The organism is Gelidibacter sp. (assembly GCF_035577925.1).
Taxonomy (GTDB): domain Bacteria; phylum Bacteroidota; class Bacteroidia; order Flavobacteriales; family Flavobacteriaceae; genus Gelidibacter.
Map to the genome: position 1 here is coordinate 1 of NZ_DATJCY010000176.1, position 49,230 is coordinate 49,230.

Here is a 49,230-nt window from a genome sequence, read left to right on the forward strand (position 1 = left end):
TGATGTTTTTATTTCTGAAATCAATTCCGATTTTTGGATCAACTTTTTATGTTGATTATCTATTTTACTTAATAACCAAGATGATGTGACACCTTCCATTGGCAATTCTCTTGCTGGATAAATATCCAACAAAAACACTTCGTCAAATTGCGATAAGCTTTTTGCAAAATCATCAACAAAATCGCGTGTTCTACTAAATAAATGGGGCTGAAATATAGCCAACACCTTTTTATTGGGATGCATTTCCCTAACGGCTTCATACACCGCATTAATTTCTCCCGGATGATGTGCGTAATCATCAATAAACACCAAATTATCCGTTTTAATTTGATACGTAAAACGTCTTTTAACACCTCTATAAGATGCTAATGCTCGGCTTAATTTTTCATGTGAAATACCATATTCCAATGCCATGGCCAAAGCCAATAATGCATTGAGCAAATTATGCCTGCCGGGAAGACTGAATTCAAAATCGCACAACAATTGGTTTGGCGTTTTCACATCAAAATGATAGGTGCCATTACTGATTTTAATATTCTGTGCTGAATAATCAGAATCATCTTCAATGCCGTAAGTGATGCCATCAATTGGCAAACCATTTCTGACAAACAGCTTTCCGTTTGGTTTTAATTTTTTAGTAAATTCAACAAATGCCTTTTGAAGTTCTTCAGCTTCGCCATAAATGTCAAGATGATCGGCTTCCATGGCGGTAAGTCCTGCCATATCTGGCGATAATGTTAGGAACGACCTATCAAACTCATCGGCTTCAACAACGGTTACTTCAGTGCCATTAAGGATAAAGTTAGAATTATAATTTTCGCTCACGCCACCCAAAAACGCTGTCATAGGAACATTGCATTGCTTCAATAAATGCCCTAAAATACTCGTCGTCGTGGTTTTGCCATGAGTACCGGCAACGGCCAAACAGAAGGTATCCTTGGTGATTTCACCAAGAATTGCCGAACGTTTTAAAACCTGAAAACCTTGTGATTTAAAATAATTAAACTCAGCATGATCCTTAGGAATTGCTGGCGTATAAACTATTAAAGTATTGTTGACATTGAGAAATTCAGATGGGATTTTATCCACCGAATCCTCAAAATGAACTTCAACACCCAACGCTTCCAAAGCATCTGTGATGTCTGTTTTGGTTTTATCATAACCGGCCACCAATTTTCCGTTGGCCACAAAATAGCGCGCAATTGCACTCATTCCGATGCCTCCGATGCCAATAAAATAAACGTTATGTATTGTTTTTAGGTTCATGGTTTCTTATCTGTTGACTGTTTAAGGAAATTCTTTATTCTTTATTCTTTATTCTTTATTCTTTATCAACAACTTCTCAACCTCATCTACGATATCTTTTGTTGCATTTACAAGTGCTAATTTCTTGATATTTTCACTTAATTTCTTTTGTTTTTCTGAAGACAAGACGAGTTGCGAAAACTGGTTTTCAAAATCGACATCCAAATCCGATTCTTTAATCAATAATGCCGCTTCTTTATCAACAATAGCCATGGCATTTTTAGTTTGATGATCTTCGGCAACATTTGGCGATGGAATGAAAATCACTGGTTTTCCTACAACACACAACTCTGAAACCGAACTTGCGCCTGCTCTCGAAATAATAAAATCGGCAGCAGCATAAGCCAAGTCCATCGTATTTAAAAAAGCATGCACCTGAATGTTTTCGTAAGAATTATACTTTTTATAAGTGTCATAATACAATTTGCCACATTGCCAGATGACTTGAACGTTTTGAATTTGGAAAAACTCAAGTTCCTTTTCAATCAATTCATTAATACGTCTAGCTCCCAAACTTCCTCCTAAAACCAATAAAGTCCGTTTGCCATGGTTCAGTTTAAAAGCATCTTTCCCTTCAATAATTTTACTATCTATCTGCAATAAATCCTGACGAATAGGATTTCCAGTTATAATCAGTTTTTCTTTTGGAAAAAAACGCTCTAATCCATCGTAGGCCACACATATCTTATCGGCCTTTTTACCCAATAATTTGTTGGTGATGCCCGGATACGAATTTTGTTCCTGAATTAAGGTCGGAATACCCTTTGACGCCGCAACTTGCAACAAAGGACCACTTGCAAAACCTCCTGTACCAATAGCTATATCAGGCTTAAATGTTTTTACAATCTTTCTGGCTTTAAGCAAGCTCACGACCAACTTGGCGGGAAAGGCAAGATTTTTGAGAGTCAGTTCACGTTGAATCCCTGTAATCCACAAGCCTTCAATGGCATATCCTGCTTGTGGCACTTTTTCCATTTCCATACGGTCCAAAGCACCTACAAAAAGAAACTCTGCATCCGGAAAACGCAATTTAAGCTCATTGGCAATAGCTATGGCAGGATAAATATGACCGCCAGTACCACCACCCGAAAGAATAATTTTATATGTTTCTTTTTTTGCCATTATATTTCTAAAACTCCTACAGTTCTTATTTAAACCAATAATCTCGTGCGCTCGTCGTTTTATCTGTTATCTAAAGTCTATATTCTATGCTCTATTGTCTTATTTAGATCGTTTCACTCAATATTTCCAACGGATTATCTAATGCTTCTTCTTGCTGTTTCAACTCTTCTCTTTTAGCACTCACACTCAATATCATTCCGAGCGCCAGGCAAGTCATCCAAATGGAAGTACCACCACTACTCACCAGCGGCAAGGTTTGACCCGTTACCGGAAACAACTCCACTGCAACTGCCATATTAATCAATGCCTGAAATACGATAGGCAGACCTACGCCTAGTACCACCAATTTCCCAAAAATGGTATCTGATTTTTGCGCAATGATCACAATCCTGAAAAGCATCCAACAATACACTGTTAAAATAACCAATCCGCCAGCTAATCCATATTCTTCAACGATAATCGCAAAAATAAAATCGGAGGACGATTGTGGCAAAAAGTTTTTCTGAACACTTTTACCCGGTCCCAACCCAATATATCCACCAGTTGCAATAGCAATTTTGGCTTTCTCTATCTGATAGTCTGCTTCGGTATCTTCGCCATTGGCAAAGTTCTCAACACGGCTCATCCACGTATCCACACGGTTGGGCATCAATTCAGGAAATGCTTTTGCGGTAAGCACAAATAACGACAACACCAAAATCCCCGTACCAACAATTACCATAAGATATCGGAAAGGATAACCGCCAATAAACGTCAACACCATAACCATCACAAACATGATAGCTGCCGTTGAAAAGTTGGCTGGCAGAATTAATATCAACACCAAAAAAACCGGTAGCCATAATGGCAAAATCGTTTCTTTAAAGGTAATATCCCGATCCTGTATTTTTGATAGGTACCGAGCTACATAAACCATCAGCACAACAAATGCAAAAGTTGACGTTTGAAACGACATCCCGATAATGGGTATTTGAATCCATCGGCTGGCATTGGCACCTTCAATGGTAGTACCTTGATACATGGTCAAAACCAATAATATCAACACAATGGGCAACATCACCAGCGACAAACCCTTAAAATACCGATAGGGAATACGGTGCACGCCATACATAATAGTAAACCCCAAAAATAAGTGCATAAAATGTTTAACAAAAAAGGAAAATGTACTTCCAGATCCGGCACTATAGGCAAGATTACTAGAAGAACTATACACCGGAAGGAATGAGAAAATTGCCAACAACGCGACAATGGCCCAAACCAAGCGATCTCCTTTTATATTATTAATGATATTTTGCACTTTTACTTTGTTTTATAAATTTCTAACGGCATTTTTAAATTGACGTCCTCTATCTTCATAGTTTTCAAACAAATCAAAACTTGCACATGCTGGAGACAATAACACGGAATCACCAGTTTCCGCCAATTTGTAAGCCATCTTCACAGCTTCAGTCATGTATTGCGTTTCAACAATAACATCGACCATTTTTCCAAACGTATTTAAAAGTTTTTCGTTGTCAACACCAAGACAAATAATGGCTTTTACCTTCTCATTGATAAAAGGAAATAACTCTTTATAATCGTTTCCTTTATCTACGCCACCAACAATCCAAATAGTTGGCGCGTCCATACTTTCTAATGCAAAATAAGTAGCATTTACATTGGTTGCTTTAGAATCGTTAATGTAACGCACCTTATTAATTCTTAAAACTTCTTCCAAACGATGTTCAACACCTTGAAAATTCTCTAAACTTTCACGAATGGTCTGTTTTCTTATTTTTAGTAAATGTGCCACAGTTGATGCAGCCATTTGATTCTTAATATTGTGTTTACCCTCTAAGGTTAAGCTATTTGTTGACATAATAATTTGATTGTTATCTATCGTTATTTTAATTTCATTTTTGTCTAAATACGCGCCATTTTCGATGATTTTTGTTAATGAAAACGGCAGTAATGTGGATTGAATTTGATGCGATCCGAGCCAACTGACAATCACCTCATCATCAGCATCATAAATCAGGTAATCGTCTTTTGTTTGATTCTTGATGATCCTAAATTTCGAATCGATATAATTTTCAAACTTATCATCATAACGGTCCAAATGATCAGGTGTGATATTCAGCAAAACAGCAACATGCGGCTTAAAATCCATACTATCATCCAACTGGAAGCTGCTAATTTCCAGCACATAATTTGGATAATCATGCTCTAAAATCTGTTGCGCAAAACTTTTACCGATGTTTCCTGACAAACCAACTTCCAATTCCTGTTTTAAAATATGGTGGATTAGAGTTGCCGTTGTCGTTTTCCCATTGGTCCCCGTGACACCAACAATCATTGCATTGGTAAATTTTGATGCAAATTCAATTTCCGAAACCACCGGAATACCTTGCGCTCGTATTTGTTTTACCAAAGCTACTTTATCTGGAATCCCAGGGCTTTTCATCACGATATCGGCATCCAAAATCTTAGATTCGGTATGCTGTCCATCTTCAAATTCAATAGCATTATGTATAAGAACTTCTTTATAATTTTCTTTAATTTTCCCTTTATCCGAAAGGAACACGTCGTAACCTTTTGACTTTGCTAAAAGCGCGGTGCCAACGCCACTTTCTCCTCCTCCCAATATGACTAATCTCGTTTTTGCCACGAATGATTCAATTTATTTTTAGACCTACAAGGCTCTTAAAACCCTACAGGTTAATTTATTATCTAATTTTCAACGTCACGATCGATACAATAGCTAACAAAATCCCGATAATCCAAAAGCGTGTTACAATTTTACTTTCGTGATATCCTGATTTTTGATAATGATGATGCAATGGTGACATTTTAAAAATACGACGCCCTTCGCCATATTTCTTTTTGGTGTATTTAAACCAACCTACTTGCATTACCACCGATAAATTTTCAGCTAAAAAAATACCGCACAATACCGGAATCAGCCATTCTTTTCTTACAGCAATGGCAATAACCGCGATAATTCCGCCAATGGTCAAACTTCCTGTATCACCCATAAACACCTGTGCGGGATAGGCATTGTACCATAAAAACCCAATTAACGCTCCAACAAAAGCCGCGATATAAATAGTAATTTCCTCTACACGTGGGATATACATAATATTCAGATATTCAGAAAAAATGATGTTTCCAGACACCCATGTAAAAATGCCCAAGGTGAGTACAATTATTGCAGATGTTCCTGCCGCCAATCCATCAATACCATCAGTCAAATTTGCACCATTGGACACTGCGGTGATAATAAATATGCTGACCAAAATAAAAATGACCCAAGCATACTTTTCCAAATCTGGACTGATCCACGTTACCAAATGCGCATAATCAAACTCATTTTCCTTAACAAACGGAATGGTTGTTTTGGTTGATTTTTCCTCTGCCTTAAACAATTGGGATGGCAATCCATTAGGATTTGCTGCCAAAATTTGACGCTGCTCCACAGTTGGCAACTTTTCCCTGATGGTCACATTGGGATTAAAATACAAAGTGGCACCAACAATAATTCCCAATCCTACTTGCCCTAACACCTTAAACCGACCTTTTAAACCATCTTTATCTCTTTTGAATTTTTTGATATAATCATCTAAAAAACCAATGGCACCCATCCAAACAGTGGTAATGACTAAAAGAATGATATAGATATTGTCAATTTTTGCAAACAAAAGCACCGGAATCAACGTCGCAATAATGATAATAATACCACCCATTGTTGGAGTCCCAGCTTTTTCATTCTGACCTTCCAATCCTAAATCCCGGATGGTTTCGCCAACCTGTTGTTTTTGCAAAAACCTAATAATGCGCTTACCATATATGGTTGAAATAAGCAACGATGTGATAATTGCCATGGCCGCTCTAAAGGAGATGAATCCAAAGAGCAAGGACCCCGGGAAATCAAAATGTTGTTTTAAATATTCAAATAGGTAGTAGAGCATCTGTTATTGGTTTCTTGTTTTGGGTTTAAGGTTTCTAGTTATTCGTTGTCTGTCTTCTATTTCATAAAAACAGGTTTATCATTCCTATTTTCCGAGTTGTTTTAAAATTTCTTGCACTATCTTATAATCGTCAAAATCAGTTCGAACACCTTTTATTTCCTGATAGGTTTCATGGCCTTTTCCAGCAATCAGAATAATGTCTTTGGATTGCGCCATTTGACAAGCGGCTTTAATGGCTTGTTTTCTATCCGTTATGGAAATCGTTTTCTTATAATTTTGAGGTTCAACGCCTTTTTCAATATCTTCGATAATCGCTTCTGGAACCTCACTTCTTGGATTGTCGCTAGTAAAAATGACTTTAGTGCTTAAAGCCGATGCGATATGTCCCATTTCAGGGCGTTTGGTTTTATCCCTATCGCCACCACAGCCAACCACCGTGATCAATTCTTCATTTTTGGTCCGGATACTATTAATGGTTTCCAACACATTTTGCAAGGCATCGGGCGTATGTGCATAATCAACAATAGCAGTAATGTTCGAATCCGAAATCAAATACTGAAACCTTCCGGAAACACTTTCCAACTCGCTTATCAGTCTTAAATTCTCAACTTTTTCAAGCCCTAACAATTCCGAAGCGGCGTAAATGGCCAAAATATTATACGCATTAAAGTTTCCTATTAACCGTGTCCAAACTTCGTTATCATTGATTTTAAGCAGCAAACCACTCATTTGATTTTCTAAAATCTGAGCTCTATAATCGGCGTAGGTTTTTAAAGCATAGGTGTATTTTTTTGCTTTGGTGTTTTGCAACATGACCAAACCATTTTTGTCGTCAATATTGACCAATGCAAAAGCATTTTTTGGCAAGTTGTCAAAAAAAGACTTTTTTACATCTCTATATTCAGCAAATGAGCTATGATAATCTAAATGATCGTGAGAGAGATTTGTGAAAATCCCACCTTCAAAAAGCAATCCTTCCGTTCTGTTTTGATGAATGCCATGCGAACTGACTTCCATAAAACAAAACTCAACGCCTGCATCGCTCATCAATCCCAAATATCTGTTAATCGTCAACGAATCGGGTGTGGTATGCGTGGCCGGATATTCTGTAACATCCACCATAATTTTGACAGTCGATAACAAACCTACTTTATAGCCCGCCTTTTTAAACATGTGGTACAACAAAGTGGCAACCGTGGTTTTCCCATTGGTACCGGTAACACCCACCAATTTTAAATTATGCGATGGATTATCATAAAAATTGGCTGCCATAAACGCCAATGCTCTACTGGCACTTTCAACTTCTATATAAGTTACGCCCGAATGGAAAATTTCTGGCAGATTTTCGCAAACAACTGCAATGGCACCTTTTTCAATAGCCAAATCGATGTATTGATGACCATCGGTCAAACTGCCTTTTACAGCTACAAAAACATCATTTTGACCAACATTTCGAGAATCAAAATGAATGGCATTTACCGACAAACTTGTGCTACCAACAACAGCGTTAATGGTAACCTTATATAATATGTCTTTTAATTGTACCATTAGATTTTTAAATAAACTTCTTGATTGCGATTTATTTTGCTGCCTTTTTCGATAGACTGCGTTTTGACCACTCCAACCCCACCAATTTTCACCACTAGTCCCATATTTTCCAAAAGTGCCAAAGCATCCATCGTAGGCATCCCTCTGACATCGGGCATGATCGTTTTATAAGCTTGAGCAACTTCATAGTACTTCTCAAAGCTTTTATCAATAGCTAAATTTTCAACTTCTAAAGTTTCGACCTCATCATAAATTGGCGTATCGGTAAATATTTTTTGTGCAATTTTCTTAAAAACCGGTCCAGATACATCGGCACCATAATATCCCACACTTTTATCGGGTTCATGAATAACTACAATACACGAATATTTTGGATTATCTGCAGGAAAAAAGCCTGCAAACGATGAGATATAACTCAACTTATCCTTTTGCGCATAATCTTTCTGACAGGTGCCTGTTTTTCCGGCCATAGAGAAATTTGGTGAATACAATTTTTTTCCGGTACCGTGTTCTACCACATTTTCCAACATTTTTTTAACCTTATCAACCGTTTCCTGAGAACAAATTTTCGGATTGATCACTTCTTTTTTGAAGGGCACAATGGTTTTATCAAACTCGCGCACTTCACGCAAAAACTGAGGTTTTACCATTTCGCCATTATTGGCAATCGCATTATAAAATGTCAAGGTTTGCAGTGGTGTAAATGACACGCCATAACCATAAGCCATCCATTGCAAGGCTATTCCGCTCCAACGCCCGTTTTTAATTCTTGGATCGGGAATAATGGGATCGGGCTCACCCACAATCGCCAAATCCAGACTCTCATTCAAATTCATGGCGTACAACCGATCAATGAATTTACTTGGCTGATTTTTGTAAGCTTTGTCAATAGCCGCAACAATGGCTGTGTTTGAGGACACCTCAATAGCCTTTGCCAAACTGATCTCGCCATAACCCCCATGCTTGGAATCCCTTACTTTTTTGCCATGATAGGTTAGGATTCCGTTTTTAGTATCTACCACATCACTAGTATCCACAACCTTATCTTCCAAAGCTGCCGTTATGGCCATAATTTTAAAGGTAGAACCCGGTTCATGACTCTCCCCAACGGCATAGTTGAGCCGCTCATAATATTGTCCATTAGAATTTCTTCCAAGATTGGAAATTGCTCTGATTTCGCCCGTTTTGGTTTCCATCACTACAACAGTACCATGATCGGCTTTATACTTTTCAAGCTGCTCTAACAAAGCATGATGGGCAATATCCTGGATATTTACGTCAATAGTGGTATAGACATCATAGCCGTCTTTTGGCTCAATTTCATTATAATCAGTTATGGGTTTCCATTGCCCTTTACCAATTTTCTGTTTCATCCGATGTCCATCAGTTCCCCTTAAGTACATTTCACCAAAAGCGCCATCAATCCCTGCTCTAACATAATGCCCATCTTTATCAATCCGCTCATAGCCAATAGATCGCTGCGCAATACCTCCCATAGGATGTTCACGTTTTGTAGTTTGCTCAACAATAAGCCCTCCCCTAAAAGCACCAAGATTCAATAAAGGAAAATTCCGAAGACGCGTATAATCGGTGTAATTGATGTTTCGGGCCAACAAAAAATACCTGTTTTTATTAGCTCTTGCCTTGCGCAATTCCTTTTGATAATAACCTGATGATTTTCCTGAATACTTCGACAAAGAATCACTCAAAGCTTTTAAATGCGCTTCAAAAACCTTATTGGTAGGCGTTACGGCATCAATCCTGATATCATATTTTGGTATGGAGGTTGCCAACAAGCTTCCATCGGAGGCATAAAGATTACCACGATTGGCAGGAATAGTCACATTTTTCACCGTTCGACTTTCAGCCAATTCGGAATACTTATCACCATGCACCAGTTGAATGGTGAGCAACTTGAACACCACGGCTATAGCGAAGACAATCATTATGCCGGCAACAAAATACAATCGTTTTAATATGTGTTTTTCAGTGACTACCACGTAATTTTATTGTGATTTAACTTTAATTTTTTTAGGTGGATTGGGCGAAGGAACAATATCCTTTTCCGCCATTTTTTGAACAATCCCTGACTCCATTTTAAGCTGCATCAATTTTGACCTTCCATCTACAAAAGCCGAACGCCATTCTTTAACTTCATTATTCAATCGCGCAATATCATGTACTTTCTGATCGGCGTTATGAGAACTGGCAATCATAACAATCGCTAAAACAGAAATAAAAATAATGACCCTCCAATTTTTAAAGGAATCATCACTGACCAAAAACTTACCTCTTAATATGTGATAAATATTGCTTTTCATAGTTTCAACTGCCCTTCGGACATCTTCCCAAAAGGAAGAGCTTTTTTTACTTTAACCTAAATCAGTTTCTGCGAAGGCAGAAATTTCGCTTAGTTTAATTTGGTTTTTTTTAAAGACCTACAAGGTTTTTGAAACCTTGCAGGTTGACCGCCTCCTTAGAAGGGAGGCATTCAAACGGCAAACCACTTTATATTTTTTCCGCAATGCGAAGTTTTGCACTCCGCGCCCTGCTATTTTCTTTTATCTCCTCTTTAGATGGCACAATCAAACCGCCTACCTTTTTCATTGGCACTTCAAAATTCCCGTACATATCACGCTCCGGCTCACCTTCAAATAGGCCATTTTTTATAAATCGCTTTACCAATCGATCTTCTAGCGAATGGTAAGAGATACAACTCAATCGACCACCAACTTTTAACACCTCTGGCGTTTGGAGCAACAACTCCTTTAAAGCCTCAATCTCTTGGTTCACCTCAATCCGAATAGCCTGATAAATTTGCGCCAATACTTTATGTTCGTTTTTATGCTTCACAAATTTCTTCAAAACCGACTTGAGGTGCTCACTGGATTTTATTTCATTTACAGCGCGCTCTTCCACAATCACCCTTGCCATTGCCGGCGCTTGGCGTAACTCTCCATATTGAAACAGAACATCCCGAATTTTTTCTTCCTCATATTTATTGATGACATGAAATGCCGACAACGCACTGTCCTGATTCATTCGCATATCTAAATCGGCCTCAAAACGTGTTGAAAAACCACGTTCCGCAACATCAAACTGATGGGAAGACACTCCAAAATCGGCCAAGATCCCATCCACTTCCTTCGCCCCATAAAAACGTAAAAAACGCTTTACATACCTAAAATTTTCATTGATCAACTTAAATCGCGGGTCGTCAATAGCGTTTAAAAGCGCATCTTTATCCTGATCAAAAGCAAACAACTTACCGTCAGGACCTAAACGCTTCAGAATCTCACGACTGTGACCACCACCACCAAATGTCACATCTACATAAACGCCGTTAGGCTTAATATTTAAGCCATCAACCGTTTCGGTAAGCAACACCGGATTATGATATTCCATCTGTATCGTCATCATTTCCCATAACTTCTTCAGCCAATTCTGCAAAATCGCCAGCCGCGTCGTCTATGGCTTGTTCGTATTTATCTTTATCCCAAATCTCAATAATGTTTATCGCCGAAGACACTACGATATCTTTAGAAATCCCCGAAAACACCATTAAGTCCTTCGGCACCAACAATCGGCCCGCACTATCTATCTCCACAACCTTCACTCCAGCGGTAAACCTTCTGATAAAGTCGTTGTTTTTCTTTTTAAAGCGATTAAGTTTGTTCATTTTTTGCATCAAAGCCTCCCATTCGGCCATTGGATACAACTCTAAACAGGATTGAAAAACCGCTCTTTTTAAAACAAATCCATTTTGAAGTGACGGCAACAACTGTTTTTTGATCGCAGAAGGCATCATGAGCCTACCTTTTGCATCAACCTTACATTCGTATGTACCTATTAATGAGTTCAATTGAATCTGTTTTTCTATCTAACGACTAAGTATCAAATATATTGAAAATATTACCACCTTTTACCACAATTTACCACTTTTGTTGATAAGTTTATATATTTAAGCGCTATTTTTGCCGAATCAAGAAAATAAACATTAAACAAACAACTGTATTTCAGATGATTATAAAATTGATATCTACCCCACTTATCATCTACAACACTGTTAGCAAAACTATTATTTGGAAGAATCTTGAAAATGAAATAAAATTTCATTGAAATAACTATATTTGTTTTTCATGAATAACTACTAGCCATTAAATGATACACCTTTTAAAAAAAGAAAAAAATTACAGTTATATTGAAGTCGGCGAAGGTAAACCAATCATAATCCTACATGGATTAATGGGTGGATTGAGTAATTTTGATGCAGTGGTTGACTATTTTGGAGTTAGAGGCTACAAGGTTATCATTCCTGAATTGCCCATATACACCATGTCTTTGTTAAAAACCAACGTCAAAAGTTTTGCAAAATATCTTCATGACTTTATCATTTATAAAAACCTAGACGACGTTATTTTATTAGGAAATTCGTTAGGCGGGCATATTGCACTTTACCATACCAAACTATATCCAGACAAAGTAAAAGCACTTATCATTACCGGCAGTTCTGGTCTTTATGAAAGTGCGATGGGCAGTGGCTACACCAAGCGCGGTGATTATGAAGTTATCAAAAAAAAGGCACAGGATGTTTTTTATGATCCGGATGTTGCCACCAAGGAAATTGTAGATGAAGTTTATGAAACGGTGAACGACCGCAATAAATTAATCAAAACATTAGCCATTGCAAAAAGTGCGATCAGACATAACATGTCAAAGGATCTGCCCAACATGAATCTGCCCGTATGCATAATTTGGGGCAAAAATGATATTGTAACACCACCAGAAGTCGCTGAAGAATTTCAACAACTTTTACCAGATGCCGAATTGCATTGGATTGACAAATGTGGCCACGCCGCTATGATGGAGCATCCAGATGAGTTTAATGCGATACTTGCAGAGTGGCTTAAGAAAAGAAAACTCTGAGAACTTTAATCCCAATAGTTAATGGGAGATGCCGAAATTGAAGATTAAAATTTCCATACTATAAATTCTAAATTCCGATCCATTGGATTTGGAACAATTTCTGATAATATGATCATCAAAACTGCCGAATTTTTAATGAGCAACTCTGACGTGAGCAAGTGTCCTAAGGATGTTTTGCCGGAATATGCATTTATTGGCAGAAGTAACGTTGGCAAATCGTCCTTGATCAATATGCTGACCAATCATAAAAACTTGGCAAAAACATCAGGAAGACCCGGAAAAACCCAACTCATCAATCACTTTTTAATTAACAAAAATTGGTTTTTGGTGGATTTGCCTGGCTATGGATATGCACGTGTTTCAAAAACATCAAAACGACAATTTCAAAAATTCATTACCAATTATTTTGAGCAAAGACAACAATTGGTCTTGGCATTTGTATTAGTTGATATTCGTCATGAAGCTCAAAAAATCGATTTGGAATTCATGCAATATATGGGCGAAAACAGAATTCCTTTTTCCATTATATTCACTAAAGCCGATAAATTAAAACCAAAAGCCATTGAACGCCATGTAGAAGCTTACATGCAGGAACTCCTCAAAACTTGGGAAGAAACGCCAAGCTATTTTATTACCTCTTCCTCATCATTTATTGGCAGGGACGAGGTTCTCGCAAAGATTGATGCGACCAATGATGAAATGAACGCCTTGCGCAAATCATAAATTCACAAAACAACTAATTCCAAATAAAAAAAGCTCCAAAATTCAAGTGAATCATGGAGCTTTTTACACTTTATATATACAATTAATCTAAACTTTTAACTAGTTTTTTAATATCATTATTACCTTTCAAATCATTTAATACATTGATTGCCTCTTCCACATAAACATCACGGCTTAGTGCTTTATGCCAACGGTCGCGTTTTTCCTTCAAAACACTATCAGCCTCCATTAAATCAACTTCATAAGGCAATGATTTAAAAGTCAAGTTGGTTTTATAATCGGCTAATTTATCAAATTCCTTGGCCTCTTCTTCATTCTGTTTTAAGTTGGCTTTATAGGTATTGTACTTAAGCGAATACAGTTCTTTATCCCTTAGTTTTTTAACCCATTTGGCATTCTGGTCAATAAGTTTTAATTGATCATTTTTCGCTATACGCGCATAGCTGTTTTCAACTGCCTTTTTAAAGCCTGTATGATTTTCCCAAACGGTATAGTTAGCAGCATCAATTTTATCATAAGCCAACGGATTGTCTTGATTTTTTTCGCCTAAAGCAATATAACTATATCTATCCGGCACAACAATATCACTTTTCACACCTTCTAATTGTGTAGAGCCACCATCAATTCTGTAATACTTCTGAATGGTATATTTTAGAGCACCCAAATCGCCAAGCGTATTGTTTTTTACCAAACGGTTCAAATCAAAAAGCGTTTGCACGGTTCCCTTTCCAAAAGTTTGTTCGCTACCAATTACCAAAGCACGTTTGTAATCTTGCATAGCAGCGGCTAAAATCTCGGAAGCAGATGCCGAATTTTCATTCACCAAAACGACTAACGGTCCATCCCAAGTAACTGATTTATCTTTGTCTCTTAAAACCTCTTTTTGTCCACCTGTAGTTTTAACCTGTACAATTGGACCTTCTTTAATAAACAATCCTGCCATGTCAATTACGGTCTGCAAGGATCCGCCACCATTGTTTCTAAGATCCAAAACCAAACCTTCAATGCCTTCTTTCTTTAGACGTTCTATTTCGAGCTTAACATCGGTAGCCGCATTTCTTTTATTATAATCATTCATATTGACATAAAAACCTGGAAGATTAATAACTCCAAATTTTCTGTCGTTTTTGATCACCGTCGATGATTTGGCGTAAGTTTCTTCCAACTCCACAACATCTCTGGCAATGGACAGATCTTCAATAGTTCCATCTACTTTTTTGATGGTCAGAACAACTTTTGTTCCTTTTGGACCTTTAATCAATTTCACCGCATCGTCCAAGCGCATGCCTACAATACTAACTGCTGGTTCACCATCTTCTTGCTGTACTTTTAAGATTTGATCGCCTGCCTCCAACTTATTTTGTTTCCAAGCGGGACCGCCGCTAATAATTTCAACAATCGTTACAACATCCATCTTTTTCTGAAGTCTGGCTCCAATCCCTTCAAATTTTCCGGACATGGCTACATCAAAACGCTCCTTATCTTCCGGTGCATAATAAAACGTATGCGGATCAAAATCGGCAACAATGGCATTCATATAAACGGCAAACCAATCTTCGCGATTACGCTCATTAATATAAGCATACAGCTCATTTAAAGAATTTAATGTACTGGTGCGGGATTCTGCTTCCAACTCTGACAACGGTTTTTTCTCTTTGGTTTCTTTTGGAATATCGGCAACTCTGGCTGGAGGAACTTCATTACCCAATCCGTCCACATCAATATGGGTCATATCCTCAACTTTTTTCTTTGCAGAAAACGTATTTTCCTGTTGCGAAATCAAATCGTCATAATTGGCTATGGTCGAAAACTTAAGTTGTATTCTCCAACGTTCAAGCATTTCCTTTTTTGAATTGACGTACGGCAATTTTTTATATTCCGTATTGATTTCTTCATCTATAGAGTAATCAAAAGGTTTGGCAAGCACATCTTTATAAATGACCTGGGATTCTTCAATGCGTTGAAGCAATCGCTGATGGGTCAAATTAAAAAACGATAAATCGCGAGCTTTTAACTGATCGTCTATTTTGTCCCTATAGGCTTCAAACTCTTTAATATCAGACGCATAAAAATAACGCTTAAACGGATCGAGCTGATCCAAATAAGCATCAAAAACCCGTGCTGAAAATTCGTCATTCAATTCCTTCGGACTGTAATGGGCTTCTTCAAGCACATAAATAATCGTTTCGATCAATAATCTGTCCTTATCCGGATCTTCAAAAGTTTTGGTCGTAAAGCTACACGACGCAAATGCTAACATCAACGCTAGCAATAAAACCTTGTAATTCCTTTTCATGATATCTTTCATAGTATTTAGTGGCATTTTTTTGAGTCTCAACAAAATGAGGTCCTCAATTATTTTTCACTAAAGTAAAAGAAATAATCATGCCAATAAAACCATTGCCTACTAATTTTTTGTTAAACCAGCTAGAATAGAGATTTAACGTCTATTTTATGTATTTTAGCAGACTTAAATAAGTTTTAAGAATGAACAAAAGACCACTGATTTTAGTGACCAATGATGATGGGATAACTGCGCCCGGATTGAGAACCCTGATTGAGGTCATGAAAACTATTGGCGATGTTGTTGTTGTAGCTCCTGATAGTCCACAAAGTGCCATGGGCCATGCCATTACTGTCAATTCGACACTTTATGTGGAAGAAGTACAGATCGATCCCGACGGATCTATTGAATATAGTTGTTCTGGCACCCCGGCAGATTGTGTGAAACTGGCCGTTAAACAAGTTTTAAAAAGACGCCCAGACCTTTGTGTATCCGGCATTAATCACGGCTCTAATTCATCCATCAATATTATTTACTCGGGCACGATGAGTGCCGCTATTGAAGCTGGCATTGAAGGCATTCCTGCTATTGGATTTTCATTATGCGATTATAAATGGAGCGCCAACTTTGAAGCCTGTAAAGATTTTGTAAAAACAATTACTAAAAATGTGCTTCAACATGGCTTACCCAAAGGTGTCGTCCTAAACGTCAATATCCCAAATTTGCCAAAAAACGATATTAAAGGCATTAAAATATGCCGTCAGGCAAAAGCCAATTGGGAAGAGGAATTTGATAAACGGACCAATCCAAATGGTCGGGATTATTACTGGTTAGCTGGCAAATTTGTAAATCTGGACCAAGGTGACGATACCGATATATGGGCTTTAGAAAACGGCTATGTAGCCGTGGTACCGGCACAATTTGACTTGACCGCACACCACTTTATAGACAACCTTAAAACTTGGAATTTGAATGATTAAAAAAGAATTGTTTATTGGCTTTTTAGTAGGGCTAATAGCCAACAGCATCGGCTTTATTATGGCTACGTTTATTTTCGGAAATGGCGAAAGTATTCCTGTAGTATTTAGACAATCTTTAGCACAAGGGTTTTTCAATAAACTTGTAAGTATTGGCGCGCTACTTAATCTTGTTGCATTTTTCCTATTTATCAAACAAAAACGCGATTATCGTGCACGGGGCGTTATTTTTGCCACCATTGTAGTGACAATCGCCACATATATTTTTACTTACAGATAATGATATGAGGTGACATTCAATCTGCTGTTTAATTAAAACCTCGCAATCCACACCTTATGAAATATTATATCATTGCTGGCGAAGCCTCCGGAGATCTACATGGTGCAAACCTTATGAAGGCATTGCAAAAAGAAGATGTGCACGCAGAATTCAGATTTTGGGGCGGTGATTTAATGCATAAAGTTGCCCCCACACTCGTAAAACATTATCGTGATCTGGCTTTTATGGGTTTTTTGGAAGTGGTCATGAATATAAAAACGATCACAAAAAACCTTTCCTTTTGTAAAACCGATATCGAAACCTTTAAGCCGGATGTTATTATTTTTATTGACTATCCCGGATTTAATTTGCGCATTGCCAAATGGGCGAAAGCAAAAGGCTACAAAACCCATTATTATATTTCGCCACAAATTTGGGCTTGGAAAGAAAACAGAATCCACGCCATTAAACGCGATGTTGACAAAATGTATGTCATTTTGCCTTTCGAAAAATCATTTTATGAAGATAAACATCAGTATCCTGTAGAATTTGTTGGCCATCCTTTAATTGATGCCATCGCAAAACGGGAACAGGTTTATGAAAATGAATTTAGATCCAAAAACGGTCTTTCCGACAAACCGATCATCGCCCTTTTACCAGGAAGCAGAAAACAGGAAATCCAAAAAATGCTCAGTGTCATGCTCAGTATTGTGAAGGATTTTGAAGACTATCAATTTGTTATTGCAGGCGCACCAAGCCAAGATTATGAGTTTTATAGTGGTTTTATCAAAAAAGAAAATGTCTCATTTGTCAATAATATTACTTACGATTTGTTGAGCGTTTCAACTGCTGCTTTAGTGACTTCTGGCACTGCTACATTAGAAACCGCATTGTTTAAAGTGCCCGAAGTGGTGTGCTATAAAGGCAGTTGGGTATCGTATCAGATTGCCAAGCGGATTATTAATTTAAAATATATTTCGTTGGTCAACTTAATTATGGACAAACCAGTTGTTACTGAATTGATTCAGGGCGATTTTAATTCGAAACGCTTAAAACAAGAACTTCACAATATTCTTCAACCAGAAAAACGCCAACAACTTTTTATGGAATATTTTGAATTGGAAAAAATATTGGGCGGAAAAGGCGCAAGTGAAAAAACCGCAAAACTCATTTACAAGGCCATAAACAAGGCGTCTGTAGAATAATATATCAAAAATTGAAACGTTACCCATATTCATGAATCCTAATAAACGTCTTTGTTTTATTGATTTTAGTAATTAAATTTATATTTTTATCAAAAAATAGATTCAATCCTATGAAAAAGATTGCCTTACTCCTGCTTCTGACCATCACTTTTAGCAGCTGTAAATCCTCTATGGAAACGATGACCAGCACATCCAAAACAGCATCCCGATTAGGTTCTAAAAAATCGACCGACAAATTCGCAAACAACAAAATAGAATCCTTAAACTCGGAATTGACCGCAGTAAGCTTAACTCCTACGCATCTTAATATCATTTCAGAAACCCCAAAAATCATCAACACCGCAGCCGACCGAATTGTCGATTATGCATTTGCATTTGATGGTGTAAAATACAAACGAGGTGGCACCACAAAAGATGGCATGGATTGTTCCGGATTGGTTGTAACCACTTTTGACAGTGAAAATATTGCTTTGCCAAGAGTTTCGAGAGATATTGCGCGCACCGGAAGTTCTATCGATCTAAAGCAAGTAACCAAAGGCGATCTCCTATTTTTTGCAACTCGAAAAAACAGCCGAACCATTAGCCATGTTGGTATTGTTACAACAGTTAGAGACGGTTTTGTAGAATTTATTCATGCCAGCACCACCAACGGTGTAATCGTTTCGAGCATGACTGAAAAATACTGGCACTCTGCTTTTATACAAGCACGACGCATTATTTAAATACGAGCGTTATTACAAATGGTTGGCGTTTACGCCACTTAAAACAAATCAATATTTTATAAAATAACTTTACACATGAAAAAGATTGCCCTACTCCTTCTTTTAATGATCACCTTTAGCAATTGTAAATCCTCTAAACGCATTGTAACCACCAAATCAAAAACTGCAAAAATCGATTCGAGGACAAAAAACAATACCACAACCACTTACAATCCACAAGCCGATAAAATTGTAAATCAAGCCTTGAAATATGAAGGCGTGAAATACAAATATGGTGGTACTACAACAAAAGGTATGGATTGCTCCGGATTGATAGTCACTTCTTTTGGAAGCGAGGACATTGCGTTACCAAGATCAACGGGCGACTTATCCACCACAGGCGATTGGGTGGATATAAAACAAGTGGTCAAAGGCGATTTATTGTTTTTTGCAACTCGAAAAAATAGTCGGAAAGTTAATCACGTGGGGATTGTCACGAGTGCCAGAGAGGGTTTTGTAGAGTTTATTCACTCCAGCACAAGTAGTGGCGTCATGGTTTCCAACATGGCCGAGAAATACTGGTATTTTGCCTTCGTCCAAGCACGGCGGGTTTTATAGTTCTTATTTTTAGTAACTTAGATTTATGAAGTTACTAAATTTTGCAATCATCAAAATTACCTTATACCTTATTTTAGGTATTCTTTTTGCGCATTATTTTAAAATTTCTTCAGATTACGTTCTATCAACAACTTTAGTTTTCCTCATCAGTCTTTTTACAATACTTTATGTAGAAAAAAAACACTTGGTGAAATCCATTGCCTTTGGAGTTTTTACGGCTTTAACTTTTATAACTATTGGGATTTTAACGTATCAAACGCACGATCAAAAAAAGTTCAAACATCATTACACACAACATTTTAATCTTTCAAAAGACACCGTCCAATCCCTTAGTTTTCGGATTAGGGAAGTTCTCAAATCGGGCGTTAATCATGATAAATATATCGTTGACATCTTCAAAATCAACACCAAAAATGTGGTTGGCAAAACACTTTTGAACATCAAGAAAGACAGCGTTTCTTCATCGTATAAGGTGGATGACATTCTTATTGCCACAACGCCGCTTCAAGATTTGAATGGACCATTAAATCCCAATGAATTTGATTATAAAGCCTATCTTAAAAGGCAATATGTCTATCATCAGATTTTCACTGAAAACAATCAACTTTTACTGATTCAATCGAATGTACACACGATTTTTGGATATGCTGCCCAATTGCGAAACCGTATCAATTTTCAATTAAAAAGCTATCATTTTAAACCCGATGAATTAGCACTCATCAATGCGTTGTTGTTGGGCCAACGCCAGGATATCAGCGACGACATATACAACAGCTATTCCAAAGCAGGCGTCATTCATATTCTGGCCGTTTCAGGATTGCATGTTGGTATCATTTTATTGCTTTTAAATTCAGTATTCAAACCTTTAGAATATTTAAAGCGTGGCAAAACCATAAAAATCATCTTGATTGTCATTGTTTTATGGGGTTTTGCCATCGTTGCAGGATTGTCTGCTTCGGTGACCAGAGCGGTAACGATGTTCAGTATTGTGGCGATTGGAATGAATTTAAAACGGTCGTCAAATATTTTCAACACCTTGGCCATTTCGATGTTTTTCCTTTTACTTTTCAAACCCTTATTTCTCTTTGATGTGGGTTTCCAAATGAGTTATTTGGCGGTGATTGCCATTGTTGTTTTTCAACCATTCCTAGTAAAATTATGGTCTCCTAAATTTTGGCCTATTAAAAAACTATGGCAAATATTCACGGTTACCATGGCAGCACAATTGGGAGTAATGCCGATTAGTTTATTTTACTTTCATCAATTCCCAGGCTTGTTCTTCGTATCCAATTTGGTTATTATTCCCTTTTTAGGAATTATTTTGGGCATGGGCATTCTGATCATTATTATGGCATTACTAAATATTCTTCCGTTTTGGCTGGCTGATTTATATGGCGGAATGATCAGTTTGATGAACAGTTTTGTACGATGGGTTTCACTTCAAGAGCAATTTGTTTTTACGGATATTCCATTTAGCATACTGCAAGTATTAACGTCATATCTATTATTGATCACTTTGCTTTTCCTAATCAAAAAACAAAATTTCAAAAGATTAAGTATTGCTATGCTCTCTTTATTGGTATTTCAATCCGTCTTAATTTTTGAAAAGATAAAGAACCAGCAAGACGCATTGATTGTATTCCACAAAAGTAGATTTAGTGTAATTGGCATAAAAAACAACACATTTTTAACTGTTGCGCATAACCTGGACAGCACTGCCATTGCCGACGATTATAGCATCATAAACTATAAGATCGGGAATGCCATCACGCAAATAAAGGAAGACAGCTTGGAAAACATCTATCTATTTCAAAATAAAACACTCTTGGTCATTGACAGTTTAGGATTTTACCAAATACCAGAATTTAATCCAGATTATATCTTGTTGAGAAATTCGCCACAAATAAATTTAATGCGTTTATTAGAATACACAAAACCACAACTTATCATTGCAGATGGCAGCAACTACAAAAGATATCTTCAACGCTGGGAAACAACCTGTTTAGAACAAAAAATCCCATTTCACTTAACAAGCAGAGCAGGTGCTTTTGTTTTAAAGGAAGAATGATGTTGAATAATCTTTCTAAAGGTTATGGAGATTAAATTAAACTATTATTAATCCAGCCTAAACATATAAAGGTAAGAACTTCCTATCCCTTAAACTCAGGTTTAAAAGCTTTATAATAGGTATTGAAATCCTCTTGTGTTTTCATGCTTTTATGCGTATCCTTTAAAAACATCTTAAGATACAATTCCAATTGTTGTGGCTGTTGATAGCCGCGTAAAGGAAAAATAACATCGGTATTTTCATCAAAAAAAACAATCGTTGGATAGGCACTAACCTGAAGTGCAAGGGTGAGATCGTGCACCGAGTTTCTACGGTTTACCAGTTCTGGTTTAAAACCTTTATTGGCATATTGCTTACCTTTATACTTGATGTTTTCATTGCCTTCGGCATCAAACTTCACCGCGTAATAATGTTCATTAACGTATTTAACAACATCAGGATTTTGAAACGTATTTTTATCTAACATTTTACATGGACCGCACCAATTTGTATAAACATCCATCATAATTTTTTTAGGTTTCTTTTTTTGGAGCGCAATGGCTTCTTCAAAAGTGAGCCAATTTATATGCTGGGCGGTACTGGTAAAAGACATCGATAATGTCACAATTATTATAAATGCTAAATTTTTCATCCTTTCAATTTTTTACAAATCTAAGTTTAAACTACAAAAAATGCTCCAAAAGTAGAGCATTTCACGTTTATTTAACTAATTAGAAATTACCTAACGCCATGCATCAATTTTTTCAACATCGGATTAAGGACAATGGCAATAAGTCCAACAGCAATAGGAACTAAAGTAAAAATCAAAAAGAAAGTTCCCAAAGAATATTCCGCCGAAATTTTATCAATCATACCGCCCATGGTATTGGCCATTTTTTGCCCTACGGCAATCGCCAAATACCAAACGCCGAACATAAAACCGATCATTCGTGCCGGTACCAATTTACTCAAATATGATAAACCTAATGGCGACAAACACAGTTCGCCCATAGTGTGGAACAAATATGCTAAAATCAAAAATATCATACTTACCGATGCCGTTTTTGCACCTGAAGGAATATCGGACGCACCATATGCCAAGATTCCAAATCCGAGACCTAGTAAAATTAATCCGATGGCATATTTCATAGCGGCACTTGGATTGTATTTACTTTCCCACCATCTCGAAAAAATAGGGGCCAACGTAATGATAAAGAACGAATTTAAAATCCCGAACCAAGTGGCATCCACCTTCAATTCATCAGAACCTGCTTTGTCATAAATACGGTAAATCACTAATGCCCAAAGTCCTAAAAAAGCAATGGCCAAAATAATATTGGACGATCCAATTTTTGTAAACGTCTTTTTGAAAATCAAAACAATTACATAAGTAATGATTATCAACGGAATAGTGGTTAATAGTGCATCTATGATCTTAAAAATAGTTGCCGTATTTCCAACCAAATCCCGATTGGTATAATCGCTGGCAAACAAAGTCATTGATCCTAACGACTGCTCAAAAAAGGCAAAAAAGAACACTGTAAATAACGCAAAAATAGAAACGGCTACTAAGCGGTCCCTAACAATCGGAATATAGCGTGAAATACGCATGATCAACAATGCCAAAAACAAAACCAAAGCGGTAACTACCACAAAATTAGAACCAGTCATTCCTGCAAACTCAAAAGGCAACATTGAAGTTCCTCCAATAGTTTCCAAAGGATCATTAAACAAATAAATAAGTCCGCCCACTGATGATAATGCAATAAGAATCTTGTCGAGTGTTGTAAATGGATTCAATTTTGAAGCGACTTCCGTTTCTTCTTTAAGCACTTTTGGATTGGTAATATCTTCTCCATGATGTAAAATCACATCAATATCTTTAGAAGGTGCTGCACCAATTTTACCAAATATTTTGTGTGCCAATAAAAATTGAAGCATTCCTAAAAGCATAAAAATACCGGCAAGACCAAAACCGTAAGCCCATCCATAATTTTCAGCCAAATAGCCACATAGCATCATCCCAAAAAAAGCTCCTGCATTAACACCCATATAGAAAATTGTGTAAGCACCGTCTTTTTTGGATTCTCTGGTTTTATACATTTCCGAAATGATCGAGGTAATATTAGGTTTAAAAAAACCAGTTCCCAATACCAATAACGCCAAACCTGCATAGAAAGAAACAGTAGTTTCTAGTGCCATTGCGGCATGGCCAAGTGTCATAATAATACAGCCAATTACCACAGCCATACGATAGCCTGTCCATTTATCGGCAATCCATCCACCAATAATTGGTGTTAAATATAAAAGCGATGCATAGGTACCAATTAATGAAAGTGCATGTTCACGTGGCCAATCCCATCCTGGATTATCGCTAACTAAAGGTGCTGTCAAAAATAAAATAAGGAGAATACGCATGCCATAAAAAGAAAAACGCTCCCACATTTCGGTAAAAAACAAGATAAATAATCCTACTGGATGTCCAAGAACGGTATCTTTAAATAGATTTTCAATATCAGTATTCATTGTAATCGGTTTAAGTTTTAATATTATTAGGGGTTTATAAAATTCAGAATCAAAATCAGAACATGCTATTTAATTCCGTGCATGAGTTTTTTAATGAAGGGCGTCACAAAAATAAGGACTAAACCACAGGCAATACCTGCATAAAATAAATATTCATAAAGATTGATATAGCCTGCTTTTGCCAAAATAAAATTCCCTTGATCCAAATGATCAACACTCGCCATATCTGCAATTTTTGCCGCTATAAACTCCGAACTTGCGGTTGCCAAAAACCAAACACCCATCATAAAACCAACAATTTTTGCCGGTGACAGTTTTGTTACTACAGATAATCCGATAGGCGATAATGACAATTCGCCACAAGTGTGCAACAGATACGCAAGAGCCAGCCAGTAATAGGCAACTTTTCCGGCTTCGCCCGATAATTTGCCGCCTAAAACCAAAGCACCAAATCCGAGGCCTACGAGGATTAATGCATAAGCAAATTTATATGACGTGCTAGGATTCAACTTTTTCTTATCCAACCAAACCCAAAGTCGCGCAAAAGGAATGGCAAGCGTAATGATGAAAAATGCGTTGAGTCCCAAAAACCATCCCGGTTTTAGTTCATATCCAAAAACATTAAGATCAATTATACGTTCTGCAAAAAGATTGAGAGACATGTAAGCTTGTTCATAAAGTGCCCAGAACACAATGGTAAATAAAATTAAAATAGTCAGAGCCAACAAGCGTTCCCGAGCTACTTTATCCAGAAATTTTATTGCATAATAAATAATATAGCTCAATGATGCTGCACCGGCAACCATCAAAATGGTCTGGACCACAGAATGGCTTTGCACCATCTGCCAAACCACAAAAGCTCCTAGAATAGAAAGAATGTAAATCCAATGCTCAACTTTTATTCCGTATTTCTTGGCGTTAATTATATCAGGGTTTATCGATTCTCCTTTGCCCTCCAAATAAGGCTTTCCAAATATAAAAACAAGTAGTCCCAAAACCATTCCGATACCAGCGGCTCCAAAACCATAACCCCAACCAAATTCTTCACCTAAATAAACACAAATAATAGTTGCCAAAAGCGCACCCACATTGATGCCCATATAAAATATGGTAAATCCGGAATCTCGTCGTGGATCGTTTTCATGGTAGAGTTCACCAACAATTGAAGAAATGTTTGATTTTAAAAACCCTACACCCATCACAATTAAAGCCAACGAAAAATAAAAAACTTGCAACGCCATGCTATCTCTTGTCACGACGCCATCAACCATAGTGGCCTGATGACCTTCGTAAGCCATTCCCAAATGGCCAAGCACTAATAGAACCGCTCCAAACACAATCGCTTTGCGAAAACCTAAATAATTGTCGGCAATATATCCGCCTAAAACAGGCATGGCATAAACGAGTGCGGCGTAACTTCCTAAAAGAAGATAACCGTCACTATCGGTAAACAAATGGTAACGTGTCAGGTAAAAAAGCAATAAGGCTTTCATCCCATAAAATGAAAAACGCTCCCACATTTCGGTAATAAAAAGCACATATAACCCAGCCGGATGGCCAAATAGTTGTTTGTGCTTTATAGGAGCGTTATTCATAATTATTAATGTAATAGTTTTAAAAACTATAAATATGGCATTTAATTAATACCGTGCATCATTTTCTTTAGTTTTGGATTAAACACCAATAACAATACAGCAGCAAAAATTGGTATTGCAGCAATGATCAAGAAAAATGTTGACATGGAATACATGGTTGATATCTTGTCGATATAAGATCCTGTCATTCCCGCAATAAAATTGGCAATTGCCGAAGCCGTGAACCAGAGTCCGAATAATAATCCAGCCAATCGTTTAGGGGATAATTTAGACACGTAAGACAACCCTACTGGAGACAAACACAATTCGCCCATAGTATGGAAAAAATAAGCACCCACTAACCACAGCATACTCACAGATGCCGTGGCAGCACCTTGCGGAATACTACTTGCTCCCAACGACAAAACAACAAACCCAACACCAACCAAGGTTAATCCCATGGCAAATTTAACCGGCCCTGAAGGATTCCATACTTTCTCCCATAGCTTACTGAATGATGACGCTAGGGTAATTATGAAAAAAGAGTTTAAAATTTGAAACCATGAAACAGTTACCTCAGTTTGCTCAAGGCTAAATTCTTTATAGACTTTCCAGCCACCCAAAACCCAAATAATCGCAAAAGAAATACCTGTGAAAATAATGGTCGATGGATAGTTTTTATAAATTTTCTTGCCCAAACCAAAAAGTACCCACGTCACAATCAGGATTGGAAAAATGGTCAAAATAGCGTCTATCCATTTAAAGATGGTTCCGGTACTACCTTCGAGCACTCGTTGTGTATAGTTTTTTGCAAAAACAGTCATCGACCCACCGGCTTGCTCAAAAGCAAAGAAGAAAAATATACTGGCCACCATTAATACACCTACCACTATCAATCGATCTCTTACAATATGTGCAGCGGTTTCTTTTTCTTGCACATCCTCCTCTATCTTTTGATTGTCAACCGCGTCAGCCTTAACCGGCTCCTCACCTATGATTCCAAATATTTTTTGTCCAAAATAAAACTGTAACATACCAAACAGCATAAATACTCCGGCTAAACCAAAGCCCCAATGCCAACCTACTTTTTCGCCAATATATCCACATAACAACATTCCTAAAAACGCACCGGCGTTAATACCCATATAGAAAATGGTGTAACCGGCATCCTTTTTTGAACTCGAATCTGGATATAAGTTACCAACCATTGACGAGATATTTGGCTTGAACAATCCATTTCCTAAAATCATAAATGCCAATCCCGCATAAAAGAAATACGGACTAAATACTTCCAAAGCCATGGATGCATGCCCTAAAGTCATGATGAGCGCTCCTAATAAAATAGCTTTTCTAAATCCTGTGAATTTATCGGCAATCATCCCACCAATAAGTGGTGTCAAATAAACCAAACCTGTATACCAAGCATATAGTTGCATGGCCTCAGCATTGGTCCATTCCCATCCGCCTTTACCTATTTCTGTAATTAAAAATACAGTTAATAAAGCACGCATTCCGTAGTAACTAAAACGTTCCCACATTTCGGTAAAAAACAACACAAACAATCCTGCTGGATGCCCCATTACCATTTTATCGTCAATTCCTTGTTTACTGAGATGCTCGATTAACGCTGTATCTTTTTCCTGGCTCATAAATTCTCTTTTTTATAGATTTTCTTTAATATAGTTAGTCATTTTGGTGTATAAATGTAATCTGGTATTGCCACCATAAATACCGTGATTTTTGTCAGGATAAATCATCCATTCAAATTGCTTATTGGCTTGAATCAATGCTTCTACCATTTGCATTGTGTTTTGTACATGCACATTGTCATCTGCCGATCCATGAATCAACAGAAAATTACCTTTCAATTTATCAACATGAAAAATAGGAGAGTTCTCATCATATCCAGATGGATTCTCTTGTGGCGTGGTCATATAACGTTCGGTATAAATGCTGTCGTAATACCTCCAACTCGTCACCGGTGCTACAGCAATCGCCATTTTAAAAACGTCATTACCTTTAAACAATGCGTTACTACTCATAAATCCACCATAGCTCCAACCCCAAATCCCGATACGAGAAGAGTCAACAAAATCCATTTCACCCAATTGTTTGGCCGCTTGGATTTGATCTTCAACTTCATACTTTCCCAATTCGTTTTGCGTAACTTTTTTGAATGTTGCACCTTTAAATCCGGTACCACGTCCATCAATAGAAACTACGATATAGCCTTGTTGTGCCAAGTAATAATACCAATAATCATTGGCCGAATTCCAAGTATTTGCAACAGTCTGGGATCCTGGCCCGGAATATTGGTACATCAAAACAGGATATTGTTTTGTGGAATCAAAATCGGCAGGTTTGATCATCCACATGTTCAAATCATTACCGTTGACTGCGATCGTGCTAAATTCTTTTGTTGGAAGATGGTAAGCTTTCAAGCTGTTTTGCAATGCCGAATTATCTTTAATGACTTTAACCAACTTACCATCCTTTGACGTATGCAATGTATATTCTGGGGCCGTTGTAGCACTTGAAAACGTATTGATAAAATAAGTAAAATCCGCACTAAAATCGGCCGAGTTGGTGCCTTCTTTCTGGGTCAAACGCTTTTTGTTTTTACCATCAATTTTAATAGCATAGACATCTCTATTAATTGATCCGTTTTCAACAGATTGATAAAATACGGTGCGATTTTTTTCATCAAAACCATAATAGTTGGTCACTTCCCAAGCACCTTTGGTCACTTGGTTAATTAATTTACCGTCTTTTGAATAATGATAAATATGATTATAACCGTCCATTTCCGAAGTCCAGATAAAGCTATTATCCTTTAAAAATGTCAAATTATCCGTCACATCAATATAAGCTTTGTCCTTTTCTGCCAAGACCAAGTTTGAACTCATATCACTGGCATTAATCATCCAGAGATCAAGCTCATTTTGATGTCTGTTTGTAAATTGTGCACTCAGAATATTGGCATCATTGGTCCATTTGATTCTTGGAATATAAAAATCGGTATATGATTTAGAAACTTTCACATCATTCACCTTTTTTGAAACGATGTCATAGATATGTAAGGACACCAATGAATTGGCTTCACCGGCTTTTGGGTATTTAAAAACGGCTTGTTCCGGATATAAACCGTTGCCATAAACATCCATGGAAAACTCCGGGACTTTAGTTTCATCAAAACGGATAAATGCGATATGTGTTCCGTCAGCATTCCATTCAAAAGCACGAACAAAAGCAAATTCCTCTTCATAAACCCAATCGGTAATACCGTTGATGATTTTATTTTTTTCGCCATCAAAAGTAATTTGTGTGGTTTGGTTAGTCTCAAAATCCTTTACATATAGATTATTGTTAAGACCAAAAGCCACTTTTTTTCCATCGGGAGATAACGTCGGTTCTTGTATTTTTTCGTTCGAAATTTTAACTAAGGATTTATTTTTGGTATCATAAACATAAAAAACACCTAGTGTTGAATGACGAAAAATTGGTTCTACATCCGTTGCTAAAACAATTTTACTTTCGTCTTTGCTAAACGTGTAATCCGAAAAATAAGTAATCCCGTCCAAGTCCGAAGATTTTACTAAAGTATTAACTTTTGACAAGGTTTTATAATCATAAACATCTATCGATGTAGCCCCCTGTCCATAATTTAAAACGGAGTATTCTTTTCCGTTATTCATGGAATGTAGTGATTGCATTCCTTCGGTTCTAAAAGTGCCATTCCAGATGGCGTTTAGTGTAATTCCCTTATTTTGAGCGAAATTTGGTGTGATTACCAATAAACAAGCTAGCAAGAAAATTTTCAAATGCTTCATTAAGGTTTTATTTTTTTAAAATGCTGTCAAGTTTACTAAAAATTATGCAAAAACACTAAACTTTAATGGTTAAAACGCAAAGCTAATATTTGTATCGGGTTATTTAAACCAAGTATAGTATCTTTGTTTTTATAAATTACAGCTCATGATCAAACCCGTTAAAGGCTTCTCGAAACTTTCAAAATCGGACAAAATCGAATGGATAACCACCAATTATTTTAGTGATCCGAAAACCGCAAAACGATTAATAAAACAATATTGGAATTCTGATTCAAAACTGCAGCAACTCCATGATGAGTTTATTGAGAACACCATCAGCAACTACTATTTGCCGTTTGGTGTCGCCCCCAATTTCTTAATCAATGGAAAATCATACACCATCCCTATGGCTATTGAGGAAAGCTCTGTGGTTGCCGCAGCGAGTAAAGCTGCCAAATTTTGGATGGATCGCGGCGGGTTTAAAACAAAAGTCATAGCAACCACAAAAATTGGACAAGTCCATTTTATGTACAGTGGCAGTTTTTCCAAACTCAAGGCGTTTTTTAAAAGTGTGAAACCAAAACTTCTTGAAAACACCAAACACATGACCCACAACATGGAAAAACGTGGCGGAGGTATTTTGGATATTGAACTCATTGACAAAACAGAAGATTTAAAAGATTACTACCAACTGCACGCCACCTTTGAAACCTTGGATGCCATGGGCGCCAATTTTATCAATTCGTGTTTGGAACAGTTTGCAAAAACCTTTAAGTCGGAAGCGCTTATTTTTGAACAATTTTCAGAAACAGAAAGCCACATCCAAATCGTAATGAGCATTTTATCCAATTATGTCCCAAATTGTTTGGTAAGAGCAGAAGTGTCTTGTTTAATCAGTGATTTGGATGAAACACCAACTTTATCTAAACTCGAATTTGCGCAAAAATTTATACGCGCGGTCAATATTGCTGAAGTAGAGCCTTATAGAGCCGTAACGCATAATAAAGGAATTATGAATGGTATTGATGCCGTTGTACTTGCCACAGGAAATGACTTTAGGGCCATTGAAGCTGGTGCCCATGCCTATGCTTCCAGAAATGGAAAATATAGCAGTCTGTCACATGCAGAAATTGATGGGGATACCTTTAAATTTTGGATGGAAATTCCGTTGGCACTTGGAACTGTAGGTGGATTGACCAATTTGCACCCGCTGGTAAAAATAGCCTTAGAAATGTTGGGACAACCCAATGCCAAAGAATTAATGCAGATTGTAGCCGCCGCTGGATTGGCCCAAAATTTTGCAGCTTTACGCTCTTTAACAACAACAGGAATTCAAGAGGGTCACATGAAAATGCACTTAATGAATATCCTAAATCAATTTAATGCCACAAAAGAAGAGAAGACAAAAATGGTTGCCTATTTTAAAAACAACCCGGTTTCACATAGCTCAGTTGAAGATGCTTTGATTTCCATTAGACTTATGGCTAACGAATAATAATATTCTAGACCCATTATAGAATTCAGCGTACTCAAAAAACAATCTAACAAACCGATAAAACAACGATGCCTCAAACATTTTATAGCAACGGAAAATTATTGATTACTGGAGAATATCTTGTACTAGACGGCGCAAAGGCATTAGCAATTCCTACAAAATATGGCCAATCATTATGTATAGAACCAAATGATAAACAAGTTTTAAAATGGAAGAGTTTTGATGCTGATGGGAATTTGTGGTTTGAAGGAAAGTTTTCAATAAATGACACGTTTAAACAATTATCTGCAACCGACATTTCAATTGCTGAACGACTGACGGATATCTTAAAAGCCACCAAAAAACAAAAAGCGTCTTTTATAAGTCAAAAAACTGGCGTCACGATAAAAACACATTTAGATTTTCCAAGAAATTGGGGTTTAGGCACTTCTTCCACATTAATCAATAATATAGCACAATGGACTAATATTGATCCTTATAGATTATTGGAAAACACTTTTGGTGGCAGCGGTTATGATATTGCCTGTGCCAAACACAATCTGCCAATAACCTATCAACTCCAAGAAAACGGCAGAACTATTATTGAACAGCCGTTTGGTCCAAAATTTAAAGAGCAACTCTATTTTGTATTTCTGAACAAAAAACAAAACAGCCGCGAAGGAATCGCTGCTTATAAAAAAAACAGAGGAAATTTAAACCAGGCTATTTCTGAAATCGATGCTATAACCGATAACCTGATAAACTGCACCGAACTAAAGGAGTTTCAGCTTTTGATGGAAACCCATGAAACTATTATTGCTGAAATTATTAAACAGCCACCCGTTAAAAATCTGCTTTTCAAGGATTTTAATGGCAGCATTAAAAGTCTTGGAGCTTGGGGCGGCGATTTTATATTGGTCGCATGTCAAGAAAACCCAGAGAGTTACTTTAAAAGCAAAGGCTTTAATACCATTATCCCCTATCATAAAATGACATTATAAAAAAAGAGAACTTAAAATAAAGTCCTCTTTTTTATTATAAAATTATCTTTTAGAATTTCAATTAATAGAATGTCGATCTATGATCTTCAATAACTGCAGCTTCTTTTAGTGCATCATACGCTTTAAATTGTGCTGAATTTGATAACGTTCCGTTCAATCTGGTCAAAATAGCATTGTAATTATCTAATTCTGGAGCAGCATTCTTTTTAGTTACTTCAATCATAAATACACCTTTATTGCCATCAATGAGTTGTGAAGTTTGTCCTTCTTTCAATCCAAACGCAGTACCTACAACTTTAGGTTCTACACCTGCACCTGAAAGTGTTGGGTTTTTTAAATTCACAGCACTGGCAGTCGACACAGAAATATTCTGACTTTGAGCAACCGCATCTACGGTAGAACCAGAAATTTTCTCACGGATCATTTTTGCTTTTTTCTCTTTTCTAATTTCAGGAATTACAATTGCAGATGCAGCTTCTGGAGTCATCAATCCTTTTTTATTAATGCCAGCTACTTGCACTACAGCATAACCAATACCAGGAATTGAAAAACGTTTGTAATCTCCAACTTTAGTTCCGCTTTCAAAAGCCCATCGTACAATAGCTCTTTGGCTACCTAATCCTGGAATGTTTTCATCCAATTCTTTGATATTGTTTACTGGTCTTACTTCAACGTCATTCTCTTTAGCTACTTCTTGCATATCTTTAGTCTGCAAAGCCATTTCAAATTTTGAGGTTTTATTGAAAATATCATCAATCGTGTTTTCAGAAGGTTCGATTTTCTGAGCAAGAGTTGCTACTTTCACCATACGGGTTTTAGACTTTTGATCTAATATTTCAACAACGTGGTATCCAAAATCAGTTTTTACAACACCAATATCGCCTTTATTGTTTTCAAAAGTATAATCTCTAAACTCTGGTACCATAGCATTGTATGCATACCAATCCAAAACACCGTCTTTTTCATTGCTTACTTTATCTACAGAGAAATCTAATAAATCAACAAATTTTGAACGATTGCCTTTAATCACGTTCATCAAACTATCGGCCGTAGCTTTAGCTTGAGATTCTGTTTGGGTCGTTTCGGCATCGGCAGCGCGCGAACCTATAAATGGAAGCAATAAATGTCTGGCTTTTACTGAATCTGGCATAAATTTCTCTTCAACCAGTTTCGTGATCTTAAACATGCCATTATCTTTATATGGCCCATAATATTGTCCGACACTCAAATTAAAAATACTATCCTGAGCAACATCGGGCAAGCTCGATTTGGTCATATAACTGTTAGTATATTTCACATCAGAGTTGGCATTGATAAACTCTTCAATATTCTTGGTCGCTTTCAATCCAACAATAGTATCGTTAAGTTTAGAAACATCGTTGTACTCCACTCTCGTGTCCAATAAAGCCACAACGTTATCTCTCACCGCTTTTTCGTCATCTAAAGATGCAGTTTCAACAAACTGTACAAAATTAATATCTCTTGAAGCCTCAACTTCAAATCTCTTTTTGTATTTGTTGATATAATCTGAAATTTCTGATTTACTAACTTTAATCAAGCTATCAGAAATTGTGGTGTAAGGTACATGCACAAATTTCACATCAACGCTAGCACTTTCTGATTCATACTCAGCTTTGGCTTCGGCAACAGTAGCGCCAACACCAGCTTTAATCAAATTGAAATACGTTTGTTCTTGAGCTCCAATGGCAATGGAAGCTTCATTAGCAACCCATTCGTAGTAATTGATTTGAAAGTTACCAAGTGGTGCTCTTTCTGGTGCGATGGCTTTTAAATTAAGAATATATTCGTTCAATTTATTCTCATCGAACATTCCAACTTCATTTGTAAATTCAGGAAATTCTGAAAAGTTGTTTCTCAAAAGATTTCGCATTTGCTCTCTTTCTACAGTAAGACCCAATCCTTCAATTTGCTCTTCCATTACCACACGTCTTACCTCTTGGTCCCAAACTCTATTGACGGTTTGAGTTGTACTGGCACCTGGTCCCATTTGGCGTTGCAAGTTTTCAACGCGATTCATAAACTCATCACGTTTAATTTCAGTACCATTAATAGTCGCTATAGTATCCTGATTGCTTCCAAAAGCACTGCTGTTTTGGAACAAATCTGAAAGAACAAAAGCAAATAGCGCCAAAGCGATAATTACGATTAGGAAAATAGACCGTTGTCTAATTTTATTTAAAACTGCCATTTTATTGTATAAGTTAGAAAATATAAGTGCGCGAAAATACCATTTTCTATCAAATAATAAAAGTAGAATTCTATTTTATTAAATTAATATTGAATTGTTTGCCGAATGCCAAGTTTTTAGGGGCTTGAAAGCAGAAGATTGGGGATATTCAAATTAACGATTGTTGATCTTGGAAGTTTTTGATTGCGAATAAAAATTGATGAATATCGCATACTAAAGTTTGATGGCTAACAGAATATTGATGATGCTGATTTTACAGATTTACACAGGCCTTAAACCAAACTCAGAATTTTAAACCTTAAGATGAGATGCTTAAATATCGAAAACTGATCACCAAAACAGAAAACAGTTTATTAATCCTCATCAAGAACTTTGAGGGCTACCAAATTGATTTTTGTATTAGAAACCTCCAAAATTGTAAAAAGATAATTTTGAATTTGGATCCGATCGTTGACCTGCGGTATTTCTTCGGTTTCATCAACAATCAAACCGCCTAACGTTTCGTAGTTTTCACATTTAGGAAGGTCCAATTTATAAGCTTCATTGATATAATCGACTTCTAATCGTGCAGAAAACTTATAATTATGGTCGTCAATCTTTTCCTCGGTCAGCTCTACGGTATCATGCTCGTCCTCAATCTCCCCAAACAATTCTTCAATAATATCCTCAACGGTAATAATACCAGATGTACCACCATACTCGTCAATAACCACCGAAATACTTTTTCGCTTTTTTGTCAGCACGTTCAACACGTCTTTAATCAACATGGTTTCGGGCACAAACTCAACCCCTCTGATCACGGATTTGATATCTTTTGGTTTTTTAAACAATTCAAACGAATGGACATAACCTACAATATCATCAACTGAATCCTTATAAACCAAAATCTTTGACAACCCTGAAGATGTAAATAAAGCGTTTAAATTTTTGATGGAATCATTGATTTCTACAGCGATAATTTCGGTACGTGGCAACATGACCTCCCTAGCCTTAACATCGGAAAAATCGAGAGCATTTTGAAAAATCTGGATTTCACTATCCACCTCATCATGCTCTTCCACAGATTCCATCTGCTCACTAATATAATTGCCCAATTCCACCTTGGTCATGGCCAATTGCACATCTTCGCCACCAGTTTTAAAAACCCCTTTTAAGATCATATTGGATATCCATATTACAAAATCTGAAATCCAAGTAAACAGAAAATAGAAAAAATAAGCTGGTACCGCAAAAAACTTAAGTAGTGAATTGGCATAAATTTGAAAAAACACCTTCGGCAAAAACTCTGCGGTGATCAATATGAGTAAAGTGGACAATACCGTTTGGGTAAGCAAGCTCAAATCGGTGAGCATATAATCAATAAAAACATAGTTGGTTGGCACCAAGTCGGCAAACCATTCCACAAGTTTTTTACCCATTAAAAATCCGTAAACTACCAGTGCAATATTGTTTCCAATGAGCATGGTTGCAATAAATTTTGATGGCTTGGCGGTAAGTTTTGTAAGTGTTTTGGCTATGAAATCATTTTGCTTTTTAGCAATTTCTATGTGGATCTTATTGGAGGACACATAGGCAATTTCCATACCCGAAAAGAACGCAGATAAAATAAGTGACAGAATAATGATTAGCGCACTACTGTCCATAAATTAACGGTTCTTATTCATCATCTTATTCCTAAAATGCTTTTTGAAAAAATACATTCCAACTGCCAGTGCTGCAAATACCAAAAGCATGATTGCCTTGCCATTATCTTCATTCCACCAGCGCACAGACTCGTATATAAAAAATACGGCAATGAATAAATAAATGTATTGAATAACTTTTTGAAGCGTGTTCATAGGTCAATTTAAATTAGCTACAAAGATAATCATTTATTTATCTGAACGTATATTTAAAAAATCGAATTGACAAAAAACAATGTAGGGAAATCGACGAAAACTGTCTAAAGCGAAGCATCGTCATCTAAATATACCGTACTTGTAACTTCACTAATACCATAGCTGGTAAAATCGCGGTTAGAGTCAAAAGCATTACCGGTAACAATTTTTGTGGACGATACATATTTTACGGGTTTGTTGGAAAACACCCAATCGCGCTTTTCGTCATAAAACAGCTGCTCTGCAAAAATACTGTCTTTTGTTTCTGTGGTAATAAGAATATTACCTCTTAAATCAATTAAGTCGGTATTATTATAAACTATGCCATAATCGGCAACTATGACACTTTTTTTATTATGTTCATCATAAAGATAAAGCACAACACCTTCCGGAAATTCGTTATAGGAAAAACTTCGATTTGAAAAATCCAACATCTTTGGACTTATCAAATTGGCTTTGAGGCGTCCCGAATCTGTGTATTTCAAATTCATATTCTCAGCGATACCAATCGGCTGATTTTGCAAAACACCAATTTGCTGCACTTCTTTAAAATTGTTTTTGCATGAAAAAAACATAGTCACAGCAAATGCTGTGACTATGTTGAATAAATTATATAATGACTTATTAAGTTTCATTTAGATTTTTGGTACGGTTACACTTAACCCAATCCAACAGCCAATCTTAATCACTTCGCCACCATTTCCTTTTTCAAAAATCTCTGATCTTGTAGGTGCGGAACCTTCATAACTTGCAGCCAATTTTTCGGCATAACTTCTTATCGTACCATCAACTTTTCCAGCTTTTCTAGCTTCGGCAGCTGCCAACCAGAATACGGCTCTTTTGCTAAATTGATCATCACCACAGTTATTTGCACTGGCAGCATACATCTGAGCTATTTCAGCATGCGCTCTACCATTAGATGGATTTAGCTCTAAGGATTTTTGGAAATAATTTCTTGCAGCACCAAAATTGCCTTGTTTTCTTAAACTCTTACCGAAACGCATGGCCAATTGTGATTTTTTCAATGGGTTGGTTTCAAGATCATAAGACTGATCCAAATATGGTCTTGCCTCTTTTTCTTTTCCTTGGCTCATCAACAAGTTGTAAACAAAGTATTTCGTATCGGCAGAAGGTGAAGATTCATCATAGGCTTTCACCAATTCAACATACAAAGGATCGTCAGTACATTCTTTGTTGAACATTCTGTTTACTGCACGTTTCAACCATACAGAATCATTTCTATACTTATCAAAATCTCTTTTGTATAGCGGGACCAACACTTCACAATTAGCTAAAATACCCAGTTTAGTATCAATACTTCCTGAAATCTTATCATAGTTTTCTAAGTAGCTTTCGTATTGTTTTTTGTATTGTGCGGTTCTAGCATCCAATGTTTCACCTGCTTCTTCTTTCTGAATAATTGGATTTAACTTTTGAGTGTAATTGTCTATCTCTTGTCCAATCTTGTCAATAACATCATCGTATTTGTTAAAAACATCTTGTACCTCAACTTCCTTGGCATCATACATATCAACAATGGTCGAAAAATAGATGTATAATCCTTTTGGGTTGGTAAAGCTTTCCGGAGCTTTTTTATAAAGCTCATCAAAGGTGTCGTACACTTGCTTATTGCCATAACCCAAAGCTTCTTTATAGTCATATTTTAGCATGGCTTTATCTTGTAGAATACCACCCGCTGTATATTTATCAGGAAAATTAGCAAGACCTTCATCCCAAAGCTTCATCAAGTCATTGATAAAATTAACTTGCTCTGTTCCAGTTGTTTTTTCAATCTTATCTTTTAAAATTCTTTCTCCATAAGAATAGATGGCGGAATGGAACTTCGGACATGATTCGCGCAACTTCATAAACGGTTCATACGCTTCATCATATTTTTTGTTCTTAACAAAATCATTCATTAAGGTTAAATTAATTATACATTCCTCATCCTGTTGAGCAAAACCTACATTGAAGCTCAAGAATAAAGCAAGGAGAATTAAAGTGGCTCGTGTTTTCATCTTATTATATTTATTCTGTATTAATGTTTAGTTATATTTTCTTTTTTGGAACCATCTATCATTTAAGGACAAACTAATTTGCAAGTTCATAAAATTTTCTTGAATTAAATTAGCATTTTTTGTTCCTTTCTTACCAAATTCAAAACCTATGTTTGCATTTGAGAAAACGTTTCCTATTGGCAATCCAACTCCAAAAGATATGCCAAATTCATTAATGGCTTCGTTATTTACCTCTAAGCCCGTGTTCTCAAAATAGACTCCCGCCCTATAAACAACTCGTTTTAAATAGCTTGAGTAAGAATTATACTCAGGAATAAAATAGCCGCCAACCGACACCATGGAGCCATCAACATACTTGGCATTTCCAATTGAAAAAATAGGGTTGTCAAACTCGCTGGTTTTTTGAAAACTATATTGTGCTCCCGCAAACCATTTTCGTGGCTGCCCAAGCCCTACTCCAAAAGCATAAGTGGTTGGCAATGTCAAATCGGTTTCTCTTAGATTCTGACTCTCCAAATCGGCCTCAACCGTATTGACCTTAACTTCTTGATTTACCGAAGGATCAGCAACTACTGTTGAAAAAGCACGCTGGTTGTCGGAATTGATCTTACTTTTTGGCATATAACTTAAACCGGTACTCAATTCAAGTTTCTTACTAATCATGGTCGTATAATTCATTCCAAAATTAAAATTAACACCACTTAAATCGGATCGATTCTCCTCCAAGGTATGATATTGTAAAGGCAATCCATCCTGATATCTAAATTGCAGTGCACTATTCTGAACATTTCCAAAATTATAACTGGCATCGACACCTATACTTAATTTTGGTGTAATTTGATAACCAAGGCCCAAAAATGCTTTGTTAAGTCCGCCACTACCTCTATAGCGCTCATTAATATCGCCATTGGCATCTGAAGACTCCAATTTATAGCCCACAGAACTATACGGCATCAAGCCAAATCCCATTCCGAATTTGCCCATCGGCACGGCAAGCGCCAAATAATCAAAAGTTGTGGCATTTCCTGTTTGGCTGCCACTGTTGGATTTAAGTGTTAAATTACTCGAGCTACCGCCCACAGTAAATTTAACTGGCCGACTTTCCTCATTAAAAGACTTGAGGTTATTTCCGGCATAGCCGGCAGGATTATTTAAGTTAACATGGATGCTATCCGTAAACACATTTAGCCTTCCCATACTACGGCTTTCTACAGTTCCTTTAAACTTTAGAGTTCCAATACCGTAAAATGAATAAGGAGAGGCCGTTCCGTCTTGTGCTTGCAATTGAATTGCAAAAACAGCTATGAAAACTATTACAAGTTTTTTTATCATCAGTTTGTGTTATGTTCTAAAATAAAATTCAAACCTTCTAAAAGAAAATTTGAATTGGCAAATATGCTATTTTTTAATTGCTTTGACAACAAATTGGCATCGCCTCCTGTTAAAATAACTGTTAAATCTGGATATTTATTATGATATTCTTCAATTACCCCATCAATTTCCTTAATTATTCCATACATAACCCCCGAGTGAATTGCGCTTGAAGTACTATTTCCAATAATGGTGCTTGGCATCTGTGTATCTAGTAACGGAAGATTGGCCGTAAAATCATTCAAGCTTTTGTATCTCAGTCGTATTCCTGGCGAAATGGCACCTCCCAAATAATCATTTTGGTTTGTAATAAAATCATAAGTTATGCAGCTGCCGGCATCAACAATTAATACATTGCTATTGGGATAGTGTTTGACGGAAGCTGCCACAAGAGCCATCCTATCCACCCCCAGCGTACTTGGTGTCGCATAACGATTTTGAAATGGAAATTTCAGACTGGCGTCCAAAATAACAACTTCGCACCGTTTCTTGAGATCAACAAGGGCCTCTTTTGGCAATGTTCCCACTGATGCAATGATGCTTTTATCGATTTTTGGATATTTTTTAAAAAAAAACTGAAAATTATTCTCAAGAGCCAACACATCAACTACCGCTTTTTCCAACAATTTATCTTCCTGAAAAACAGCAATCTTAACAAAGGTATTTCCTACATCAACTATTAAATTCATATCAAAACTATAAGCAACAAACTTACAAAACCATTTTTTATATCTTTTATTTTTGCGAATATTAAAAATGCTTCTATATTTGCATCCTCGTTTAAAGCGACTGGTGCCTTAGCTCAGTTGGTAGAGCAAAGGACTGAAAATCCTTGTGTCCCTGGTTCGATTCCTGGAGGCACCACCATAAAAAACCCGAACTTATGTTCGGGTTTTTTGGTTTTGATGTTTTTATAATTAATTTCACCTATTTTGAAATCGAAGATCGCAACCAATTCCTTATACTTCAAAATTTTAAGAATACAGTAATTTTATTGAAATTCACTGCCGGGATGAAACGTCTTAACTTTGTGCATGGTATTAACATCGGTATGGTTCATTTCTGTTCCACCCATAGCGTTTAATTTTAAAGTAATCTCCGAAGAATGGGTAAACGTTCCGTCATCATTAAATTTAAATGCACTGTCAAAACTCTTTAGCTCCGCACGTTCAAGAAGGTACTTATTTTGAAGAATGCCATAACAAGGATCTCCAACCGAAGCTTTAAAATGGATCTCCTTATCGCGCGGTTCGGCTGTGGCTCCAGCCTGAATGGCAATACCCCGGCCAAAAACAACCGATCGAATGACCTGTTTATTTATTTTGTCCCATAGCAAGAAACCCATTTCGTCATGAAAAGGCTCCATGGCTTCTTCGCCATGCCGCCATGCGGTCGACTTATAACTCAATCCATCCAAAAACTGCTTTCCGTTTTCCTGCTTTGGAATTGGTTTAAAAGTAGCTATTTCAAAATATGAGGTTTCTGCTATAATATCATCTTGATTGTGATATGATATATCCACACCTACATTTCCTTCCCATACTCCAACCAAAGGAGTAAGAGGTCCTAGTCGTTGAGGGCCATATATTTCATTGTTTTCCATGATATTTAATTAGTGTTACACAATTCCTAAAATTAAGAAATTCAAAGAACTATATCAATTATAAACCCAATAAGATTAGTTTATATTCACCAAAAATCACACAAAATATCGCAATACAACATTCATTCCGGCAGTGTATCTTAATAAAACCAATGCATTTTACATCATCAATTGCAATATCCAAACTTGTCTGTATCTTTGGGGAAAATCCTAAATTATGACCACAACATATTTTCGCAATTACAGCTTGGCACTTATTGTATTTTTAAGTTTTTTTACTTCCAATCTTTTTGCTCAAGAAACGCTTCCCGACAATTTTGATAAGTGGCTCGAATCAGGACGGCAAGATTGGAACATCCCAGGAATGGCCGTTGGAATTGTAAAAAACGGAAAAATAATTTATGCCAAAGGTTTTGGCGAAAAGCGTTTGGGCGGTGGCGAGCCAGTAGATGCCAATACTATTTTCAGTATTGCATCGGTAAGTAAGAATATTACAGCGGCGGCACTTGGTATTTTAGTCGATGAAGGAAAAATTGATTGGGATGACAAAATTGTCAAACACATTCCATGGTTTCAGTTAAACGATCCATGGGTAACACGTGAAGTTACCATCAGGGATGTGCTGACCCATCGGGTGGGCTTAGGTAGAATTTTAGGAAATCGGCTTCAATTTATGACCAACAGCTCACGTGATAGCGTCCTGTACCAAATGCGTTATATGGCACTGGAAAAACCCTTCCGCACGGAGTTTGTTTACAACAACGTCATGTATTCATTGGCAGGACAAATTATTGAGTATGCCGATGGCAGAACGTGGGACACTTTTTTAAAGGAACGCCTGTTTGTGCCACTTGAAATGAATTCGAGCACAACAAGCATTACACAATTAAAAAACAGTGATAACCAAGCTTATCCGCATCAAGAAATCGAAGGAAAAGTAGTGGCTATTGAACGACGCAACTGGGATAATGCCGGACCTGCAGGAGGCATTAACGCATCGGTAAACGATTTAAACAAATGGATGTTGATGCAATTGGGCGAAGCTGGCACCTATAACGGAAAAACCATTATCAGCACCAAACAGATGAACGAAATCCATAAACCACAAATGGTGCGTCTCGTTGGGAATGCAATGGCCGGACAAGAAAGTTATGGTTTTGGTTGGAATATAAGTGACTATAAAGGTAAGCGGGTTTTAACCCATGGTGGTGCTACCGATGGTTTTAATACCGCCATGTATTTGATGCCAGAATTGGAATTGGGCATTATTGTGGTGGGCAATAATTTTAATTCTTTTGGAAATGCTGTGGCATATCAAGTGATGGACAGTTATTTGGGTGGAAATGATATGGACTGGAATGAACGTTATCTTCAAGGCCACAAAAATTCTTATGAGCGCGCCATGAAAGCCAGAAATGAAATTCATAATGCACGGATTAACAAAACAAAACCTAGTTTGGATTTAGATGCTTTTGTTGGCAATTACAAATCTGACGGTTATGGAAAAATAGAAGTAAAAAGAGAAGGCAAAGATTTAATATTACATTTCTGGGACACCAAAGGACTTGAGGCCAAATTAGAACATTGGCATTATGACACGTTTAGAGCGGTTTGGAAAAACCCTGCGCAACGCGAAGAATTTGTACAATTCCATCTGGGCAAAGATGGAAACGTAGCAGCTATGGATTTTCAATTTGTATTACGGCCATTGTTATTACAGGTCGGGGCTTACCCATCAAATTACACGCATACCGAACGGTTTATTAAACAGTAAACTCGTAGATTTTTCATTAAAACATGGCCATAGTTTTTACAGGTTGACCGCCTCAATACATCCGCGATCGGCCATGGTAATATAAATTTTTGAATAGTCGTTACTAAACGTAATATTGGATGGATTTTTTCCCTTCAAAGATATTTCGTTTAATACTAATCCTTCTGGAGATAGCACTACAACGGTTCCTTTGCCATAGCGGGTTACATAAATATTTCCATCGGCGTCACAACGCATTCCATCCAAACCGTGATCTTCAAAAGCGATGAATTCTTTTTTGTTTGCTACCATTCCATTTTCGACAATATCATAAACCCATATCTTACGTTGAACAGATTCATTAACGTATAGTTTCTTTCCATCCGGGCTGACCTCAACACCATTGACCGTTCCCATGTTATCTTCCAAAAGTTCAAATCCATTTTCTTTAGTGACTTTCCATAATTTTCCGGTATTATCGGACCAATTTGGATCACTGGCATAAAGGATTTGATTAGGTGAAATAGCAATATCATTAGGTTGGTGTGCCGTTGCTTCATGCGCAAAAACTTCGATTTTTTTACTGACCAAATCAATTTCAAGAATATTATGGTTGGTATAATCGGCAACAAACATCTGATTGTTTTTGCCAAAGCGAATGCCATTTCCAATACTTCCGTTCGGTAATGTGACAAATACTGAAGTTTCACCATTTGGCGTTATTTTACCTATGGTTCCTTGTTCTTCAAAATTCACAGCATAAATATGACCTTCATAATCGGTTGCCGGCCCTTCAATGCCTTGTGTAAAACTGCCTTCGGGCGTAAAATCATAACTTTTCAAAGGTAATTGGTCTTTGCAAGAATACATTAGCAACATGGTTAAAAGCAATACTAGCGTGTGTTTCATCTGTTTCTAAAACTGGTGTTTGATGGACTGTTAAAAATATTTGAATGTACAATAAATTTCCCAAAACGCCACATCTCGCGTTAATTGACCATATTTTTTATTTTCCAAATCACTATCTTTGAAGCAAACGGAATGTTATGGCAGGACCTTCAAGATTCAAATTTCCGAAGATGGTGCTTTTTGCAATAACTATTTTTGTACGTTATTGTGATATTGGCTACTTATGCACTTTATTACAAGGACCCATTGATTAATTGTACCAAACAGTTGCTCATTGTTCAGGGAGTAGCGTTAATACTTCAAGTCGTATTAAATTATATCAATTACAAATCCAAAGAAAAAATAATCATCCTCACCACCTTATTTGTAAGTGCCATGCTTATTTATGGCATTTTATCCTCTTTCTTCAATTTGGAACTTATGTGTCGGTATTTTAGTTATTGATAGCAATTACTTCACCAATAATAGCTCTTTTAAGTACTTTTGATATCTTTCGTTTTCGGCTTATTGACCCACCAATATAATGGCGGAATCAATAATGGGGCAAATACTAAAGTACTGGTTAATCCACCAATAATAACCGTTGCCAATGGCCGTTGCACATCCGACCCGATACCGCTTGACGTGGCGGCAGGAACCAATCCAAAAATGGCCAAAATAAGAATGGTCAATACTGCTCTTAACTGTTCTTTTGAAACTGAAGCGATTAATGCTTTGCTTAAAGGCTGTTTGGCTTTTGCACGATTTAACGCCGATACCAATAACACGGCAGCCATGACCGAAATCCCAAAAATGGATACAAATCCAACACCTGCCGATACATTAAAATATTGGCCTCTTAGCAATAAAGCGATAATACCGCCAGCCAAAGCAAAAAGCACACAACTGGTTGTTATTAGGGTATCCTTAAAGTTTTTAAACAACATGAACAACACCACAATAACCATGATTAAAGTTAACGGAATGGTAAATGCCAACTGTTTTCCGGCACGTGCCAAGTTTTCATATTGTCCGCCAAAAACCAATTCATAACCTTTCGGAATTTCTAATTGTGCATCAATTTTTTCTTGCAATTCTTTAACATACCCACCTTGATCACGACCTTGAATATTAGCCCGAACCGTGATCATGCGCTTATTATTGTAACGGTAAATATTGGTTTGCCCTTCAACATAACCAATATCTGCCAATTGATCCATAGGCACCAATGCTCCGGTTGCTGAAGGAATCATCAGGTTTTTGATGTCCGCCATCGTCGCTCTAAATTCCGGAAGGTAACGTACCACAATATCATAGCGTTTGGCACCATCGTACAGCACCGAAATTTCTTTTCCGCCAATAGCTGCTTCAATCATATTTTGGATATCGGCAATATTAATTCCGTAACGCGCGGCTTGCTCCCGATTGATGTTTATAGCCAATTGGTCCTGAGTGTTTTCTTGTTCAATATTAACGCCTTGGCTTCCGTCCATGGTTTGCATGATTTGCGCCATAGTTTCGGCTTTTTCGCGCATCATGATCAAATCATCACCAACAATGGAAACTGCCAAATCGGCGGCGCTTCCTGTTACGATTTCCATAACTTGATCAATAATTGGCTGTCCGGAGGTAAAAGTAACACCAGGAAACTCATGCTCCAATTGGGTGCGCATTTTATGAACCAACGCATTTTTAGATAAGGTATCACTCCATTTAGAGTAATCCTTTAATCCTACTAAAATCTCATTTCTATTGGCAGGAAATGGATCTGTACCATCATCGTTACGCCCCGTTTGCGTAATAACATAAGCAACTTGTGGAAATGCAGAAATCACTTCACGGATTTTTGGTGCATATCTGGCGTTTTCTGAAATCGTAATTCCAGCCGGAAAATTGCCTTGCAGAAAGATAGAACCTTCATCCAATTCCGGTAAAAACTCAGAACCTAATTTTGTTCCAAATCCTATCAAAATAAGGACAATGGCAAAACCAATACCGACCGTTTTTTTATGATGCTTAGTAAAAACATCCAATACTTTTACATACTGTTTTTCTAAAAAAGTGAGCACCACGTTTTTGGGTTCTTTAAACTTTTTATCGGGTTGTGACATGGTTTTGCTATACACATACGAAATGACAACGGGTATGAATGTGAGCGCCGCCAGCATGGATCCCAAAACTGCAAAGGACAAGGTTAATGCCATTGGCGAAAACAATTTGCCCTCAACACGGGTCATCAATAAAATGGGCATATAAGCCAAAATGATGATGGTTACGGAAAAAAAGATCTCACGGCCAACTTCTTGTGCCGATAATAAAGTAATCCTAACAATACCTTCTTGACGTTGCTCACGTGTTGCCGTTCGGTATTTCCGGATGAGATGTTCGGTCATAATAACCGCACCGTCCACAATAATCCCAAAATCAATTGCCCCCAAAGAAAGCAGATTGGCAGGAATACCTGTAAACTGCATTATAATGAATGCAAATAACAACGAAAATGGAATGGTCAAAGCCACCACCAAGGCACTTCTAACACTTCCAAGAAAGAATATCAAGATAATAACGACAATACTAACGCCTTCAAACAAGGTTTTTCCAACCGTGCTCAACGAATGGTCAATTAAAAATCCACGGTCATAAAGCGTTCTGATCGTCACGTCGTCGGGAAGCTCATGTTCTTGCAATTCGGCGATGCGCTGTTTGAGTTCAACCAGAACTTCACTCGGATTTTCAAATTTCCGAAGTAAAATAATACCTTCAACCCCATTGTTAACGTCAATATTTTCATCGGGTACAGAATACCCCAAAACACCACTTGGCGGCGGCGGTGCAATTTCTACACTCGCCACATCTTTTATAAATATGGCAACACCGTTAACGGCTTTTAAGACAATGTTTTCAATGTCTTTCTCATTTTTTATCGCTCCCAATCCCCTGACGGCAAAACCTTGTCCGCCACGTTCCATGATATTTCCGCCGGTATTATGATTATTGGCAATAACGGCATCTTCTATGTCCGAAAAATTAAGATCGTATTTGCGGAGTTTATCAGGATTAACAAGAATATGAAACTGTTTTAGCGGTCCACCAAAAGTTGTAATATCCGCAACGCCATTGGTTTGCAACAAGTACGGTTCGATAATCCAATCTTGAATATCCCGTAACTCGGTTGGCGAATAACTTGGCGGTGCTTCTACCACGTATCTAAAAATCTCACCAACTGCTGTTGAAAGTGGTGCCAATTCTGAAACCACACCTTCGGGCAACTCGGCACTTGCCAACCGCTCCATAACTTGCTGACGTGCAAAATAATCGTCGGTATCATCTTTAAAGGTCAATTGCACCACTGATAATCCAAAAATCGTTCGGCTTCTTCTATCAATCACATTAGGCACATCTTGCAATACACGCTCTAACGGAATGGTAACTTGCTGCTCCACTTCTTCCGCTGCTCGGCCCTGATATTGTGCTACGACAATGACGTTCGTATCAGCAATATCGGGATAAGCTTCTATTTTGAGTTTTGTAAAACAATAGTAACCAATACCCATAATAAGTAAGCTTAAAGCCACTATTAGAGGACGGTTTTTATGTGAAAATATGAGGAGATTTTTAATCACTTGTAATAGAAATTATAATTATGAAATGACCAGATTCAGCTTACCAAACACTAACTTTATGAGTGACAATAAATCCACCACGGTATTGCGCCCTTAAATTGCTTAATGCCGATTTTACTTTGTCTTCGGTATCAATAAAGGTGATGTACATGGATGCTTCATCAAACGAGAATAATTGCGACGGCTGTTTTAACCGATTATGTTTGCCAAAACCAGAATATCCCATAACGGATGTTGCGCCGGCAATTCCATTCTCTATCAGCAATTTCATAATAAACTGATGTAAAGGCTTTACACCTTTCAGTTCGTCTTTATCGATAAATACTTGTGCTTGTAACATGTTCTTATTTTTTTAATATCCAAAGGATAAGCCTTTGAGCTGCAAAACGCCTTCGACAGCCAGTTCGTCAGTAGTAGAAATTCCGTCAAATATGATAATGCGATCACCAATCTGCTGACCTATCTTAACTTCCTTACGTTCAAATTCATTTTCGGAAATTTTCTTGAACACATAATGTCGGCCTTGTACCGTAACCAATGCATTTTGATGAACACTCAGATTGTGATGGTCACTCAAATTAAAAGTTACGTCGCCAAACATCCCCGATTTTAATTTTCTTGAAGAATTATCCACACTAATCCGCACTTTTACCATTCGCGTGCTCGGATCAACAATTTCAGCAATGGCATCTACCCTACCCGTAAATTCCGTGTTTGGGAACGCATTGAATTGAATACTGCATGTGCTATTTTCCTCAATATTTCCAATTTGATTTTCTGGAATATCACAGATTAAAAATGCTGTTCCTGCTTTTGATTTCCGCAATACATCAACCGAAAAACCAGCAGATACCAATTTAGATTCGTGCTCCATAAGTGCTGCTTTTTCATTGGCAAGTGCACTTTGCTCCATGGCCAAGGCACTTTCGGAATCCAGTAAATCCTGTCCCGTGGCCACACCATGTGCTTGTAAATCTTTAGTGCGCTCAAGTTCAATCCGACGTTGTTTTAAATTGATGTTTGAAATTTGATTAATATTGATCTGCAGTTGTGCCAATTGTGTAAAATGACTTGCCAATTCATGGTTTTCAAACAAAATCAAAGGCTGATTGGCACCTTCCCGCGAAGCAACAACAGTAGCTGCAATATGGGCCGGTGCCATAAACTTGGACGAAAGTGTATCGTTATTTAAGATTTCTGTTTTAAAAAAATCCAAATGCGATACATCAGAAAACTGAATATTTATGCCATGGTTACTAACTATTGGCGAATGTCCTTGCAAACCCTCCGATTTCGTTTCACTTCCACATGAAGTCATTAAAAATGAAAGAAAAACCATGAAAAATAGATGCTTCATTATTGTGCTAATTGATTGATTAAACCTGCTGCATAAAGCAGTTGAATATGACTTTGACGATAATTCTGTAAAGCCTCGTTATAGTGTTCTTGGGTTTCGAGCCAGCTGCTTTGCGCTTCCAAAAAATCGATAATAGTTGTTCCACCTCTGAGATATGCATATTGAACATTATCCAAAATGGTTTGCGATTGCTCCAACAGCCATTGGTAAGATTCTACATTTTTCAAATGTATTTGATAACTATCATAGGCCGTAGAAATCTCCGTTTGGATTTGCCTTTGCAATGCATAAAGTTGCTGCTCTGCTTGCTCTTTTTGAATGATTGACTTTTTGATTTCACCTTGATTACGATCAAAAAAAGGCAAAGCGATGGATGCCGAAAAACCGATATGCGGAATCCTATTTTGCGAATTGTAAATCACCCCAATTTCCGGTTGCGGATAAGACAAACTCTTTTGAAGCTTAATATTTTGGTCAGAAAAAGC

Annotated in this window: 40 protein-coding genes and 1 tRNA gene; 12 read left to right on the forward strand and 29 right to left on the reverse strand. The window is 37.1% G+C overall.

What is annotated here, in order from left to right:
* The 10 genes from murC to mraZ all read right to left on the reverse strand — a co-directional run.
* The coding region (gene murC / locus VNJ50_RS06225; protein ID WP_325580070.1) for a UDP-N-acetylmuramate--L-alanine ligase at positions 1–1,266 on the reverse strand (1,266 nt) is incomplete at its 3' end.
* Between the two features lie 48 nt (positions 1,267–1,314).
* On the reverse strand, positions 1,315–2,427 hold the full coding sequence (gene murG / locus VNJ50_RS06230; protein ID WP_325580071.1) for an undecaprenyldiphospho-muramoylpentapeptide beta-N-acetylglucosaminyltransferase: 1,113 nt from the start codon (positions 2,425–2,427) through the stop codon (positions 1,315–1,317).
* A gap of 103 nt (positions 2,428–2,530) precedes the next feature.
* Positions 2,531–3,724 carry an FtsW/RodA/SpoVE family cell cycle protein gene (locus VNJ50_RS06235; RefSeq protein WP_325580072.1) on the reverse strand — a complete coding sequence of 398 codons (1,194 nt, stop codon included), beginning with the start codon at positions 3,722–3,724 and terminating at the stop codon, positions 2,531–2,533.
* 12 nt (positions 3,725–3,736) lie between these two features.
* Positions 3,737–5,074 (reverse strand): UDP-N-acetylmuramoyl-L-alanine--D-glutamate ligase, encoded by a 1,338-nt coding sequence (murD, locus tag VNJ50_RS06240; RefSeq protein WP_325580074.1) that lies wholly within the window; start codon positions 5,072–5,074, stop codon positions 3,737–3,739.
* Between the two features lie 58 nt (positions 5,075–5,132).
* Positions 5,133–6,374 carry a phospho-N-acetylmuramoyl-pentapeptide-transferase gene (gene mraY / locus VNJ50_RS06245; protein ID WP_325580076.1) on the reverse strand — a complete coding sequence of 414 codons (1,242 nt, stop codon included), beginning with the start codon at positions 6,372–6,374 and terminating at the stop codon, positions 5,133–5,135.
* 84 nt (positions 6,375–6,458) lie between these two features.
* Entirely contained in the window at positions 6,459–7,922 is a 1,464-nt protein-coding gene (locus VNJ50_RS06250; protein ID WP_325580078.1) for a UDP-N-acetylmuramoyl-L-alanyl-D-glutamate--2,6-diaminopimelate ligase, read from the reverse strand.
* On the reverse strand, positions 7,922–9,868 hold the full coding sequence (locus tag VNJ50_RS06255; RefSeq protein WP_325580136.1) for a penicillin-binding transpeptidase domain-containing protein: 1,947 nt from the start codon (positions 9,866–9,868) through the stop codon (positions 7,922–7,924). Before VNJ50_RS06255 ends, VNJ50_RS06250 begins: the two co-directional genes overlap by 1 nt.
* A gap of 60 nt (positions 9,869–9,928) precedes the next feature.
* Positions 9,929–10,243: an FtsL-like putative cell division protein gene (locus VNJ50_RS06260; RefSeq protein WP_325580079.1), complete on the reverse strand. Its 315-nt coding sequence runs from the start codon at positions 10,241–10,243 to the stop codon at positions 9,929–9,931.
* A 187-nt stretch (positions 10,244–10,430) separates the two neighbouring features.
* Positions 10,431–11,327, reverse strand: a complete 897-nt coding sequence (gene rsmH / locus VNJ50_RS06265) for a 16S rRNA (cytosine(1402)-N(4))-methyltransferase RsmH (RefSeq protein WP_325580138.1) — start codon at positions 11,325–11,327, stop codon at positions 10,431–10,433.
* Positions 11,314–11,784 carry a division/cell wall cluster transcriptional repressor MraZ gene (gene mraZ / locus VNJ50_RS06270; RefSeq protein WP_325580081.1) on the reverse strand — a complete coding sequence of 157 codons (471 nt, stop codon included), beginning with the start codon at positions 11,782–11,784 and terminating at the stop codon, positions 11,314–11,316. Before mraZ ends, rsmH begins: the two co-directional genes overlap by 14 nt.
* A gap of 299 nt (positions 11,785–12,083) precedes the next feature.
* On the opposite strand from mraZ, the gene VNJ50_RS06275 reads away from it, so the two are divergent.
* Both VNJ50_RS06275 and yihA read left to right on the forward strand, forming a co-directional pair.
* On the forward strand, positions 12,084–12,848 hold the full coding sequence (locus VNJ50_RS06275) for an alpha/beta hydrolase (protein WP_325580082.1): 765 nt from the start codon (positions 12,084–12,086) through the stop codon (positions 12,846–12,848).
* Positions 12,849–12,956: 108 nt separating this feature from the next.
* Entirely contained in the window at positions 12,957–13,571 is a 615-nt protein-coding gene (yihA, locus tag VNJ50_RS06280) for a ribosome biogenesis GTP-binding protein YihA/YsxC (RefSeq protein ID WP_325580083.1), read from the forward strand.
* A gap of 82 nt (positions 13,572–13,653) precedes the next feature.
* Here yihA and VNJ50_RS06285 read toward each other — a convergent pair whose 3' ends face one another.
* On the reverse strand, positions 13,654–15,867 hold the full coding sequence (locus VNJ50_RS06285) for a carboxy terminal-processing peptidase (protein ID WP_325580140.1): 2,214 nt from the start codon (positions 15,865–15,867) through the stop codon (positions 13,654–13,656).
* A 191-nt stretch (positions 15,868–16,058) separates the two neighbouring features.
* On the opposite strand from VNJ50_RS06285, the gene surE reads away from it, so the two are divergent.
* From surE to VNJ50_RS06315, 6 genes are all read left to right on the forward strand, one after another.
* Positions 16,059–16,835, forward strand: coding sequence for a 5'/3'-nucleotidase SurE (gene surE, locus VNJ50_RS06290; protein ID WP_325580085.1), 777 nt, complete (start codon positions 16,059–16,061; stop codon positions 16,833–16,835).
* Positions 16,828–17,112 (forward strand): hypothetical protein, encoded by a 285-nt coding sequence (locus VNJ50_RS06295; protein WP_325580087.1) that lies wholly within the window; start codon positions 16,828–16,830, stop codon positions 17,110–17,112. Before surE ends, VNJ50_RS06295 begins: the two co-directional genes overlap by 8 nt.
* Positions 17,113–17,168: 56 nt before the next feature.
* Positions 17,169–18,296 (forward strand): lipid-A-disaccharide synthase, encoded by a 1,128-nt coding sequence (lpxB, locus tag VNJ50_RS06300; RefSeq protein WP_325580089.1) that lies wholly within the window; start codon positions 17,169–17,171, stop codon positions 18,294–18,296.
* A 110-nt stretch (positions 18,297–18,406) separates the two neighbouring features.
* Entirely contained in the window at positions 18,407–19,018 is a 612-nt protein-coding gene (locus VNJ50_RS06305) for a C40 family peptidase (RefSeq protein WP_325580091.1), read from the forward strand.
* Positions 19,019–19,093: 75 nt separating this feature from the next.
* Positions 19,094–19,615: a C40 family peptidase gene (locus VNJ50_RS06310; protein ID WP_325580093.1), complete on the forward strand. Its 522-nt coding sequence runs from the start codon at positions 19,094–19,096 to the stop codon at positions 19,613–19,615.
* Between the two features lie 25 nt (positions 19,616–19,640).
* The gene (locus VNJ50_RS06315) at positions 19,641–21,683 is read left to right on the forward strand and encodes a ComEC/Rec2 family competence protein (protein ID WP_325580095.1); all 2,043 of its coding nucleotides are present in this window, start codon (positions 19,641–19,643) and stop codon (positions 21,681–21,683) included.
* An 82-nt stretch (positions 21,684–21,765) separates the two neighbouring features.
* Here VNJ50_RS06315 and VNJ50_RS06320 read toward each other — a convergent pair whose 3' ends face one another.
* The 5 genes from VNJ50_RS06320 to VNJ50_RS06340 all read right to left on the reverse strand — a co-directional run bounded on the left by VNJ50_RS06320 (position 21,766) and on the right by VNJ50_RS06340 (position 29,592).
* Positions 21,766–22,314 carry a thioredoxin family protein gene (locus VNJ50_RS06320; RefSeq protein ID WP_325580097.1) on the reverse strand — a complete coding sequence of 183 codons (549 nt, stop codon included), beginning with the start codon at positions 22,312–22,314 and terminating at the stop codon, positions 21,766–21,768.
* A gap of 86 nt (positions 22,315–22,400) precedes the next feature.
* Positions 22,401–24,188 carry a peptide MFS transporter gene (locus VNJ50_RS06325; RefSeq protein ID WP_325580099.1) on the reverse strand — a complete coding sequence of 596 codons (1,788 nt, stop codon included), beginning with the start codon at positions 24,186–24,188 and terminating at the stop codon, positions 22,401–22,403.
* A gap of 65 nt (positions 24,189–24,253) precedes the next feature.
* Positions 24,254–25,783, reverse strand: coding sequence for a peptide MFS transporter (locus tag VNJ50_RS06330; protein WP_325580101.1), 1,530 nt, complete (start codon positions 25,781–25,783; stop codon positions 24,254–24,256).
* Between the two features lie 41 nt (positions 25,784–25,824).
* A complete protein-coding gene (locus VNJ50_RS06335; RefSeq protein ID WP_325580103.1) occupies positions 25,825–27,411 on the reverse strand; it encodes a peptide MFS transporter in 1,587 nt (528 codons plus the stop codon).
* 12 nt (positions 27,412–27,423) lie between these two features.
* Complete coding sequence (locus VNJ50_RS06340; protein WP_325580105.1) at positions 27,424–29,592, reverse strand: S9 family peptidase; 2,169 nt, start codon at positions 29,590–29,592, stop codon at positions 27,424–27,426.
* Between the two features lie 145 nt (positions 29,593–29,737).
* Here VNJ50_RS06340 and VNJ50_RS06345 point away from each other — a divergent pair, with 145 nt between their 5' ends.
* Together VNJ50_RS06345 and VNJ50_RS06350 are read left to right on the forward strand one after the other, a co-directional pair.
* Positions 29,738–31,066, forward strand: a complete 1,329-nt coding sequence (locus tag VNJ50_RS06345; RefSeq protein ID WP_325580107.1) for a hydroxymethylglutaryl-CoA reductase, degradative — start codon at positions 29,738–29,740, stop codon at positions 31,064–31,066.
* Between the two features lie 68 nt (positions 31,067–31,134).
* The gene (locus tag VNJ50_RS06350) at positions 31,135–32,046 is read left to right on the forward strand and encodes a GYDIA family GHMP kinase (protein ID WP_325580109.1); all 912 of its coding nucleotides are present in this window, start codon (positions 31,135–31,137) and stop codon (positions 32,044–32,046) included.
* Positions 32,047–32,107: 61 nt separating this feature from the next.
* On the opposite strand, the gene VNJ50_RS06355 is transcribed toward VNJ50_RS06350, so the two are convergent.
* The 7 genes from VNJ50_RS06355 to VNJ50_RS06385 all read right to left on the reverse strand — a co-directional run bounded on the left by VNJ50_RS06355 (position 32,108) and on the right by VNJ50_RS06385 (position 40,210).
* Positions 32,108–34,255, reverse strand: coding sequence for a peptidylprolyl isomerase (locus VNJ50_RS06355; RefSeq protein WP_325580111.1), 2,148 nt, complete (start codon positions 34,253–34,255; stop codon positions 32,108–32,110).
* 353 nt (positions 34,256–34,608) lie between these two features.
* The gene (locus VNJ50_RS06360; RefSeq protein ID WP_325580112.1) at positions 34,609–35,898 is read right to left on the reverse strand and encodes a hemolysin family protein; all 1,290 of its coding nucleotides are present in this window, start codon (positions 35,896–35,898) and stop codon (positions 34,609–34,611) included.
* 3 nt (positions 35,899–35,901) lie between these two features.
* Positions 35,902–36,093 (reverse strand): hypothetical protein, encoded by a 192-nt coding sequence (locus tag VNJ50_RS06365; protein ID WP_325580113.1) that lies wholly within the window; start codon positions 36,091–36,093, stop codon positions 35,902–35,904.
* 104 nt (positions 36,094–36,197) lie between these two features.
* Positions 36,198–36,767 (reverse strand): LPS export ABC transporter periplasmic protein LptC, encoded by a 570-nt coding sequence (gene lptC, locus VNJ50_RS06370; RefSeq protein ID WP_325580114.1) that lies wholly within the window; start codon positions 36,765–36,767, stop codon positions 36,198–36,200.
* On the reverse strand, positions 36,768–38,150 hold the full coding sequence (locus VNJ50_RS06375) for a tetratricopeptide repeat protein (RefSeq protein WP_325580116.1): 1,383 nt from the start codon (positions 38,148–38,150) through the stop codon (positions 36,768–36,770).
* 27 nt (positions 38,151–38,177) lie between these two features.
* Positions 38,178–39,482, reverse strand: coding sequence for a hypothetical protein (locus VNJ50_RS06380; protein WP_325580118.1), 1,305 nt, complete (start codon positions 39,480–39,482; stop codon positions 38,178–38,180).
* Positions 39,482–40,210 (reverse strand): type III pantothenate kinase, encoded by a 729-nt coding sequence (locus VNJ50_RS06385; protein WP_325580120.1) that lies wholly within the window; start codon positions 40,208–40,210, stop codon positions 39,482–39,484. Before VNJ50_RS06385 ends, VNJ50_RS06380 begins: the two co-directional genes overlap by 1 nt.
* 102 nt (positions 40,211–40,312) lie before the next feature.
* Here VNJ50_RS06385 and VNJ50_RS06390 point away from each other — a divergent pair.
* Positions 40,313–40,388, forward strand: a tRNA-Phe gene (locus tag VNJ50_RS06390).
* Positions 40,389–40,512: 124 nt separating this feature from the next.
* Here the strand turns inward: VNJ50_RS06390 and VNJ50_RS06395 are convergent.
* Complete coding sequence (locus tag VNJ50_RS06395; protein ID WP_325580122.1) at positions 40,513–41,124, reverse strand: heme-binding beta-barrel domain-containing protein; 612 nt, start codon at positions 41,122–41,124, stop codon at positions 40,513–40,515.
* Between the two features lie 217 nt (positions 41,125–41,341).
* Between VNJ50_RS06395 and VNJ50_RS06400 the strand changes: the two genes are divergently transcribed.
* Positions 41,342–42,898, forward strand: coding sequence for a serine hydrolase (locus VNJ50_RS06400; RefSeq protein ID WP_325580124.1), 1,557 nt, complete (start codon positions 41,342–41,344; stop codon positions 42,896–42,898).
* Between the two features lie 36 nt (positions 42,899–42,934).
* On the opposite strand, the gene VNJ50_RS06405 is transcribed toward VNJ50_RS06400, so the two are convergent.
* The 5 genes from VNJ50_RS06405 to VNJ50_RS06425 all read right to left on the reverse strand — a co-directional run.
* Positions 42,935–43,786: an SMP-30/gluconolactonase/LRE family protein gene (locus VNJ50_RS06405; RefSeq protein WP_325580126.1), complete on the reverse strand. Its 852-nt coding sequence runs from the start codon at positions 43,784–43,786 to the stop codon at positions 42,935–42,937.
* A gap of 473 nt (positions 43,787–44,259) precedes the next feature.
* On the reverse strand, positions 44,260–47,388 hold the full coding sequence (locus VNJ50_RS06410) for a CusA/CzcA family heavy metal efflux RND transporter (protein WP_325580128.1): 3,129 nt from the start codon (positions 47,386–47,388) through the stop codon (positions 44,260–44,262).
* Between the two features lie 40 nt (positions 47,389–47,428).
* The gene (locus VNJ50_RS06415; RefSeq protein ID WP_325580130.1) at positions 47,429–47,728 is read right to left on the reverse strand and encodes a DUF190 domain-containing protein; all 300 of its coding nucleotides are present in this window, start codon (positions 47,726–47,728) and stop codon (positions 47,429–47,431) included.
* 12 nt (positions 47,729–47,740) lie between these two features.
* Complete coding sequence (locus VNJ50_RS06420; RefSeq protein ID WP_325580132.1) at positions 47,741–48,745, reverse strand: efflux RND transporter periplasmic adaptor subunit; 1,005 nt, start codon at positions 48,743–48,745, stop codon at positions 47,741–47,743.
* The coding region (locus VNJ50_RS06425) for a TolC family protein (RefSeq protein WP_325580134.1) at positions 48,745–49,230 on the reverse strand (486 nt) is incomplete at its 5' end. The genes VNJ50_RS06420 and VNJ50_RS06425, both read right to left, overlap by 1 nt.

Coding starts and splice junctions, on each gene's coding strand:
- murG (WP_325580071.1), bottom strand. CDS start 2,427: ATGGCAAAAAAAGAAACATATAAAATTATTCTTTCGGGTGGTGGTACT.
- mraY (WP_325580076.1), bottom strand. CDS start 6,374: ATGCTCTACTACCTATTTGAATATTTAAAACAACATTTTGATTTCCCG.
- VNJ50_RS06250 (WP_325580078.1), bottom strand. CDS start 7,922: ATGGTACAATTAAAAGACATATTATATAAGGTTACCATTAACGCTGTT.
- VNJ50_RS06255 (WP_325580136.1), bottom strand. CDS start 9,868: ATGATTGTCTTCGCTATAGCCGTGGTGTTCAAGTTGCTCACCATTCAA.
- VNJ50_RS06260 (WP_325580079.1), bottom strand. CDS start 10,243: ATGAAAAGCAATATTTATCACATATTAAGAGGTAAGTTTTTGGTCAGT.
- rsmH (WP_325580138.1), bottom strand. CDS start 11,327: ATGGAATATCATAATCCGGTGTTGCTTACCGAAACGGTTGATGGCTTA.
- VNJ50_RS06275 (WP_325580082.1), top strand. CDS start 12,084: ATGATACACCTTTTAAAAAAAGAAAAAAATTACAGTTATATTGAAGTC.
- yihA (WP_325580083.1), top strand. CDS start 12,957: ATGATCATCAAAACTGCCGAATTTTTAATGAGCAACTCTGACGTGAGC.
- VNJ50_RS06285 (WP_325580140.1), bottom strand. CDS start 15,867: ATGAAAAGGAATTACAAGGTTTTATTGCTAGCGTTGATGTTAGCATTT.
- surE (WP_325580085.1), top strand. CDS start 16,059: ATGAACAAAAGACCACTGATTTTAGTGACCAATGATGATGGGATAACT.
- VNJ50_RS06295 (WP_325580087.1), top strand. CDS start 16,828: ATGATTAAAAAAGAATTGTTTATTGGCTTTTTAGTAGGGCTAATAGCC.
- lpxB (WP_325580089.1), top strand. CDS start 17,169: ATGAAATATTATATCATTGCTGGCGAAGCCTCCGGAGATCTACATGGT.
- VNJ50_RS06305 (WP_325580091.1), top strand. CDS start 18,407: ATGAAAAAGATTGCCTTACTCCTGCTTCTGACCATCACTTTTAGCAGC.
- VNJ50_RS06310 (WP_325580093.1), top strand. CDS start 19,094: ATGAAAAAGATTGCCCTACTCCTTCTTTTAATGATCACCTTTAGCAAT.
- VNJ50_RS06315 (WP_325580095.1), top strand. CDS start 19,641: ATGAAGTTACTAAATTTTGCAATCATCAAAATTACCTTATACCTTATT.
- VNJ50_RS06320 (WP_325580097.1), bottom strand. CDS start 22,314: ATGAAAAATTTAGCATTTATAATAATTGTGACATTATCGATGTCTTTT.
- VNJ50_RS06325 (WP_325580099.1), bottom strand. CDS start 24,188: ATGAATACTGATATTGAAAATCTATTTAAAGATACCGTTCTTGGACAT.
- VNJ50_RS06330 (WP_325580101.1), bottom strand. CDS start 25,783: ATGAATAACGCTCCTATAAAGCACAAACAACTATTTGGCCATCCGGCT.
- VNJ50_RS06335 (WP_325580103.1), bottom strand. CDS start 27,411: ATGAGCCAGGAAAAAGATACAGCGTTAATCGAGCATCTCAGTAAACAA.
- VNJ50_RS06340 (WP_325580105.1), bottom strand. CDS start 29,592: ATGAAGCATTTGAAAATTTTCTTGCTAGCTTGTTTATTGGTAATCACA.
- VNJ50_RS06345 (WP_325580107.1), top strand. CDS start 29,738: ATGATCAAACCCGTTAAAGGCTTCTCGAAACTTTCAAAATCGGACAAA.
- VNJ50_RS06350 (WP_325580109.1), top strand. CDS start 31,135: ATGCCTCAAACATTTTATAGCAACGGAAAATTATTGATTACTGGAGAA.
- VNJ50_RS06355 (WP_325580111.1), bottom strand. CDS start 34,255: ATGGCAGTTTTAAATAAAATTAGACAACGGTCTATTTTCCTAATCGTA.
- VNJ50_RS06360 (WP_325580112.1), bottom strand. CDS start 35,898: ATGGACAGTAGTGCGCTAATCATTATTCTGTCACTTATTTTATCTGCG.
- VNJ50_RS06365 (WP_325580113.1), bottom strand. CDS start 36,093: ATGAACACGCTTCAAAAAGTTATTCAATACATTTATTTATTCATTGCC.
- lptC (WP_325580114.1), bottom strand. CDS start 36,767: ATGAAACTTAATAAGTCATTATATAATTTATTCAACATAGTCACAGCA.
- VNJ50_RS06375 (WP_325580116.1), bottom strand. CDS start 38,150: ATGAAAACACGAGCCACTTTAATTCTCCTTGCTTTATTCTTGAGCTTC.
- VNJ50_RS06380 (WP_325580118.1), bottom strand. CDS start 39,482: ATGATAAAAAAACTTGTAATAGTTTTCATAGCTGTTTTTGCAATTCAA.
- VNJ50_RS06385 (WP_325580120.1), bottom strand. CDS start 40,210: ATGAATTTAATAGTTGATGTAGGAAATACCTTTGTTAAGATTGCTGTT.
- VNJ50_RS06395 (WP_325580122.1), bottom strand. CDS start 41,124: ATGGAAAACAATGAAATATATGGCCCTCAACGACTAGGACCTCTTACT.
- VNJ50_RS06400 (WP_325580124.1), top strand. CDS start 41,342: ATGACCACAACATATTTTCGCAATTACAGCTTGGCACTTATTGTATTT.
- VNJ50_RS06405 (WP_325580126.1), bottom strand. CDS start 43,786: ATGAAACACACGCTAGTATTGCTTTTAACCATGTTGCTAATGTATTCT.
- VNJ50_RS06415 (WP_325580130.1), bottom strand. CDS start 47,728: ATGTTACAAGCACAAGTATTTATCGATAAAGACGAACTGAAAGGTGTA.
- VNJ50_RS06420 (WP_325580132.1), bottom strand. CDS start 48,745: ATGAAGCATCTATTTTTCATGGTTTTTCTTTCATTTTTAATGACTTCA.